The following is a 41,272-nucleotide window of genomic DNA, read 5'->3' on the forward strand; positions in this document are numbered from 1 at the left end:
AGATAATCGAGGGCGCGGCGGGCGAGATAGGCGTCGACCAGCGGCACGTCGATGTCGCGCGGGTCGGCCATCGCGTCGAGCACGGCCTTCTTGGTGATGGCGTTGAAGACGACGCGCTTCACCGGCTTGCCGTTGATCACACGCTTCTTGTTGAGCAGGTCGAGCACATGCCAGGAAATCGCTTCGCCTTCGCGATCCGGGTCGGTCGCGAGAAACAGGCCGTCGGCGGATTTCACCGCGTCGGCGATGTCCTTCATGCGCTTTTGCGAAGCGCCATCGACTTCCCAGAGCATTTCGAAGTCCTGGTCCGGCAGCACCGAACCGTCTTTGGCGGGCAGGTCACGCACATGGCCGAAGGAGGCAAGAACCTTATATCCGGGTCCCAGATATTTGTTGATTGTCTTAGCCTTGGCAGGCGATTCTACCACTACAACGTTCATCATTAAGTCTCTGAATAGGAGGTCGTGCCAAAACAAGGCACGGGAGAAGCCGAGTTTTTTCGTCTCCCCGGCCCTCCGACATGGACAGGGAAATCGTCGCGGTCAAGAGGCGATGTCAATTTTTGCGCCTGGCGCGACGATGCGATGCTTAGAATTGGTATGCGCGTCACAGTTTTCAATCCAGCATGGAGAGCGACACGAGCCCGCCGGGATGGCGATGCAGCCGGCCGGCCATATCCAGCTCGAGAAGAACGGAATGGATCGAGGATATCGGCAGGCCTGTATGCCTGACGATGTCGTCGATCTCGACCGGTGTCGGCCCGAGCGCATCGACGATGTGATCGCGTTCAGCATCAGCGGGCGGTGCGGAGAACGGTTTGCTCCGTTCGACTGGCGCTTCGGAAGGGCGAGGGCGGAAGAGATCGGGCTCAGCCAGCGGCCGCAGAGCATCGACGATATCGTTCGGCGTGGTCACGATCATCGCGCCGTCCTTCAGCAGGCCGTTGGTGCCTTCGCAGCGCGGATCGAGCGGCGAGCCGGGAACGGCAAAGACCAGCCGGCCGAATTCGCCGGCAAGGCGCGCGGTGATGAGCGAGCCGGAGCGGGTCGCCGCCTCGATGACGACGACGCCGAGCGAGATGCCCGATATCAACCGGTTGCGGCGCGGGAAGTCGCGAGCCCGCGGCTCCCATCCGAACGGCATTTCGCTGACGGCAAGCCCGTTGCCGTCCCATATGTCATTGAGCAGGCCGATATTCTCAGGCGGGTAGGGCTGATCCAGCCCGCCGGCCATGGCGGCGATCGTGCCGGTCTCGAGGCTGGCGCGATGGGCTGCCGTATCGATGCCGCGGGCAAGCCCGGAGATGACAACGTATCCGGCCTCGCCGCAGGTGCGGGCGATCATTGCGGTGAACTTGGCCCCGCTGATCGAGGCATTGCGGGAGCCGACGATGCCGATTGCCGGGCGGGTTGCCGTCGGGACATTGCCTTTGACCGCAAGAAGCGGTGGCGCGCCATCGATCTCGCGGAGCGTGGGCGGATAATCCGGCTCGCCGATGCCGACGAAGCGCGCACCGAACCGATGTATCGCTTCCAGTTCCCGCACAGCGTCGCGCTCGTCGGCAATGCGGATCGCCCGCGTCGAGCCGCCGCGCTGGGAAAGCTCCGGCAGCATGGCAAGCGCCGCTTCTGCCGAGCCGTAGTGATTGATGAGATGACGAAAGGTGGATGGACCGACATTGTCGGAGCGGATGAGCCTGAGCCAGGCGATCCTTTGTTTTTCGGTCAGCGCAACTCCGGTCCGTCTTGCGCTGCCTGTATCCATTACCCCTTCGCTCCGATCTTGCCTTCCGTTCCGGCGGCCAGCCGGGCGATGTTGGCTCTGTGTTTGTACCAGGAGATGACCGTCATCAGCGCCATGGCGCCGGCGATCTTGTCGACGCCCAATATCCACAATACAACCGGGATGGCAAGGGTTGCAACCAGCGCGGAGAGTGACGAGTAACGGGTGGTGAAGGCGATGGCCAGCCAGACGATCGCGAAAATCAAGGCCATCAGCGGAGCCAGGCCGAGCAGGATGCCCAGATAGGTCGCAACGCCCTTGCCGCCCTTGAAGCCGATCCAGACAGGGAAGATATGACCGATGAAGGCCGCGAAACCGGCGAGCACCGCGGCGTCATTGCCGAAGAAATGCGCGACGATCAACACGGCGACGGTGGCCTTGAAGGCGTCGAGCAGCAGGGTGGCGACCGCAAGCCCCTTGTTGCCGGTGCGCAGCACATTGGTTGCGCCGATATTGCCCGAGCCGATCTTGCGGACGTCACCGAGGCCTGCCATGCGCGTCAGCAAGAGGCCGAACGGGATGGAGCCGAGCAGGTAGCCGATGACGAGGGCTGCCAGCGCTGTCTCCGGGGTAAGCTGCCAAGTCCAGAAATCCGCCATCACGTCTTGTTCTCCGTAAACCCTGGGCCTGCTCTAGAGACTGTGAACCAGCTTGCCGGCGACATAGGTTGCAACCGCCCGGCCGCTCATTCTTGCATCCTCGAAAGGTGTATTCTTCGAGCGCGACAGAAGCATTTCTTTGGCGACAAGCCAAGGCTCGTCGAGATCGATCAAGGCAATATCCGCCTTCGCGCCCGGCTTCAGCGTGCCGGCATCGAGACCGAAGATCTGGGCCGGCCGCGTCGACAGGGCATCGATAAGCCGCATCAGGCTGACCTCACCGCTATGATGGAGGCGAAGGGCGGCGGCCAGCAGCGTTTCCAGTCCGACTGCGCCGTCCTCAGCCTCTGCGAACGGCAGGCGCTTGGTGTCCACGTCCTGCGGGTCGTGCGAGGAAACGATGATGTCGATGGTGCCGTCCGCCAGCGCCTCGATCATGCCCGTGCGGTCGTCCTCGGACCGCAGCGGCGGGTAGAGCTTGAAGAAGGTGCGGTATTCGCCGATGTCGTTCTCGTTCAGCGCGAGATTGTTGATCGAGATGCCGCAGGTGACCTTGGCGCCGCGCGCGCGGGCAAGGCGGATGGCTTCAGCCGATTCAGGCACGGAAATCATGGCGGCGTGATAGTGGCTGCGCGTCAGCGCCGCAATGCGCAGGTCGCGCTCGAGCGGGATGAGTTCGGCCTCCTTCGGGATGCCTGACAGCCCGAGCCAACTCGCAAGCAACCCTTCATGCATGACGCCGTTGGCGCCGAGATACTTGTCGCGGGTCTCGCAGGAAATGACCGCGCCGAATTCCCGCGCATAGGTCATCAGCCGCCGCAGGACCTGTGTGTCGTAGACTGCGGAATGCGCATCGGTGAAGGCAACCGCGCCGGCCGCCCGCAGAAGGCCGATTTCCGTCATCTCCTCGCCGGCAAGACCCTTGGTGAGGGCGGCGGCCGGATAGACATTGACGACCGCGGTGTCGCGCGCCGTCTTTCTGACGAATTCCACCAGGGCGATGTCGTCGATGACGGGATGGGTGTCCGGCATCATGATGAAGGAGGTGACGCCGCCGGCCGCGGCCGCGCGGCTCGCCGAGGCGATCGTTTCGCGATGCTCGCCGCCAGGCTCGCCGACATGGACGCGGGCGTCGACCAGACCCGGCACGGCCACGAGGCCGGTGCAGTCCCGTACCATCGCGCCCTTCGGTGTGGGGTGGCCTTTCGCATCCTTGCCGGCGGCGACGATGATGCCGCCTTCGACCACGATCGCACCGACCTCGTCGAGATTACGGGAGGGGTCGATGATGCGGACATTCTGCAGGACGATCGAGTTGTTCATGCGCCTGATACCTCGCTGCGAGGTCCTTGGTTCTGTGAGACGAGCAGCACTTCCATGACTGCCATGCGCACGGCGACACCCATTTCCACCTGCTCGGCGATGACGCTTTGAGGACCGTCGGCCACCTCGGATGCGATCTCGACCCCTCGGTTCATCGGCCCCGGATGCATGACGAGCGCATCCTCCTTGGCGGCTTTGAGCGTCTCGGCGTCCAGCCCGTAAAAATGATAGTATTCGCGCACCGACGGCACGAAGGCGCCGGACATGCGTTCGCGTTGCAGCCGCAGCATCATGACGACGTCGGCATCCTTCAGCCCTTCCTTCATCGAATGGAAGACCTCGACGCCCATGTCGGCAATGCCCGCGGGCAGCAGGGTAGCGGGCGCCACGACGCGCACACGAGCGCCCATGGCGTTCAGGAGCAGGATGTTGGAACGGGCAACGCGCGAATGCAGCACGTCGCCGCAGATGGCGACGATGATGCGCGAGAGCTTGCCTTTCGCGCGGCGGATCGTCAGCGCGTCGAGCAGCGCCTGGGTCGGATGTTCATGTTGGCCATCGCCGGCGTTTACAACTGAGCAGGAGACCTTCTGCGCCAGCAGCGCGGCGGCACCTGCGCTCGAATGACGGATGACGAGCACATCCGGCCGCATGGCGTTCAGCGTCATCGCCGTATCGATCAGCGTTTCGCCTTTTTTCACGGACGAATTGCCGACCGACATATTCATCACATCGGCGCCAAGCCGCTTGCCGGCCAGCTCGAAGGAGGACTGGGTGCGGGTCGATGCTTCAAAGAAAAGATTGATCTGCGTGAGACCGCGAAGCGTCGACGTCTTCTTCTCACGCTGGCGGCTTATCTTGACCGCCTCGTCGGCCTTGTCGAGAAGATAGGTTATATCCTGCTCGGTAAGACCCTTGATGCCGATGAGGTGGCGGTGGGGAAAGAAGACCATGGACCTGCCCTCTGGATGTCGTCAGGGGGTCTATAGAGAGGGAGCGCCAAAGGGGCAAGCGCGCGCATGTGACAAGGTCGCGTGTTCCCCATGCAATTTCGCTCGAATCCGGTTACAGCAGCTATGCTGTTAGGAGACAAAACTTCCGGTTTCCTTTTGCAACCCTCTTGCTCTAAAAGCGAAATATGACCCAACCGACCCGGACTGATGACCCATTTGCCGACCTGAACCAGCCGAGCCTCTGGTCCGGCATCAATGCCTATCGTTCCGATCCGTTGATTGTCGATCTGACCTCTGGCCTGCCGCGTTCGACACGGGAAGACCTGGAGCAACTCGGTCGCTTCGTCACCTCGCACGAGGCGCAGGAACTGGCGCGCATGGCGAACCAGGGCACACCGCAACTGCGCACCCACGGTCCGCGCGGCGAGCGTCTCGATGTGGTCGAATTCCATCCGGCCTGGCACGCGCTGATGCGCCGTTCGATGTCGTCGGGCCTGCATTCCTCGATCTGGGATGCGCAGGCAGATCCCGAAGCGGCGGGGCAGTCGCACAAAGTGCGCGCGGCCCGCTTCTATCTGACCGCGCAGCTCGAATGCGGCCATCTCTGCCCGCTGACGATGACCAGCGCGTCCGTGGCAGCCATGATGGCGTCGCCAGCCGTCCAGAAGGACTGGGCGCCGAAGATCCTGTCGCGCAGATATGATTCTTCCAACAAGCCGGCCATGCAGAAGACAGCCGTCACCATCGGCATGGGCATGACGGAGAAGCAGGGCGGCACCGATGTGCGCGCCAACAGGACGGCCGCCGACAAGGTGAGCGAGGGCATCTACAGGCTCTCCGGCCATAAATGGTTCATGTCGGCGCCGATGAGCGATGCCTTCATCATGCTGGCCCAGACCAAGGAGGGCCTTGGCTGTTTCCTCGTGCCGCGGCTGCTCGAGGATGGCTCGGCCAACGGCCTGCAATTCCAGAGGCTGAAGGACAAGCTCGGCAATCGCTCGAACGCCTCCTCGGAGGTCGAATTCACCGACACCTTCGGCTTCCTGCTCGGGACGCCCGATGCCGGCATCCGCACGATCCTCGACATGGTGACGCTGACACGGCTCGATTGCGCGCTGGCGTCGGCCGGCATCATGCGGGCTTCGTTGGCCGAAGCCGTGCATCATGCGCGCGGCCGCAGCGTCTTCGGCAAGATGCTGGTCAAACAGCCGATCATGACGCGCGTGCTCGCAGACATGGCGCTCGATGTCGCTGCCGCGACCGCGCTCGCCTTCCGCTTGGCCGAAGCCTTCGACAAAGCGAGCGGCAGCACTGAAGACGCCGCCTACGCCCGCGTCATGACGCCGGTCGCCAAATACTGGTGCTGCAAGATCGCTCCGGCGCTGATTTATGAAGCGATGGAGTGCATCGGCGGCAGCGGCTATATCGAGGAGCGCCCGATCGCCCGCCATTACCGGGAAGCGCCGGTCAATGCGATCTGGGAAGGGTCCGGCAACGTCATGGCACTCGACGTTCTCAGAGTCTTGAACCGGGGCAAGGACCTGTTCGAAACCGTCTTCGCCGGCCTTGCCCGCGATCTCGGGCCCGCCGGCAAGAAGACCATCGAGGTGCTGCGCGCGGCCATGGCGCTTTGCGAGCAGGATGAGGGGGCAGCCCGCCTCCTGGTCGAACAGATGGCGCTCGCCGCCGGTGCGGCCGAGCTCTATCGCCTCGGCGCGGGCAAGATCGCCGATGCCTTCATCGAAACCCGGCTGGCCGGCGGCTGGCGCTCCACCTACGGCATGCTCGATGCGCGCTTCGACGCCAGCTATATCGTCGACCTTCTCTATCCGCCGGCGACATAGAATTTGCGCTAGCGATTGCCAGGCTCGCAGCGGCATCGCCGATTGTCGCGATACCAATATTTACTATGTTGGTATCGGCATAGGAGTGTTTACATGGCCCGCAACACATCCGTTTCGCTTGGTGATCATTTCAGCGCCTTTATCGAAGCTCAGATTCAGACGGGCCGATACGGCTCTGCCAGCGATGTTCTTCGCGCAGGTTTGCGTCTGCTTGAAGAGCATGAAGCGAAGGTCAGGGCTCTTCGGGATGCATTGATTGCTGGTGAGGAATCCGAAAAACCTGCCCCCTTCGATAACGCCGCATTCCTGAGGCGGATGCGCGCGACATATGGCGAATAGGCCTCGAAAGTACGGCCTGTCCCCGCTAGCGGGGCCGATCTTGAAGACATCTGGCGATATATCGTCGAGAACTGGTCCGCAAAGCAAGCGGAAGCCTACCATGCAGAAATCGTCGAAGCCTTCGAGGGATTGGCGTCCGGTCTGAAAATCGGGCGTCGCATCCATATCCGCGAAGGTCATTTCAAACATGCCATCGGCTCCTACGTGATCTACTATCTTCTGCCGGATGCGGAAGTCGCCATCATTCGCGTGTTGCATTGGCGAATGGATGTAAGTCGGCTTCTTCTGAAGAGAGATTGGAGTTTTGATTGTTGGCCGCACAAGATTCTCACGTCAGCTCGCAGAGGCTCCCATGATCAACCTCCGTCAGGTCCAATCCGATGATATCGACCAGCTCTATGCCATCTCGCTGCTGACCGGTGACGCCGGCAAGGATGCGACGGCGCTTCACCGCGATGGCCGTTTGATCGGGTACATCTATTCCGCGCCCTATGCTGCACTCCACCCTGAGATGGTTTTCGTCGCCGAGGATGACGAAGGCGTCTTCGGTTATATCGCGGGCGTTTTCGATACGGTTGCTTTCGAAGAGCGCCTGGAGCGTGATTGGTGGCCGGATCTGCGGCGCCGGTACGCCGATCCCGTCGGTGATCCGGCACTCTGGAATGCCGATCAGCGCCGGATATCGACAATCCATCATCCGAAACGGACGCCTGCCATTCTCACCGATCCATTTCCCGCACATATTCATATGAACCTGCTGCCGACGGCTCAGGGAAAAGGCGTCGGCACGGCATTGCTGGAGCGCTGGATGGCATACGCCAGTGCGCGCGGCGTCAACGGGGTTCATCTCGGCGCCAATTCCGGCAATCATGGCGGTATCCGTTTCTGGTCGTCGCGAGGCTTCGTACCGGTGGAACTGCCGCCCGATCTGGCGTCGGAAACGACCGTATGGTTCGGCCGGTCTCTCTAAATCTGTGGATTTGCAGGCTTTGACGGTGCTGCCGATCACACCTTTGTTGTTCGCGCCAATTCGACTTGTTACTCACCGCTCGGTGACAGATTGGAGCTGAGTCGATGGCCGTTGCAAACGCAGCCGTTAAAATCCTGATGGAAGCGCCCGTTCCGGAAAAGCGGATGCGCAACCGCGCCGCAACCGAGCAGGCGATTCTCGATGCCGCCAAGCGGCTCCTTGCGGAGGAGGGGTTCCAGAATTTCGGTATCAACGCGGTAGCGCGTGGCGCCGGCTGCGACAAGCAGCTGATCTATCGCTATTACGGTGGGCTCGACGGACTGGTGGAAGCCATCGGTGCGGATCTCGGAAGCTGGGTGAAGGATCGCATTCCCGACGATACCGGCGGCATGTTTCTTCTGACCTATGGCGATCTGATGGAGCGGCTCGCCCTGTTGTTTCTCGACGCCTTGCGCGCCGATCCGCTGATGCGCCGCATCGTCGCCTGGGAAGTATCCGAAAACAGCGAGCAGGTTCGCAGGCTGTCCGAGGCCCGCTCCAAGGCACTCGCCGGCTGGATCGAGCGCATGCGCGGCTCGCTCACCCCGCCGAAGGGGATCGACGCGCAGGCGGTCAACGCCATGATCTTCGCCGCCATCCAGCATGTCGTGCTTTCTGCCACGGTCAGCAATCAATGCGCCGGCCTTGTCTTGAAAACCGCTAGGGATTGGGAGAAGGCGGCAATGGCGCTGAAGCGGATCGTGCGCGGCGTCTACGGCTGATATCGGCGCTCATCCGGGAGATATCCACAAGCCCACCGCGCCGTTAACCTTAACAAATGGTTTACATTGCGCCGCAACGGTTAACTCGGCAGTGTGAAAAGACCGATTGTTAACTATTAAGCGTGCAGCCATGGGGTCCAGACCCACAAAATTAGTGTTTCTTGTCACGGCGATGATGTTCTTCGCCGTGCTGGCCCTAGATATAACGCTGCCCGCGATGGTGTTGAGCGCCATGGCGCTGTCGAACTGGCTCGTCCTTTCGGCTGGGACGACGCAATATCCGCGTCGAAGAGGTGCCGCATGAAGTGGTTGCTGATTTGCTGGGCTGGGCCCGTCTCGTTTATCGGGGCATGGTATTATCTGTCGTACTACGACATGAGCTTCGGCATCTTCATGCTGACGCGGCAGATGCATGACCTGGTGTTCGAGATCTACGGCAAGATCCTCGGCATTCCGCCGGAAGCCATCCCGCCGCTCGTCGCCCGCGCCATCGCCTTCGATAGTCTGCTGGTTTTCGCGATCTTCGGCTTTCGCCGGCGCGCCGCCATCATGGGCTGGTGGAGGCACCGTCAGGAGTCGAGATCTGACAAGGTTGCTCTGCCGAGCGCCGAAAGCCTGTCCAAGGCTCCCTGAAGAATAAAGCTCGCAGCCGCCGAGTCGATGCGCTCGGCCCGCTTGGCACGCGAGACGTCCATTTCCAGAAGCGCCCGTTCGGCCGCAACCGTCGAAAGCCGCTCATCCCAGAAGACGAAGGGCAGGGCGGTCTTGTCGGCCATGCTGCGCACGAAGGCGCGCGTCGCCTGCACCCGCGGCCCCGAAGAACCGTCCATATTGACAGGCAGGCCGATAATAAAGGCCGCCACCTTTTCCTTCTCGGCGAAGGCGAGCAAAGTCTGAGCATCCTGGGTGAACTTTACCCGCTTGATCACCGGGCGCGGCGTGGCGAAGCGACGGCCGAGATCGGACATCGCAAGTCCGATCGTCTTGGTGCCGAGATCGAGGCCGGCAACCGCCTGCCCGGGCAGGAGCGTCGCGGCTAGGTCTTCGATGGTCAGCGTCGTCATCAAGGTCTCGCTCTCGTCAAAACAAATTGAAGTTCGAACCGCTTTTCTTTGCCGCGGTTTGAGATATCTCCTAGACACCAGCCTGCCATTTCAAATCAAGCATTAAGGAGAAATCCAATGAAGATCACCTGGCTCGGCCATGCCGCTTTTCGCATCGAAACGGCAAAGGCCAAAATATTGATCGATCCTTTTCTGACGTATAACTCTTCCTTTGCCGCCGCTGGCCTCGATATCAAGGATGTTGCCTCGGGTGTGACCCATATCCTGTTGACCCACGGCCATGGCGATCACGTCGGCGACACGGTTCAGATCGCCAAGGATACGGGCGCCGTCGTTCTCGCCAATGCCGATCTGGCCTCCTGGCTCGGCACCAAGGGCGTCGAGAAGCTGGAAATGGGCAATACCGGCGGCACCGTCGGTCTCGGCGGCTTCTCAGCCACATTCACCAATGCGCTGCATTCGTCCGCCCAGATCACCGAAGACGGCGTTTCCCACGCGCTCGGTAATCCCAATGGCCTGATGCTGCATTTCGACGACGAGCCGACGCTGTTCCACATGGGCGATACCGATATCTTCTCCGACATGGCCCTGATCAACGAGTTGCATCAGCCCGATATCGGCATCGTGCCTATCGGCGACCGCTTCACCATGGGCGGTGCCGTTGCCGCGCTCGCCTGCCAGCGCTTCTTCAACTTCAAGACCGCCATCCCCTGCCACTACGGCACCTTCCCGATCATCGATCAGACCCCGGAAAAGTTCGTTGCCGGCATGGAAGGCTCGAAGACAACGGTCGCGGCTCCGAAGGTGGGCGAGAGCGTTTCTGCCTGACGATACCCGTTGCGTATGGCGGACATGGCCTTTATAGCGTGAAGCAAATCCGCTTTTGTGGATAATCTTGCTATCCGGAGAATGCCATGTCCGTCGATCTCGCCACTGTCAAACGCGTCGCCCATCTTGCCCGCATCGCTGTCAATGAAGACGAAGCGCAGCGGATGATGGGCGAACTCAACGGCATTCTGGGCTTCGTCGAACAGCTTTCTGAAGTCAATGTCGATGGCGTCGAGGCCATGACCTCCGTGACGCCGATGGCGATGAAGAAGCGCGCGGACGAAGTGACCGACGGCAACAAGGCCGCCGACATCGTCGCCAATGCGCCGAATACCGATCAGAATTTTTTCCTGGTTCCCAAAGTCGTCGAATAAAGGCTTCCTTTTAGCCCGTTCCGACCCGTTGCCTATTTCCAGATCTGAAGCGAAACAAAATGAGCGAACTGACCAGCCTGACCATTGCCGAAGCCCGCGACAAGCTGCGCGCCAAGGACATCACCGCCACCGAACTGACCGAAGCCTATCTTTCGGCGATCGACGCGGCCAACGGTCAGCTCAATGCCTATATCGCCGTGACGCCGGAAAAGGCGCGCGAGATGGCCAAGGCTTCGGACGCGCGGCTTGCCGCCGGCAAGGCCGGTGCGCTCGAAGGCATTCCGCTAGGGATCAAGGATCTGTTCGGCACCGAAGGCATCCACACGCAGGCCTGCAGCCACATCCTTGACGGCTTCAAGCCTCGCTATGAATCGACGGTGACGCAGAACCTCTGGAACGACGGCGCCGTCATGCTCGGCAAGCTCAACATGGACGAGTTTGCCATGGGCTCCTCCAACGAGAGCTCCTATTACGGCCCGGTCATCAACCCCTGGCGTGCCGAAGGCTCGAACCAGCAGCTGGTTCCTGGTGGCTCGTCGGGCGGCTCGGCTGCTGCCGTAGCGGCGCATCTTTGCGCCGGCGCCACGGCGACCGATACCGGCGGCTCCATCCGCCAGCCAGCTGCCTTCACCGGCACCGTCGGCATCAAGCCGACCTATGGCCGTTGCTCGCGCTGGGGCATTGTCGCCTTCGCTTCGTCGCTCGACCAGGCTGGCCCAATCGCCCGCGACGTTCGCGATGCCGCCATCCTCCTGAAGTCGATGGCAAGCGTCGATGCAAAGGATACGACCTCGGTCGACCTGCCGGTGCCGGATTACGAAGCCGCGCTCGGCCAGTCGCTGAAGGGCATGAAGATCGGCATCCCCAACGAATATCGCGTCGACGGCATGCCGGAGGAGATCGAAACGCTCTGGCAGCAGGGTATTGCGTGGCTGAAGGATGCCGGCGCAGAGATCGTCAACATCTCGCTGCCGCACACCAAATACGCGCTGCCGGCCTATTACATCGTTGCGCCCGCCGAAGCATCCTCGAACCTGGCGCGCTACGATGGTGTCCGCTACGGCCTGCGTGTCGACGGCAAGGACATCGTCGACATGTACGAGAAGACGCGCGCTGCCGGTTTCGGCCAGGAAGTGAAGCGCCGCATCATGATCGGCACCTATGTTCTCTCGGCCGGCTATTACGACGCATACTACCTGCGCGCCCAGAAGGTCCGCACGCTGATCAAGCGCGATTTCGAGCTTGCCTTCCATGCCGGTGTCGACGCCATCCTGACACCCGCCACGCCGTCCTCCGCCTTCGGCATCGCCGACGAGGATCTCGCTTCAGATCCGGTAAAGATGTACCTCAACGACATCTTCACGGTGACGGTCAACATGGCCGGTCTCCCCGGCATCGCCGTCCCCGCCGGCCTCGACCCGAAGGGCCTGCCGCTCGGCCTGCAGCTCATCGGCAAGCCGTTTGAAGAAGAAACCCTGTTCAAGACCGCCCACGTCATCGAACAGGCCGCCGGCAAGTTCACGCCGGCGAAGTGGTGGTAAGCACCATAATTTGAGGCCCATAATTTGAGGCCCATCACCGACGCCGACCACGAAACGGCCGGCGCGGTCGGCTTTGCCGCTTGGTGGAGCGGCGACGCCTTGGATGCAAGATTAAAAGTCCTGACGTTATTGCGGCCGTCCGGGGGAATTGTTCTCTTACCCCTCCATGGCCAAAGGCGAAGTCATAGTCGCCGAGGTTGATGGTTGCCCCACCTGCTGGATCGCGCGCGAAGATCATCGCCATCACACTTTGGACCGAAATACGATCATAAATTGCAGCAGGCCGCTTGGTCTTGTCGTCTGCAACCGAATCGGAAGGTCTCTTCATGCTCAAGCAAGTCACGGCGATCCTGCTTCTCAGTGTGGCATTTCCTGCAATTTCGCTGGCGGCGGACAACGGGGCCATTCGCGCCATTACCTTGTCCTCGGGTGGCCTTGCCGAGGTCTCTCGATCGGCCGCAGTCGGTAGCGACGGCGTGGTCCGGCTCGAGGTGCCTCTCGACCAGGTTGATGACATGCTCAAGAGCCTTGTGGTCAATGAGACCGACGGCTCCGTGGCCGGTTTCTCGCTGGCGGGGCCGCAACCTCTAGAGGAAACCTTCAAAGGCCTGCCGTTTACGCCGGAAGCGCTCTCATCCGTGCCGTCGCTTTTGACATCGATACAGGGCGCCAGAGTATCGGTCACCAGCGGTGGGAAAACCGTTGAGGGAAGCATTCTCGGGATCGAGATCAGGAAGACCGGCGAGAGTGCACCGGTTCCGCTGCTGACCGTTCTCGACAAGGATGGCGCTGTGGAGACGCTGGCGCTTGGCGAGGATGCGTCCGTCCGGATTGAGGATGCTGAGATGAGAGCGAAGGTTGCCAAAGCGGCGGCGGCCATTGCCCGTGGCAAGAACGACGGCAGCCGCACCATCGATATCAAGCTGAACGGTGTGAAGAACGGCGGCGATATCGGCCTGACCTATGTGGTTCCGTCTCCGATCTGGAAAACGGCCTACAAGGTTGTGACCGAGGCAAATGGCAAGGCGCGTTTGCAGGCGTGGACCGTGCTGGAAAACGCCAGCGGTGAGGATTGGAAGGGCGTCAAACTGACGTTGACGTCGGCCGAGCCGGTGACGCTGAAGCAGGGCCTGCACAAGCTCTATTGGAGAGAGCGACAGGAGGTGCCGGTCAACACGGCTTCGAATATTGTCCCTGATCTCGATAGCGGAGACCTGTCCAACAGGCAGCGGCTGTCATCGGATGCGGAGGAACCAGTAACAGCGCCCGCGCCTGCCAAGGCAATGATGGGTGGCGCCAGCAGAAAGGCAGCCGCATCTGGATACATGGCCGACGAGTTGGAAAGGCCTGCAGCGCCAATGCAAATAGCTGCTGGTAGTGCTGCCAATGCCACCGAAAGCGATATCTCGGCCACGTTCGAACTTCCGGGGACTTACGATCTGGCAAATGGTGACACCTTATCCGTGCCGATCGTGGATGCGGCGCTGGATGCCGATATGGTGGACATGTATCGGGCGGGCAGCTCCATTGCCAATCCCATCGCCGCGGTGATGTTGAAGAATACCGCTGGTGTCAGCATGCCGCCGGGAATTCTCACGCTATACGACAGCAAGATCGGCTACATCGGCGACTCCCAGCTATCCGCGCTGCCCAAGGGCGATACGCGCCTCGCCAGTTTCGCGACCGACCGAAAAGTATCGATCAGCGAGCAGCAGACGCCGACGGAGGAGATTGCCTCTCTCAAGGTTTCCGATGGCGTGATGCAAACAATCGTCAAATACCGCCAGACGACAACATACACTGTTTCAGGGGCGCTTGACGGCGAAAGGACCGTTATTGTCGAACACCCGATTAGGGATGGTTGGTCGTTTTCGTCGGACGAAAGTTTCGGCAAGACGGCAACACACCAGCGGCTCAAGACGGTCGTGCCGGCGGCTACGGAAAAGACGCTGACGGCAGTCGACGAGCAGCTTCAGAGCAACAGTTACGCTCTGGTCGATGCAGAGCCGGACATGCTGCTTGGATGGTCGGCTTCGGCCCATGACAAGGTACTTGTAGACAAGCTCGCAAACCTGGCGGAGGCGCGCAAAAAGCAGGTCGCTGCCCAGAACGATCTGGAGAGTTTCGACAACGAAATAGAGAAACTCACCAATGACCAGGAGCGGATAAGACAGAATATCGGCGCGGTTCCGGAGAACAGCGATTTGAAGAAGCGCTATTTGAAGGCTCTGGCAGATAGTGAAGACCAAATCGCTGCAGTCGGCGAAAAACGCGCCGCGATGCAAAAGGACAGCGATCGTCTGGGCAGCCAGGTGGCGGAGCTCATCAGGACATTCTGATCGCCACCAGCGCTTCGTCACATGAGCCGCATGAGCGGATGAGAGCCGCCCGACCGGGGCGGCTCTCATGCTTTCTCTACCTATTATCCAATTGCGCCCTCACCAGCCTCAGGCCCCGTTCCGTTATCCGGTAGGGATGTCCGCCGGAGGATTTGATGGCCTTCAGCTGTTTGAGCTTGCGGAAGAGCTCGATGCCGAAACCGGGATAGAGCCAGCCGTCCCGCGTGTAGCAGTTGACGGTCTCGATTTTCTTGTTTTCGGTGCGTTCGATTTCAATGCGCCCGCCTTGAGCAAGCAAATGCAGGATGCGCTGCTCTGCGCGTGAGATATCCATTGTCGTCAGAATCCGGAAAGCGCCAAAGGCGCAACAAAACGATCCGACGCTCCCTTTAGGGAAGTCGGGGCTTCGTTTTCGGGCCCAGCACGCAAGAAGGCTTGCGGGCAGGGCCTTTACCGGGTCTGAGAAAAGGTAGACATCAAAACTCCATTGACGCGGCAGTTTTAAAACAGGTTGCAACCGGCGGTCAAGTTTCACTCTCGTTGGACTTGGGCCGCCACCGTGCGCTTGCTTTTATCTCGTCGCTGGAAAAAGCTGTTTTCCGGTGCTTTACTGCTGGAAACGGCGGGGGCCCGATGATCCATATTCGCAATGCGCATGAAGGGGAAGCGGAGGTACTGGCCAATATCGGCCTGCGCTCATGGCAGAAGGCCATGGGCTCGATCGGAAGTCCGGTCGAGCTTCTGGAAAGTGCAAGCGACGCGTTTTCGAATTTCACGCGCGACGTCTGGCTGACAATCACGGTCATCGAGCTGAACGGGGAGGTCGTCGGCTGGGCGGCGCGCGAGGGCCTCGATGAGACCATCTCCGATTTCTGGATCGACCCGGGGTTTCTCAGGCGAGGTCTCGGTTCGGCACTCCTGGAGCGTATCGAGCAGGACATGCGCGAACAGGGGCTGGAAAAGGTTTCGCTGCACACTCATGCCGGCAATGTCGACGCGATCGGTTTTTTCAAGGCTCGTGGCTATGAGATCAACTGGCTGTCGATCGTCTATTCCCCGAAGCTCGATAGCGATGTGCCGACCATCGGGCTTTCAAAAGCGCTGGTCGAAGATAGCGACGGCGTCTACGGTCCAGGCATATAGCGCGCCGGCGATGCCGAAAGCCTTGCACCATCTCGCCAATTGCTCTACCTCACAAAGTTCAGAAGAACAGCATTTCAAGAGCTTCCCATGACCCTTGTCGATGTCCGCACGCCAGATCCGAAACGCTTCATTCCCGGTGCCACCGGCGATTGGGAAATCGTTATCGGCATGGAAGTCCATGCCCAGGTGTTGAGCAATTCCAAGCTCTTCTCCGGTGCCTCGACCGAGTTCGGCAAGCCGCAGAATTCCAACGTCTCGCTGGTCGATGCCGCCATGCCCGGCATGCTGCCCGTCATCAACGAGGAGTGCGTCAAGCAGGCCGTGCGCACCGGCCTCGGCCTGAAGGCGCAGATCAACAATCGTTCGATCTTCGACCGTAAGAACTATTTCTACCCCGATCTGCCGCAGGGCTATCAGATCTCGCAGTTCAAGGATCCGATCGTCGGCGAGGGCAAGATCGTCATATCCCTCGGCCCGGACCGTCAGGGCCAGTTCGAGGATATCGAGATCGGCATCGAGCGGCTGCATCTGGAGCAGGATGCCGGCAAGTCGCTGCATGATCAGCACGCCACCATGTCCTATGTGGATCTCAACCGCTCCGGCGTGGCGCTGATGGAAATCGTCTCCAAGCCGGACATCCGCTCGTCGGACGAAGCCAAGGCCTATATGACCAAGCTCCGCTCGATCGTGCGCTATCTCGGCACCTGCGACGGCAACATGGACGAAGGCTCGATGCGCGCCGACGTCAACGTTTCCGTGCGCCGCCCCGGTGGTGAGTTCGGCACGCGCTGCGAGATCAAGAACGTCAACTCCATCCGCTTCATCGGCCAGGCGATCGAATACGAAGCGCGCCGTCAGATCGGCATCCTTGAGGATGGCGGCAAGATCGACCAGGAAACCCGCCTGTTCGATCCGAACAAGGGCGAGACACGCTCCCTGCGCACCAAGGAAGATGCGCATGACTATCGCTATTTCCCCGATCCGGATCTGCTGCCGCTCGAATTCGATGACGCCTTCGTCAAGGAACTTGCGGCGCACTTGCCAGAGCTGCCTGACGACAAGAAGGAGCGCTTCGTTCGCGAGCTAGGCCTGTCGATCTACGACGCCTCCGTTCTGGTCTCGGAAAAGGCGATCGCAGATTATTTCGAAGCGGTCGCTGCCGGCCGTGACGGCAAGATGGCGGCAAACTGGGTCATCAACGACTTGCTGGGTGCTCTGAACAAAATCGGCAAAGATATTGAAGAGACTCCGGTTTCGCCCGCCCAGCTCGGCGCGATCATCGATCTCATCAAGGCTGAAACCATCTCCGGCAAGATCGCCAAGGATCTGTTCGAGATCATCCTCACCGAGGGCGGCGATCCCACAGAGATCGTCGAGGCCCGCGGCATGAAGCAGGTCACCGACACCGGCGCCATCGAAAAGGCCGTGGACGAAATCATCGCTGCTAACCCGGATCAGGTCGCCAAGGTCAAGGCCAAGCCGACGCTCGCCGGCTGGTTCGTCGGCCAGGTGATGAAGTCGACCGGCGGCAAGGCCAACCCGCAGGCCGTGCAGGCGCTGGTCAAGGCCAAGCTCGGCATCGAAGAGGAATAATCGGTGTTCTTCGTCCGCACCGCCGGCGAGCAGGACCTGGAAAAGGTCCGTGCTCTGCTGCGCGAAACCTGGCATGCGACCTACGACCATATCTATGGGGCCGACAAGGTCAGCGAGTTGCATGCCTCCTGGCATTCTCTGGCGTCGCTGAAGGCACGGCTGGCGAAGAAGAACGCCGAATTCCTCGTCGCCGACGACGGCAAGACGATCGGCGGCATGGGCTATGCCGCCATGTCCACGGAGATGACAAAGACTGTCGAGCTCTACATGCTCTATGTCGGCCCGCGCTACCAACGCCAGGGCGTCGGCCGCGATATCTTCGCAGAACTGGAAACCTGCTTTCCGGACGCAGAAGTCATGCGCCTGGAGGTCGAACCACAAAACGAGCCTGCGATCGCCTTTTACACGGCGCATGGCTTCGTCGAAGTCGGCCGCACGGAAAACTGCGGAAATGCGCAATCGGGCATTCCGGCGCTGATATTCGAGAAGCCTCTCGAAAACCACTGACAGCTAGGCAGGTCGATCATGAACAGTGCCGATTTGATCATTCGCGAAGCTCGTGAGGCTGACCTTCCTTCCTTGATTGACCTCTTCGCCGCAGATGCTGTCGGCGGCCACGGCGATACCGCCGATCCATCCGCCTATGGCGATTACCTCCGGGCCTTCCGCACGGTCGATGCCTCATCCGAGCAGACGCTCTACGCCGCCGAACTGGCCGGCGAAGTCGTAGGCACGTTCCAGACGATGATCACGACATCGCTGACCGGCCGTGGCTCCTCCGCGATGATCATCGAAGCTGTGCAGACGCGCACGGATCTGCGCGGGCAGGGGATTGGCGCCGCAATGATCAATTTCTGCATTGCCGAGGCAAAAAGCCGCGGCATGCGGCTGGTGCAATTGACCTCGAACGCCCAGCGCAAGGATGCTCACCGCTTCTATGAGAGATTGGGTTTCAAGCCGAGCCATCTTGGTTTCAAGATGACATTGAAATGACAGCGTTTGCCTGCTGGAATCACTGGACAAGCCCGTCCGGTGGCGGCATAAGCAAGCTATCGAATTCTGGTATCGCTCGCCATTCAGCGGGTATCGAGGAAAAGACATGTGGAATTTCATCGTACAAACCTTCACCTGGTGGAATGGTCAGACAATGGGCACGCGGTTCGCGACCTGGCGTTTCGGCAAGCGCGTCGGCGAGGATGAATTCGGCAATGTCTATTACGAAGGCGGCATGTCCTCCTACGGTCTCCCGAAGCGCTGGGTGATCTACAAGGGTTACGCGGAAGCCACGGCAATTCCCCCGGGCTGGCATGGCTGGATGCATCACCGCACCGACGTTCCGCCGACCAAGGAAAACTATGTCGCCAAGGAATGGGAAAAGGGGCACCGCGCCAACCAGACCGGCACTCCGCAGGCCTATCGCCCGCCGGGCTCGCTGGCCGTTGCCGGCGAGCGTCCGCGCGTGACCGGCGACTATGACGCCTGGACCCCGGGCAACTGAGCAGAAGGGGCCGGCTCGTCCTTTGGCCACAATTGGCCGTTAGGCGCGAGAGATGCCGGCTCTTGCTCGGCGCTTTGACCGAGACCAAGCGGAGATTGCCGGATATGACGTTTTTCACGCGGAGCGCTTCTTTGCGTGTAATGGCGGGAGCCGTGATCGCTCTCTTGGCTGGCATCGTTTTGCCGCCTTCCGCAGAGGCGGCCCGCATCGCCAATCCCGTCGCCGTTTTCTCCGGCCTCGACAAGATCACCGGCCGTATCACGACATTCGATGTCTATATGAACGAGACCGTGCAGTTCGGCGCGTTACAGGTGACGCCGCGGGCCTGCTACTCGCGTGACGATACCGAACAGCAGAAGGTGGACGGTTTCATCGAAGTTGATGAGATCACGCTGGATCGCCGCATCCGCCGCATCTTCACCGGCTGGATGTTCGCCGACAGCCCCGGTCTCAACGCGGTCGAGCATCCGATCTACGACGTCTGGCTGAAAGAGTGCAAACAGAAATCCGACATCCCGCCGCCGGATACCGCCGGCGCGAAATAGTCGATCCCTGGAGAATCCGCAGCCGTGCCGACTCGCCCGCAGGAGCATCGCTCCCGCGGACGATTTGCTATTTTGCCTTCGGATTTGAGGCTGCCTCACCGATCGCATCGCGATCATCTTCATCGGACAGATCGATGACGATGCGCGTGGCGGCCTTGATGCGATGACGTAGAACGTCGCTGCGGTCCGGATGGCCTCTCAGCTTGCCGCGGCCATGCAGCACCTTGAGCCTGGATCTCGAAATGGCCAGCTCGGACGCAAGCAGGCGATCAAGGCGAAGGTTCAAGGCGAACACGCTCGCAAGCTCGATTTCCAGTGTTGTCCAGCTCGCTTTCCCCTGCGCTACTTCCTTCCGGACAATGGCGTCAGGCGATTCATCGATGCGCAGCGCCTTGCGCTTCAGTCCGTCGAGATCGAATTCCTGAAGTCGTACCCAGTCCGGATCGTTGCCTTGCAAGGCTTCCAGGGTAGCAGGGCTGAGATCACGAATGGTCCGCCGTTCGAAGAGGGTCCGATTCCACGTCTTCCCGCAATCGGAGCATTTATAGACGAGCCAGGCATCAAGCCTTTTGCCATTGGCATTGAGCCTGATCTTGCCGCTCGATTTGAAGGGTTTCAAGCATCCGCAGCCGCTGCAGGCGATCCATGGCTGGGGTGCGGTCTGAGGATAGATGGTCCATCGGACCCGAAGAATATTGCACATACCGTCTTGGTCTTCCGTCTGGAAGTTCACCAAGCTGATGGCGGGACAAGCCCTTTATGGGCACGGTATGGCGATGTTGCGGGACGGCTGAAGAGCTGAGACAGCAATGGCTGCGCTAGGCGCGTTTTGACAATGCCAAACCGGTCTCAGACCACCACCCGATGAACATGAACATGCATCGGCGGCGACACGCTTCCCTATGCATGGGGTGAAACTGGATGAGACCGGTATTTACGACGGCAAAGCGAAACCTCTATGCACCAACGCTCTTCGCGTCGAGCGATAGCAAATACCAACCGGAATTTGAAGTCTTCGGCGCACGAATACCTTTAGTACGCTCCGCGGGGCTAAGCTCTGATCGCCTCAAAAGCTCAGATTGGGTGATTCCATCGCCTTTTCGAGCATTTTCGCGTAGTCGTCCTTCGGCACGTCGATCGCGCCAAACGTCTTCAGGTGCTCGGTTGTGAACTGCGTGTCGAGCAGTGTGAAGCCCCGTTGCCGCAGGCGCTCGACCAGATGGACGAGGCAGATCTTCGAAGCGTTGGTGCGGCGGGAGAACATGCTCTCACCGAAGAAGGCAGACCCCAGCGAGACCCCGTAAAGCCCGCCGACCAGTTGGTCATCCTCCCAAGCCTCGACCGAATGCGCATGGCCGATATGGTGCAGCGTCGAATAGAGCGCGCGGATGGTCTGGTTGATCCAGGTGCTGGGCCGGCCGCTCGTGTGCTCGGCGCAGGCTGCGATGACGGCGTCGAAATCGGTGTTGAAACGGATGTCGAACGGCCTATGGCGGATGGTCTTTGCCAGGCTCTTCGAGACATGAAAGCTATCGAGGGGCAAGACACCGCGAATTTCCGGCTCGACCCAGAAGATCTCCGGGTCGTCGGCCGATTCGGCCATCGGGAAGAGTCCGATGGAATAGGCGCGCAACAAAATCTCCGGGGTAACGCCGGGGCGTCTGCTGCGCGTTCCTGGCACGGCTTAGGCCGATGTCCTGGCCAGGTAGTCTTCCAGCCAATGGATATCGTAGTCGCCGTTGGCGATATCCTGGTTGGAAACCAGATCCTGGAATAGCGGCAGGGTGGTCTTGATGCCGTCGACCACGAATTCGTCGAGCGCGCGGCGCAGGCGCATCATGCATTCCACGCGGGTCCGGCCGTGCACGATCAGCTTGCCGATCAGGCTGTCGTAGTAAGGCGGGATCTTGTAGCCCTGATAGGCGCCCGAATCGATGCGCACGCCAAGCCCGCCGGGCGCATGGAAATGCGTGATCGTGCCGGGCGAGGGGATGAAGGTGCGCGCGTCCTCGGCATTGATGCGGCATTCGATGGCGTGACCATGGAAATGCACTTCATCCTGCGTCACCGAAAGACCGCCGCCGGAGGCGACGCGGATCTGTTCGTGCACGAGGTCGATGCCGGTGATGGCCTCCGTGACCGGATGCTCCACCTGCAGGCGGGTGTTCATTTCGATGAAATAGAACTCGCCATTTTCATAGAGGAATTCGATCGTGCCGGCGCCGCGATACTTCAGCTTCTTCATGGCGTCGGCGCAGATCTGGCCGATCTTCATGCGCTGCTCGACATTGAGCGCCGGGGAATTGGCTTCTTCCCAGACCTTCTGGTGGCGGCGCTGCAGTGAGCAGTCGCGTTCGCCGAGATGCACGGCGTTGCCTTCACCGTCGCCGAACACCTGAACTTCGATGTGGCGCGGCTTGCCGAGGTATTTTTCCATGTAGACGGAGTCATTGCCGAAGGCAGCGCCCGCTTCCGTGCGCGCCGTCGACCATGCTTCGACCAGGTCCGCTTCCGTGCGCGCCACCTTCATGCCACGACCGCCGCCGCCGGCGGTTGCCTTGATGAGCACCGGATAGCCGATCTCGCGCGCCGTCTTCAGCGCGTCTGCCTCGGTCTTCACTTCGCCGTCAGAACCCGGAACGACCGGGATGCCAAGCTGCAGAGCGGTGGTCTTGGCGGTGATCTTGTCGCCCATGATGCGGATATGATCCGCCGTCGGACCGATGAAGGTGATGCCATGCGCCTCGAGGATGTCGGCGAACTTGGCATTTTCCGACAGGAAGCCATAGCCGGGATGCACGGCGTCGGCGCCGGTGATCTCACAGGCGGCAACGATCTGGTGGATATTGAGATAGCTTTCGCGCGACGGCGGCGGGCCGATGCAAACGCTTTCATCCGCAAGCCGTACATGCATCGCGTCGGCATCGGCGGTGGAATGAACCGCCACGGTGGCAATGCCGAGTTCCTTGCATGCGCGCAGCACACGCAGGGCGATCTCTCCGCGATTGGCTATGAGAATCTTCGAAATCATGGGCATGGGCTTACTCGATGACGACAAGGGGTTCGCCGTACTCGACCGGGCGTCCGTCCTGAACGACGATTTCCGTGACCGTGCCGGATTTAGGCGCAGGGATCTGGTTCATCGTCTTCATGGCTTCGATGATCAGTAGCGTCTGGCCTTCCTTGACGACCGAGCCGACCTCGATGAAGGCGGCCGAGCCCGGGGCCGGCGCCAGATAGGCGGTGCCGACCATGGGTGCGCTGACGACGCTATCGGGATTGCGCACCTTGCCTGCGGGAGCGGCGGCCGCGATGGGAGCAGCGGCTGCTGCATAAGCAGGTGCTGCGACCGGCGCCTGAACATATTGCGGCGTGCCGGCGCGAGACACACGAATGCGCAGATCTTCCTGCTCGACTTCGATCTCGGTCAGATCCGTCTCGTTGAGAATATTGGCGAGATCGCGAATCAGCGCCTGGTCGATACCCGATTTCTTTTCAGCCATTGGTTTTCTTGCCCTGTATTTTTGTTATTGGGTGATGGATTTCAGCGCGTGCAGCGCCAGGATGTAACTATAAGGTCCGAAACCACAGATCATGCCCTTGGCAGCGGGCGCGATCATCGATTTGTGTCGGAATTCTTCTCGCGCGTGGATGTTGGAGATATGCACCTCCACCACGGGAACGGAAATGGCGCGGATCGCATCGTGCAGCGCGATCGACGTATGGCCATAGGCGCCAGGATTGATCGCGACGCCGGCGGCGGTATCGCCGGCTTCATGCATCCAGTCGACCAGCAAGCCTTCATGATTGCTCTGGCGGAAATCGATGATGAAGCCCAGGCTTTCGCCCGCGGACTTGCAGTCTGCTTCTATATCCTTGAGCGTCTTGCCGCCATAGATGCCCGGCTCGCGCTTGCCGAGAGCGTTCAAATTGGGTCCGTTGAGGACAAAAATAGTTTGCGCCATCAGAGGTTCCGTCAAAGTGCAGCGCAACCTATAGACTCCCGAGGCCTTGTAGGAAAGCCCCGGAGCGTAGGTTGCGCGTCTCTAGGTGTGGAAACGCCGCGATTTTGGCAATTTTGAGCCCTGTCGAAATCTACGTGGTTTCGATGGTGCCTCGAATGCAGCGCGCGGCGCGGAGATGTGATCGTCAGCAGGTGGTCTTGCCGCAGCTGCGGACATTGGCAATCTTCTGCTGAATGGCTTCGAGCCCGATTGCGCCGGAAATGGTTTCGTTGCCAATGACATAGGCGGGCGTGCCCGTGACGTTGAGATCGGTGGCAAGCTGGTAGGTCGCCTTGATCATATCGTTGTTCGGGCTCTTTGCCATTTCCGCGCGGATGGCTGCTTCTTTGACGCCAAGCGAGGCGGCAACTTCAATGGCGCTGTCCTCCGAGGCGCGGCCGTCGCTGCTCAGCAGCGTGTGATGGAATTCGGCATATTTTTCAGGCGAAAGCTTGCGGAATGCATCGGAAACCCGCGACGCGGCGACCGAGTCCGCCCCGAGGATCGGGAATTCCTTGAGCACGAAACGCACGTCCTTGTCCTGCTTCAGCAGCGTGTCCATGTCGCCGAGCGCATGGCGGCAATAGGTGCAGTTGTAGTCGAAGAACTCCACCACGGTGATGCTGCCCTTCGGATTGCCGATCGCGATATCATCCTTGGAGTTGAAGATCGCGTCCTTGTTCTGAGCGATCACTTGGGACGACTGGGCGAGGCGGGCCGCCTCCTGCTTCTTCTCGAGCGCGGCCTGCGCATCGAGCAAGACTTCCGGATGTTCGACGAGGTATTCCTTGATGAATTCCCCGATTTCCTTTTTCTGCTGATCGTCCAGCGCGGCGGCGGGCTGGATTGTGGCGAAGGACGCTGTGAGGGCAATCGCCGCAACCGTCAGCAGGCTTTTGAAAGAAAAGGTCATTGGGTCCTCGTTTGGATCTATGCGGAGACTTTCTCGGATGCGGCATAGCATCGTCGGGTCAACTTCCGCAAATACGGATCAGCAACTTACGGCGCAAGCTTGCTTCCAGAAACAGGAATTTTCGCGACGAAGCCGCAATCGCGGGATTGTGAATGAACCATTATTGCGGCAAATGTCGCACCGCGATCCGATCCGAGAGAGAATTGATCTTGTTTTCCTTATCCAAGCGCAGCGATGTCGAACCCTTCCACGCCATGGATGTGCTGGCCGAGGCGACGCTTCGGCGTCAGGCCGGCCATCCCGTCATTTCGATGGCTGTGGGACAGCCGTCCCATCCGGCGCCCCAGGCGGCGCTTGAGGCGGCGCGCGCGGCACTCGGCCACGGCCGCATCGGCTATACGGACGCGCTTGGGACGCTGGCGCTGCGCCAGGCGCTCTCCGCGCACTACCAGACCCGTCACGGCCTGTCGGTCGATCCGAAGCGCATCGCCATCACCACCGGCTCGTCGGCTGGCTTCAATCTTGCCTTCCTGACCCTGTTTGATGCGGGCGACAGCGTCGCCATCGCTCGCCCTGGCTATCCCGCCTATCGCAATATCCTCGCGGCATTGGGGCTCGATGTGCTGGAGGTGCCGGTGACCGAGGAGACGCAGTTCACGCTGACGCCGGAAAGCCTGGAGGCGGCACAGGCGGTGAGCGGCAAGCGGTTGAAGGGGGTGCTGCTTGCAAGCCCCGCCAATCCCACAGGCACCGTCACGGGCAGGGCGGCGCTGAAGGCGCTCGCCGATTATTGCGCCGATCGTTCCATCGCCTTCATTTCCGACGAGATCTATCACGGGCTCACTTTCGTCGGCGAAGAGACGAGTGCGCTGGAACTGACCGACGAAGCGATCGTCATCAACTCCTTCTCGAAATATTATTGCATGACCGGCTGGCGCATCGGCTGGATGGTGCTGCCGGAGCGGTTGGTGCGCCCCATCGAGCGTGTCGCCCAGAGCCTATATATCTCCGCGCCGGAACTGTCCCAGATCGCTGCAGAGGCAGCGCTTGGCGCAGGCGCCGAACTCGATGTCTATCGCGAAAGCTATGGGCGCAACCGCGATTTCCTGATGCGGCGTCTGCCCGAAATCGGCTTCCGTATCGCTTCTCCGATGGATGGCGCTTTCTACGCCTACGTCGATGTCGGCCGCTTCACCAATGACAGCATGATCTTCGCCCGCAAGATGCTCGCCGAAATCAACGTCGCCGCCACGCCCGGTCTCGATTTCGACCCGGACGACGGGCATCGCGCGATGCGGATCTCCTATGCCGGCTCGAATGCCGAGATCGAGGAGGCGGTTGAACGCATGGCGGCCTGGCTGAAATAGGCTACCGGATCAATGTGTTGCGCCAGTCTGCGAATGTGGTTGCGCGGGCGTGAGCACCGTTTCCAAGCATGAGCCTTAAACCTGGCGATCTGCAGAAACAAAAAACCGGCCGCGTCACCACGGCCGGTTTTTTGATCAATTCTTCCCAAACAGCAACGCTCAGAAGAAACCGCGGCGCTGCCACCAACCAGCCTTCTTCGGCTTGGTCGGATCGCCGTCACCATCACCGCCCTCGTTGGTGCGGGTGGATTTGACCACCGGCTCGGAGGACGAGACGTTCGACTCGCGGTTGGCGCGTGCCGGCTTGGCCGCGGCTGTTTCGGATTCCGCCGCAGCTGCCGGTTCGGGTTCTACGGGGCGGTCGAGATCGGCGACAATTTCGGCCACCGTCTCGGCTTCGGTATCAGTTGCAGGTGCCGCTTCGACGACTGGTGCTTCGACTGGCGATGCTTCCGCCTTCGGCTTGCGACGGCTGCGGCTCTTGGCGGGCTTCACGTCCTCGGTGACGACGGACGCCGTCTCGACGGCTGCCATGGCCGGCTGGCCTTCGACGGCGGCTTCGCCTTCGGCAACGACGATTTCGGCGACGGTCACAGCAACATCGCTTTCGCCGTCATCCTGATGATCAGCGCCTTCGTCGGAACCGGCTTCGTCGCCGGCAGCCAATTCATTGCCCTCGCCATCGCGATTGCGGCGGCCGCCACGCTTGCCGCGGCGGCGGCGCTTGCGCTTCTGCTGCGCGTCGTCGCTGCCGGACACGGCGGAGATTTCGGTATTGCCGACGTTGTCGTCTTCGTCGCCTTCATCCCCTTCCTCATTGCCATCTTCCATAGAGGTGTCGGAGGTTGATTCGGAGGCTGTCTGGGCATCGCCGCTGCGACCGCGACGACGGCGGCGGCGCTTGCGCTTGCGGTTGCCATCATTGTTTTCGGAGCGGGCGGCAGGCTGCTGCTCGACGCTTGCAGCCTTTTCTTCCAGCTCCTCGTCTTCATCCTCATCGGCCTCGATGACGATATCGTCGTCATCGTCCTCCGGAATGGCGGCGAAGTTGAACAGGCTCTCGATCTTCACCGGATTGGCCACCGGCTCGCCGCGGTCAATCGCGAAGTGCTGCGTGCCCACGGCATTGTCGGCGCCGATGACGATGGAAACGCCGAAGCGGCTTTCGTAATCGGTGATCGTCTGGCGCTTGTGATTGAGCAGGTAGAGCGCAATGTCCGGCGTCGTGCGCACGACGATGTCGTGCGTCGTGTTCTTGAGCAGGTATTCCTCGATGCCGCGCAGGACATGCAGCGCGACAGAGGACTGCGAGCGCACATGGCCGGTGCCACCGCAATGCGAGCAGATCTGCGTGGTGCTTTCGAGAACCGATGCGCGGATGCGCTGGCGCGACATTTCCAGCAGGCCGAAATGCGAGATGCGGCCGACCTGGATGCGGGCGCGGTCGTTCTTCAGGCATTCCTTCAGCTTCTTCTCGACGGCGCGATTGTTGCGCTTTTCTTCCATGTCGATGAAGTCGATGACGATCAGGCCGGCAAGGTCGCGCAGACGAAGCTGACGGGCGACTTCATCGGCTGCCTCGAGGTTCGTCTGAAGCGCCGTATCCTCGATCGAATGTTCGCGGGTCGAGCGGCCGGAGTTGACGTCGATCGAAACCAGAGCTTCCGTCTGGTTCATGATCAGGTAGCCGCCGGACTTCAGCGTGACCTGCGGCTGCAGCATGCGGTCGAGCTGTGCCTCGATGCCGGAGCGCGAGAAGATCGGATGGATGTCGCGATAGGGCTGAACCACCTTGGCGTGGCTCGGCATCAGCATCTTCATGAAGTCTTTCGCTTCACGATAGCCTTCCTCACCGGAGACGATGACTTCGCTGATATCCTTGTTGTAGAGGTCGCGGATCGAGCGCTTGATAAGGCTGCCTTCTTCATAGACGAGGCAGGGGGCGGTCGAAGCGAGCGTCAGCGTGCGGACGTTTTCCCACAGGCGCATCAGATATTCGAAGTCGCGCTTGACCTCGACCTTGGTGCGGTTGGCACCGGCGGTACGCAGGATGACACCCATGCCCAGCGGCACTTCGAGCAGCTTGGCGATTTCCTTGAGACGCTTGCGATCCTGCGGATTGGTGATCTTGCGGGAGATGCCGCCTCCGCGCGCCGTGTTCGGCATCAGAACCGAATAGCGACCTGCGAGCGAGAGATAGGTGGTCAGCGCCGCACCCTTGTTGCCGCGTTCTTCCTTGGCAACCTGCACCAGCAGGATCTGCCGGCGCTTGATGACTTCCTGGATGCGGTACTGCTTGCGCGGCTTGCGCTGCACGCGGTCCGGAACCTCTTCCATAGCGTCTTCGGCGCCGACGGATTCGATCACTTCCTCTTCATGGTCGTGATCATCATCGTCGTCATCGTCGCTGCGGCGCTTGGAAAGGTCGACATTTTCGGAGATCGAATCGGTTTCGACCATCGCGGCCATTTCGCCTGACGGACCTTCCTCTTCTTCGCTCGGTGCATCGACGGCAGTCGTTGCCTCGGCGGCAGTCTCGTCAGACGGAGCGGTCGCGACCGGCTTCTTGCGGCTGCGGCGAGGCTTGGTCTTCTTTGCCGGAGCCTCTTCCTGAGGGGTGGCGATTGCCTCGGCGGCAGGGGCCTCTTCGGCGATCGCGGCAGGTACAGCGTTGTCGTTGCCGTCTTTCGCAAGGATGCCGACATCCGGCTGCTCCTGCTGGGAGAGGTCGAGCGCCGTTTCCACATGCTCGACATCGTCGTCGCGGCGATGTTCCTCTGCTTCGGCCTTCAGCAGCGCTTGCCGGTCGGCGAGAGGGATCTGGTAATAATCAGGGTGAATTTCGGCGAAGGCGAGGAAGCCATGGCGATTGCCGCCATAATCAACGAACGCGGCCTGAAGCGAGGGCTCGACCCTCGTTACTTTTGCGAGATAGATGTTGCCGCGTATCTGCTTCTTGTGCTGCGACTCGAAGTCAAATTCTTCTATGCGGTTCCCGCGAACGACAACGACGCGCGTCTCTTCCTCGTGAGACGCATCGATAAGCATTTTGTCTGCCATGAAAGCTGTGCTCCTCGGCGCGGGCAACCGGATGGGGGCCTGCCTGTCGCTGGGACAAGCCGGACGCGATCCGCCGTTGCTGCACCGGATAATGAAAGTCGCGATTGGTTGTACGGCGATGACAGCATCCAGACGGCAGCCGGGGCATTACTTCCCTGGGGTCTGTTCACTTCCTGAAAAAGCTGCTGCGGTAACATCCGTAACCAAGCGAGATCAACTATGCCTTAGACCCAACCGGGTCCGATGAATTTGCTCTCTAAAGAGCGTTTGGTGGCTCTCCACCGATGAATTTCCCGCCTGAGGCTGAAAATTCAGATATCCACTGTTGGAGCAGAAGCTCTTGTAGACGGCGGATGACTGCCGCTTATGGCGCCTGGTACTCGAGGCGGCTGCCTTTGCGGCGACTCTATCCCGTCAACACTTCTACCCTAATATGCGTTGTATGTTTTATCTGTCACAATAGCAAGGGAAAAGCCAAGTATGCCATAATATTGATGGATTCGTCGGATGATGAGAATGAAGGAGGGTGTCTTCTGATTCTTCTCCCGGCGTATCGCCGGGCGGCGCCATCATGTCACACTTGGTTCCCGTTATGGGACTTCAAAAATAACGTCGAAACCAATATGGGGCGCGTTGGACACGTGTTAAAGGGATTGCGGCATGCGGCGGAGACTGGCGTGAGGGCTTTGCGACTTGCGATGGCGACCTTCGCCCTCATGATGCTGGCAGCGTTTTTGCCGTTCGCGGCGACGAATGCGGCGGCCGATCCCGTGCTGGCCTTTGGCGCCCGTATCGCCGGCGACGATGCCCGCACGCGCATCGTGATCGACATGGATCGCGAGCCGACCTTTTCGGTTCATTATCTCGACAATCCGGTTCGCGTCGTGGTCGATCTCCCGGCGACTGCCTTCGGTTTTCCGGCTGCGGATTTGAAGGCGGCCGGTCTCTTCAAGGATATTCGTTACGGGACGATGGACGCAGACAGCGCCCGAATCGTTCTGACGGCGAAAAAGCCCGTGAAGCTGGTCATGGCCAAGGTGCAGGCCAATGAAGACGGTAAGGGCAGCCGCCTCGTGCTCGACGCCGAAATGCTGCCCGCCGAGCAATTCGCCGAGCTTGTGAAAGAGCAGAGCTGGACGAGCGATGATACGGCAAAGGATGTCGGCCCTGTCGAATCGACGCAAAAAGCCGATCCGAATACCTTTCTTGTGGCTGTCGATGCCGGCCACGGCGGCATCGACGCCGGTGCGACCGGCAGCGATGGCGTCACGCAGGAAAAGGACATCACGCTCGCCTTCGCAAAGATGTTCGCCGACAAGCTGAATGCCCAGCCCGGCATCAAGGCGTTTCTCGTACGCGACAAGGATCAGTATCTGTCGCTGTCGGAACGGGTGACCATCGCCCGCCAGAATCACGCCTCGCTTTTCATTTCCCTTCATGCCGATACGCTCAAGCAGAAGGATATTCGCGGCGCGACTGTTTATACGATCTCCGACAAGGCTTCGGACAGGCTCGCCGGCGAAGTGGCCGACCGCGAAAACAATTCCGATCAGATCGCCGCCGCCGACACGCAGGCTCAGCCGCCCGCCGTTACCGACATCCTGATGGACTTGACCCGGCGGGAGACGCAGGCCTTCTCCATCTCACTGGCGCAGGATGTGTTGTCCTCGTTCAATGGGCAGGTCTCCACGATCAATAATCCGCATCGCCACGCCGGCTTCCGCGTGCTGCAGGCGCCGGACGTTCCGTCCATTCTGCTCGAACTGGGCTTTCTCTCCAACAAGGACGACGAGAAATTGCTGCTCGATCTCGACTGGCGGCAAAAGGTGGCCGATCGGCTGACAGAGGCCGTGAAGCAATATCGCGTATCGATCATCGCAAATGGTGGCTAGCCGCGTCATGCATCCGGTCGTACGTGGCTTCCATGTAACAGCTGCTATTATTAGCGCCTAATGAAACTGGGAATACCGGAGACAAGCCCTATTTTGCTCACATTCCCGCCTTTACAGCAAAGTATCGTTCGTCCGCGGGTCGCACACGGCTTTGTCTCGCCGCCGTCTTGCATTAACACCGCGGGCGTGCAAAACGCCCGTGGTTATGCGATGATCTCGCGCATATGCCGCATGAAGAACAAGCACCGGTAGTATCACATGATCAGACTGATTGGATATTTCTTTGGGCTGGGCTGCCTCCTGTTTCTGGGTGCTGCCGCGGCTGCGGCTATCTATCTGAGCGTCGTTTCCAAGGAACTTCCCGACTACGAAGTGCTTGCGAAATATGCGCCTCCGGTGACGACCCGCATTCATGCCGGCAACGGCGCGCTGATGAAGGAATATTCGCGGGAGAACAGACTTTTCGTGCCGATTCAGGCTATACCTGACCGCGTCAAGGCCGCCTTCCTCTCCGCTGAAGACAAGAATTTCTACAATCATCCCGGCGTCGACGTCGGCGGCCTGGCACGCGCCGTTGTGGTGAACCTGCAGAACATCGGCTCCGGCCGCCGCTTCGTCGGCGCGTCGACCATCACGCAGCAGGTCGCCAAGAACTTCCTGCTGTCCGCAGACCAGACCTTCGACCGCAAGATCAAGGAAGCGATTCTGTCGTTCCGCATCGAGCAGGCCTATAGCAAGGACAAGATCCTCGAGCTCTACCTCAACGAGATCTACTTCGGCCTCAATTCCTATGGCATCGCCGGCGCTTCGCTCACCTATTTCGACAAGTCCGTCAACGAGCTGACCATCGCCGAAGCGGCCTATCTCGCGTCGCTCCCCAAGGGTCCTTCCAACTACAATCCGTTCCGCCGTCCGGAGGCAGCGATCACCCGCCGCAATTGGGTGATCGACCGCATGGTGGAGAATGGTTATGTCAGCCAGAGCGATGGCGAGGACGCCAAGAAGCAGCCGCTCGGCGTCGTACCGCCAAAGAGCGGTCCGTCGCTGTTTGCCTCGGACTATTTTGCCGAAGAAGTGCGCCGGCAATTGATCGACCAATATGGCGAAAAGACCCTTTATGAAGGCGGTCTCTCGGTTCGCACCTCGCTCGATCCGCAGATGCAGCTGGAAGCGCGCAAGGCTTTGCAGGATGGTCTCGTCGATTATGACGAGCGCCGCGGCTATCGCGGCCCGATCAAGCAGATCACGACGTCGCAGGATTGGGGCGTCGAGCTTGCCAAGGTCCCGACCTTGAGCGACGTTCCCGAATGGCAGGTCGCCGTCGTACTCTCCGTGTCCGATCAGGCCGTCGATATCGGTTTGCAGCCGAGCGTCGATGCTGGCGGCAAGGTTTCGACGGATCGCAGGCGCGGCACGATCGCGGCAGCCGACATGCGCTGGGCTTTCCGCTCGGCCGGCGGCAAGGCTGTGAAATCACCCAGCGGCGTGCTGAGCGCGGGTGATGTGATTTTCGTGCAGAAAACCGGTGGTGCCGATTCCAGCATCTATCGCTTGCGCCAGCCGCCGAAGGTGCAGGGTGGCCTGGTCGTCATGGATCCGCATACGGGCCGTGTGCTCGCCATGGTCGGCGGCTTCTCTTACGCGCAATCCGAGTTCAACCGTGCAACCCAGGCAAAACGTCAGCCGGGCTCGTCGTTCAAGCCCTTCGTCTACGCGGCGGCAATGGACAACGGCTATACGCCGGCCTCGGTCATTCTCGATGACCCGCTGCAAATCACCCTCAGCAATGGGGATGTCTGGAAACCGACAAACTATGAAGGCGAGGGCGGGGGCGTCCACACGCTGCGCTTCGCCATCGAACATTCCCGCAACCTGATGACGGTTCGTCTCGCCGCCGACATGGGCATGCCGCTCGTCGCTGAATATGCCGAGCGCTTCGGGATCTACGATCATATGAATCCCGTTCTCGCCATGTCGCTGGGCGCCGGCGAGACGACGGTGCTGCGCATGGTCTCGGCCTATTCGGTCATTGCCAACGGCGGCAAGCAGATCAAGCCGACGCTGATCGACCGCATTCAGGACCGCTACGGCAAGACCATCTTCAAACATGAGGAGCGCGTCTGCGACAGCTGCAATGTCAGCGCCTGGCAAAATCAGGACGAACCTGTGATCGCCGACAATCGCGAGCAGGTGCTCGATCCGATGACCGCCTATCAGGTCACGTCGATGATGCAGGGCGTCATTATCCGCGGTACGGCGGCCGGCAAGATCAAGCTCAACACCGATGTCGCCGGCAAGACCGGTACGACCAACGATGAAAAGGATTCTTGGTTCGTTGGCTTCACGCCAAGCCTCGTCGCCGGCCTGTATGTCGGTTACGACACCCCCGCCACGCTCGGCAGGGGTGGCACCGGCAGCGGGCTTGCCGCGCCGATCTTCAACGAATTCATGCAGGCTGCCACGAAGGATGAGGCGCCGGAGAAATTCCAGGTTCCGGCTGGCATGACGATGATGGCTGTCAATCGCGCGACCGGTATGGCGGCGGAACCAGGCGATCCGAGCGCCATCATGGAAGCCTTCAAGCCCGGCACCGGCCCGGCTACGAGCTTGACGGTCATTGGTGGCGGCGAGGCTGCGCAGGTTGCGCCAGAGGAAATTCTGAGGACGTCGCCGCAGGCGAACCAGGCTGTTACCTCCGGGTCGGGCGGCCTCTTCTGATCCCATCCTATTTGTCCGATCATCATGCCGCAGGGCTTTACACCCGCGGCATGTATATCTATGTCACCAGCATTCTTTGAATTGAACAACGGTTCACATCGAACCGCCGAATAAAGAAGCAGGATTATGCGAGCGGAAATCGAGAAAATAGTCGACGAAACCAAGCAGGCCATAAGCCTGCTGAGGAGGCATCTTTGACTGGGACCAGGCGGTAAGACGACTGGACTGGTTGAACAACAAGTCAGAGGACCCGACCCTCTGGAACGATGCTGCCGAAGCGCAGAAACTCATGCGCGAGCGCCAGCATCTCGATGATGGAATCAGCGGCGTACGTGCGCTCGAACAGCAGCTTAACGACAATATCGACCTGATCGCGCTTGGCGAGGAAGAGGGCGATGACGACGTCGTCCGCGAAGCCGAAGAGGCTCTCAAGAGCCTGAAAGCGGAAGCTGCGCGCCGGCAGGTGGAGGCTATGCTCTCGGGCGAGGCCGATTCCAACGATACTTATGTCGAAGTCCATTCGGGCGCCGGCGGCACCGAGAGCCAGGACTGGGCGAACATGCTGCTGCGCATGTACACCCGCTGGGCCGAACGCCAGCGTTTCAAGGTGGAACTGCTCGAAGTCCATGACGGCGAAGAAGCCGGCATCAAGTCGGCAACGCTTCTGGTCAAGGGCCACAATGCCTATGGTTGGCTGAAGACCGAATCGGGCGTTCACCGCCTGGTCCGCATCTCACCCTATGACAGCAACGCACGTCGTCACACGTCTTTCTCGTCGATCTGGGTTTACCCCGTCGTCGACGACTCGATCCAGATCGACATTAACGAAAGCGACTGCCGCATCGACACCTACCGTTCGTCCGGCGCCGGCGGCCAGCACGTCAACACCACCGACTCGGCCGTGCGCATCACCCATATCCCGACGGGTATCGTCGTGCAGTGCCAGCAGGAACGCTCACAGCACAAGAACCGCGCAAAGGCGTGGGACATGCTGCGCGCCCGCATGTACGAGGCGGAGCTGATGAAGCGGGAAGAGGCTGCCAATGCCGAAGCTGCTTCGAAGACCGATATCGGCTGGGGTCACCAGATCCGGTCCTACGTCCTGCAGCCCTATCAGCTCGTCAAGGATCTGCGCACCGGCGTCGCCAGCACGGCTCCCAGCGATGTGCTGGACGGTGATCTCAATGAGTTCATGGAAGCCGCTCTCGCGCACCGCATCAGCGGCGCGGCAGATGCGGTTGTCGACGACGTCGAGTAACCTCAAATATGCCGAGATAACCAAAAGCCCCGGAAACGGGGCTTTTTTCATGTGGCCATGCCATGGGCTTCAATCCGAAAATTGTTCCGCAAGTATCCGCTCCGACCAGGAGCGATCCGGATCGGAAAGGATGCGCGCGGTCGTGTCCTCGGTCTGGGCGATTCGCACGCTCAGTACCGATTTGACCTCGGCATTGTCGGCAACGGCGTTGACCGGTCTTTTTTCCGGCTCCAGCACGGTGATGTCGATCGACACCTTGTTCGGCAAGAGAGCGCCGCGCCAGCGGCGGGGGCGGAAGGCGCTGACGGGCGTCATGGCAAGCAGCGGCGCTTCAAGTGGAAGAATGGGGCCGTGCGCCGAAAGATTGTAGGCTGTGGAGCCAGCAGGCGTCGTGACCATCAAGCCGTCGCAGATCAGCTCCGGCAGGCGCACATGTCCATCGATCTCGACCTTGAGCTTCGCCGCCTGATAGGATTGGCGAAAAAGCGACACCTCGTTGATGGCAAGCGCGACCGAAGTGCTGCCATCCTCGTTACGGGTGCTCATCTGCAGCGGATGAAAAGCATTTTCCACAGCTGCGTCAATGCGCTCCGCCAGGCAATCCGTGCGGTAGTCGTTCATCAGGAAGCCGATGGAGCCGCGATTCATGCCATAGACGCGCTTGCCGGAATTCATCGTCTTGTGCAGCGTCTGGAGCATGAAGCCGTCGCCGCCGAGCGCCACGACGACATCCGCTTCCTGCTGCGGCGTCTGGCCATAGAGGCGAATCAGCTCTTCCTGTGCCTCCAATGCTTCCGGCGCAGTTGAGGCGAGAAAACAAACAGATTGAAAACTACGCGACATGCAATGTCCTTTTAATGATCGTACTACGTAATGATATTCCCCCTATGCGACAAGACGTTTTGTAAAGACTGGTGAATCCCCAATCCGCTCTTGTGCGAGGGATCATGAGGAAGGCGGCCGATTTTCTCTTTACAGGAAATCAAAATCTGCTACTTGGCATGCCGATGTGCCCTTGTAGCTCAGTTGGTAGAGCACCTGATTTGTAATCAGGGGGTCGCGGGTTCGAACCCTGCCGGGGGCACCAGATCTTTTCAAGAATATGGTGGCCGTGTTATCGCTGGTATGGAAAACCGGCGGCAGCAGACCAATATGTAGATGCCGACGCCTTCGGGACGTTCGCAACGATCATCAACAACATCGTGTCCTTGGAAAAACATGACCCTCAAGCCCAAGAAGCCTAAACTCGAACACTCCGAGCTCTCGGGTGAGTTCACCGATGACGATGTGACCGTTTTGGTCGATATCTTTCGTCCGGCCGGCAGCAATGCCGACTGGCGGATGGAAGTCATCACGCCGGAAGAGGATCTGATCGAATGGGAGGAGCCCTTCGCGACTGACCGTGAAGCTTTCGACGAATTCCTGGCAACGATTGCACGCGATGGCATCAGGTCATTTTTCGACGAAGCGGATCCGGCGGTTCACTAGCAGGCCCCAGCGGCTCTGCCGGCTTCAAATTGCGCCTCGGCTCTCCGCCGGGGCTTCATTGGGCCAATGCCTTAAAATGCGGGCTCATTTACAATGTTTGCAATAGGCATACACTCATCTCGTCAGTGGCGGGTGAGGATATGTTCATGCGCAAGACATCGGGGTATGTCGTCTTGGGATTGCCGCTTGTTGCGATCGCGGTGATTACCAGCGTGTCGGCGTTGGCCGGCGAGAATTGCTACTGCAAGAATACGGATGGTAAGCAGCATGCGGTCGGCGAGGTCGCCTGCATGACCGTGGGCGGCAAGAGCTATCTCGCGCAATGCGAGATGAACCTCAATGTCACCTCGTGGTCGAAGCTGCAGGAGGGATGTCCGGTTACCCAAAGATCGCTCTGGCGGCAATCGGCTTGGCACGTGACGCCGATTGCCCTTCGCTGAACATTGCCGCTCTAATGGCAGCGATAGGCGCGTTCGGAAATGGCACCCATGCCGGAACGGGTCATGAGCTCGTAGAGAAGACGCCGGCTGAAGGGATTGTGCAGGCGCACGGCGTCGGACCCCAGAAAATGCGTTTCCGCCAATTCGAAGGCTCCGAGGTGCGGCGCCTGTTCTATGGCTGCGCGATAGAGGTCGTGAAATTCCCGCCGACAGACATAGGTCTTGTATTTGGTCATGCAGAAGGCGGAGAAGATCTCGTCGTTCTCGCGGAGGAAATCGGCGACCCCGACTGTCACTTCCGGCCAGGCGGGATTGAAGGTGTCGTCAAAGATAATGACGCCGTGATCGGCGAGGGTGTCCTTCGCCAGGCTGCTATCGCTGACCAAATTGGACAGGCTGTGGCCGCCATCGACGCTGAAGAAGCGCACCGCGCCGACTTTGTCGACGATATCACTTGGCGATACGTCCGCGCTGTCGCCGACAACGAGCAGTTCCTCGTCCACGGGCAGGCCGAGCCTGTCTCCGTTTTCGAGAAAGAGGCGATACTGCTCGGAGATGCCGTCCGCCGTATCTCCAATATCGAAGAGGTCGATGCCGAGCACGCTGGCGTCAGGCCCTGCAATCTTCTTCAGCAGAAAATAGGAGCGGCCGAAATAGATGCCTATTTCCGCGATGCCGCCATCAAGATCGTTCTGGTTTTGCCATTCCAGGAGTGAAAGATAAACAAGCGCATCGGGCGGATCGATATATCCCTCCACGCTGCGTAGATCGTGGAAAATGAACTTTCGGATATTCGGTAGTACCATGCGCGCCGCACCAACCCTGCGTTATGTGACAATCGTTTCCAGCCTTTGAGCTGGTTCCATAACACATAGTCACATTTCCGGGAGGTCAACCCATGGCGCGTTTTCAGGCGTTCAGCCGCCCTGTTTGCGCACCAGCAACAGCGGCTCGCCTTCCTCTTCGTCGGATTTCTGGAAACTGCCGTCCGGCTTCATATCGAAGGAAAGCGAGGAGCCGTCATTGCCGAGCATCACCAGGCCGAAGCCTTCGGTTGCCCAGAGCGAAAGCTTGAGATCGCCGATCTCGCTTGCGCAGTCCCCGCTAGGTGACATCTTGGCGGTGCCGTCCGGATCCTTGTCCGTGGTCAGCGTGATGTCGCAGACCGGTTTGCCGTCCGGCCGCTGGATGCGCCACGCTCCGGCAAGGCTTGCGACGGTCGGCACGTGATCGACGTTGTCGAGCGCCGGCAACAGCCATGTGGGATCGCCTGCGTCGCTCTCCCAAGGGGAGCCTTCTTCCTGCTGAAACCGGATGAGCGCCTTCGCTGCGGCATCGACGATAGTGAGCGCACCGTCATCGGTGAAATTCCAGGCGCTTGCCTTGGAGAGCGCGGGCAGGGCCGCCGCGCAGGCTTCCGCCCCGCTTATGGCGTAGCCGCCGGAGATCGCGCGGGTCTCGAAGGTAAGGCGGCAGCCTTTGGCGCCGTTTTCGGGCGCAACCAGCCATGCGCCGGCTTGAGCCTTGACGAGTTCGTCGTCAACTGCGCGTGCCGGCTGACCGATTGTGAGAACAAGGGCGGCGGAGAGCGCCGTAAGGCCAAGAATTCGGATCAAAGCAAATTCCCCCAACTTGCTGCGGCAGCCGCAGTGCCGCTAGATTTTCAGATAGGACCGCGCCGCATAGAGCGCGATCGCAGCTGCGTTCGAGACATTGAGCGATTTGATCGCGCCCGGCATGTCGAGCCGCGCCAGGGCGTTTACCGTTTCCCGCGTTTTCTGGCGCAGTCCCTTGCCCTCGGAGCCGAGCACCAGGGCGACCTTATTGCCGCTGAAGGTACCCTCCAGCGGCGCGGGTCCTTCCGAATCAAGGCCGATGGTGGTGAATCCGAGGCGATGCAGCTCACTGAGCGCATCGGCGAGATTGGTGATCTGTATATAAGGTATGAGTTCGAGCGCGCCCGAGGCGGATTTTGCCAGCACACCTGATTCGGTCGGGCTGTGGCGCTGGGTGGTGATCACGGCCCCCGCATCGAAGGCTACGGCCGAGCGCATGATCGCTCCGACGTTGTGCGGGTCGGTCACCTGGTCGAGAACCAGCAGCAGCGGGCTGTCCTTCAGCGCCTCGAGGCGGCGCACGGGCAGGGGGCGCGTTTCCAGCATTACACCCTGGTGGATTGCTTCAGGGCCCAGCACCTTGTCGATATCCTGCGGTGAGACGATCTCAACGGGAATGCCAAGCGCGTCGACCGGGCCCACCTCCAGCCGCACCAGCGCATTCTGCGTCGTCGACAGCTTGATGTTCTTGCGCTCGGGATTGGCAAGGGCGGCCCGAACCGTATGCAGGCCGTAAAGAAGGACCTGATCGGGCGCGAGCGCCGGAGGCTTCCAATCATCCGCGCCGGGCCGCTTTCGCTTCTGCGGCTGTGGCGTCGGGATTTCGCCGCGCTCGCGCTTGGCATCGCGATGTGCGCGACGCAGGGTGGCGTAATGCGTGTCCTTGGCCGACTTGTCGTCGGTGGTGGTATCGGGGCCGGAGCGGCCGGATGTTTTGTCTTTGCTCATGCGGCTTTATAACCAGCGCCTTCCCGGGCGCATAGCCCTCTTTCGCCGCCGCGCTTTTCTCACAGGCTGAAATTTTTTCGTCATTTTTGGCAATTCCTTATGTTGACAGACGGAAGTCGTCCGGTCATATACGCGGCGCAGATCACGGCGGCGACGCCACGGTCGAGCAAACTTGGTCGCAAGATCCAGTCGGAATACTGGAGGGATGCCCGAGTGGTTAAAGGGGACGGACTGTAAATCCGTTGGCTCAGCCTACGTTGGTTCAAATCCAACTCCCTCCACCATTCCGCACAGGATCTTGACCACCCGCGCGGGTATAGCTCAATGGTAGAGCAGCAGCCTTCCAAGCTGAATACGCGGGTTCGATTCCCGCTACCCGCTCCAAGTCCCGAAATTTTTAGTCATTCGGACAGGTACTTATTGCCTTAGCGGATCTCGCCGGCAATTTGCCGCAGCAGACCGGCGAGTTGTGCCTCGTCCACCGGCCCGAAAAATTCCGCGTCGGCGGTCTCGACAGCCACGATGGCGCGCTGTGCCGCCGCCCCGGCTGCGGTAATGCGTATCACCTTGGCCCGGGAATCGTGAGGGTCGGTCTCCCGCGCTCACCCGTCTTTGCACAGTTGACATGAAGGGTTGCTTATATCAACGCGAGCGTTAGATATTGCTCAGGCAACCGAAACGGGAGAACGGAAATGGGTATTTTCGACAAGATCAAGGGTGCAATCTGGGGAGAGGCAAAGGCTGCTCCGGCACCGACGCAGACCACAGCGGCAACCGCCAACCCGGCCCCTGCGCCGACGCCGGCTCCTTCAGCGACCACGGCAGCAACATCGCCCGCGACCAGCGCGCCGGCCGCTCCGGTCGATATCGCATTGATCCTCGATGCGGCCGTCAAGAAGAGTGGCCAGAAGCTCGACTGGAAACATTCGATCGTCGATCTGATGAAGGCGCTCGGCATGGACGCCAGCCTTTCGGAGCGCAAGGAGCTGGCGCAGGAACTGGGTTATACCGGTGATGCTGGCGATTCCGCCAAGATGAACATATTTCTCCACAAGGCGCTTCTGAAGAAGCTCGCGGACAATGGCGGCAAGGTGCCGGCCGAGCTTCTCGACTGACAGGCGCCGGGCTTCGGTGCTGACTGCACCGGACATCGATCGTTATAGACGACGATTTGTCGTCGCCTGATTGCTCTGCGCCCTTTCCCACCGGGAGAGGGCGCTTTGCATTGATGAGTGGCGTTACCCGATGAATGCTTCCATTCCTGCATCCGGCACTGGAATTCATTCCGGCGCGTGCCTATCTAAGCCATTGAACCGGCAAACGCTTTTATACCTTTCCGGATCGGCCGGCGAACCTTGGGCGGCGAATGAATATCGAGGGCTGCGGATCCCGCGTCATCGACCAGGCTTCGCCCGGAATAGGCCCTGCAATTAAGTCTTGCGCAAACGCGACGAAAGCCTTAAACGGCGGCACTAAACCGGTTCGCCGGGGTCACTCATTACGTTCATAGGAAGCATTCAAATGGCAAAGAGTAAGTTTGAGCGCAATAAGCCGCACGTTAACATTGGTACGATTGGGCACGTTGACCACGGCAAGACGTCTCTGACGGCAGCGATCACGAAGTACTTCGGCGAGTACAAGGCGTATGACCAGATCGACGCTGCCCCGGAAGAAAAGGCACGTGGCATCACGATCTCGACGGCTCACGTCGAATACGAGACGCCGGCCCGTCACTATGCGCACGTCGACTGCCCCGGCCACGCCGACTATGTGAAGAACATGATCACCGGTGCCGCCCAGATGGACGGCGCGATCCTGGTTTGCTCGGCTGCCGACGGCCCGATGCCGCAGACGCGCGAGCACATCCTGCTTGCTCGCCAGGTTGGCGTTCCGGCAATCGTCGTGTTCCTGAACAAGGTCGACCAGGTTGACGACGCCGAGCTTCTGGAGCTGGTCGAGCTCGAAGTTCGCGAACTGCTGTCGTCCTACGACTTCCCGGGCGACGACATTCCGGTGGTCAAGGGTTCGGCTCTGGCAGCACTTGAAGATTCGGACAAGAAGATCGGCGAAGA

General features: G+C 60.3%; 44 protein-coding genes and 3 tRNA genes (1 of these 47 only partly in view). 28 read left to right on the forward strand and 19 right to left on the reverse strand.

Annotated elements, in window-relative coordinates; translation table 11 throughout:
- From topA to FHT29_RS21575, 5 genes are all read right to left on the reverse strand, one after another.
- On the reverse strand, positions 1-440 hold the 5' end (the start) of the coding sequence (gene topA, locus FHT29_RS21555) for a type I DNA topoisomerase (protein WP_168600107.1). Its footprint begins 2,233 nt before the window's first position; only the first 440 of its 2,673 coding nucleotides appear in the window; its start codon is at positions 438-440; its stop codon lies beyond the left edge, outside the window.
- A 175-nt stretch (positions 441-615) separates the two neighbouring features.
- Entirely contained in the window at positions 616-1,764 is a 1,149-nt protein-coding gene (dprA, locus tag FHT29_RS21560; RefSeq protein ID WP_168600108.1) for a DNA-processing protein DprA, read from the reverse strand.
- The gene (gene plsY / locus FHT29_RS21565) at positions 1,764-2,384 is read right to left on the reverse strand and encodes a glycerol-3-phosphate 1-O-acyltransferase PlsY (protein ID WP_168600109.1); all 621 of its coding nucleotides are present in this window, start codon (positions 2,382-2,384) and stop codon (positions 1,764-1,766) included. The genes dprA and plsY overlap by 1 nt, the downstream gene beginning before the upstream one ends.
- A gap of 30 nt (positions 2,385-2,414) precedes the next feature.
- A complete protein-coding gene (locus FHT29_RS21570; protein WP_168600110.1) occupies positions 2,415-3,704 on the reverse strand; it encodes a dihydroorotase in 1,290 nt (429 codons plus the stop codon).
- Positions 3,701-4,657 (reverse strand): aspartate carbamoyltransferase catalytic subunit, encoded by a 957-nt coding sequence (locus FHT29_RS21575; RefSeq protein ID WP_037194296.1) that lies wholly within the window; start codon positions 4,655-4,657, stop codon positions 3,701-3,703. The genes FHT29_RS21570 and FHT29_RS21575 overlap by 4 nt, the downstream gene beginning before the upstream one ends.
- Before the next feature lie 185 nt (positions 4,658-4,842).
- Here FHT29_RS21575 and FHT29_RS21580 point away from each other — a divergent pair, with 185 nt between their 5' ends.
- The 7 genes from FHT29_RS21580 to FHT29_RS21610 all read left to right on the forward strand — a co-directional run bounded on the left by FHT29_RS21580 (position 4,843) and on the right by FHT29_RS21610 (position 9,204).
- Positions 4,843-6,501: an acyl-CoA dehydrogenase family protein gene (locus FHT29_RS21580; protein WP_047553167.1), complete on the forward strand. Its 1,659-nt coding sequence runs from the start codon at positions 4,843-4,845 to the stop codon at positions 6,499-6,501.
- Between the two features lie 93 nt (positions 6,502-6,594).
- Positions 6,595-6,840: a type II toxin-antitoxin system ParD family antitoxin gene (locus FHT29_RS21585; protein ID WP_168600111.1), complete on the forward strand. Its 246-nt coding sequence runs from the start codon at positions 6,595-6,597 to the stop codon at positions 6,838-6,840.
- Between the two features lie 60 nt (positions 6,841-6,900).
- Positions 6,901-7,224, forward strand: coding sequence for a type II toxin-antitoxin system RelE/ParE family toxin (locus FHT29_RS21590; RefSeq protein ID WP_348644874.1), 324 nt, complete (start codon positions 6,901-6,903; stop codon positions 7,222-7,224).
- A complete protein-coding gene (locus FHT29_RS21595; protein WP_168600112.1) occupies positions 7,193-7,810 on the forward strand; it encodes a GNAT family N-acetyltransferase in 618 nt (205 codons plus the stop codon). The genes FHT29_RS21590 and FHT29_RS21595 overlap by 32 nt, the downstream gene beginning before the upstream one ends.
- 104 nt (positions 7,811-7,914) lie before the next feature.
- Positions 7,915-8,571 (forward strand): TetR/AcrR family transcriptional regulator, encoded by a 657-nt coding sequence (locus FHT29_RS21600; RefSeq protein WP_168600113.1) that lies wholly within the window; start codon positions 7,915-7,917, stop codon positions 8,569-8,571.
- Positions 8,572-8,701: 130 nt separating this feature from the next.
- On the forward strand, positions 8,702-8,875 hold the full coding sequence (locus tag FHT29_RS21605; RefSeq protein WP_168600114.1) for a hypothetical protein: 174 nt from the start codon (positions 8,702-8,704) through the stop codon (positions 8,873-8,875).
- Positions 8,872-9,204, forward strand: a complete 333-nt coding sequence (locus FHT29_RS21610) for a DUF6105 family protein (protein WP_037194307.1) — start codon at positions 8,872-8,874, stop codon at positions 9,202-9,204. The genes FHT29_RS21605 and FHT29_RS21610 overlap by 4 nt, the downstream gene beginning before the upstream one ends.
- Here the strand turns inward: FHT29_RS21610 and ruvX are convergent.
- Positions 9,141-9,635: a Holliday junction resolvase RuvX gene (gene ruvX / locus FHT29_RS21615; RefSeq protein ID WP_037194309.1), complete on the reverse strand. Its 495-nt coding sequence runs from the start codon at positions 9,633-9,635 to the stop codon at positions 9,141-9,143. The two genes, FHT29_RS21610 and ruvX, sit on opposite strands and share 64 nt — an antisense overlap.
- 117 nt (positions 9,636-9,752) lie before the next feature.
- Here ruvX and FHT29_RS21620 point away from each other — a divergent pair, with 117 nt between their 5' ends.
- The 4 genes from FHT29_RS21620 (at position 9,753) to FHT29_RS21635 (ending at position 14,717) form a co-directional block, all read left to right on the forward strand.
- A complete protein-coding gene (locus tag FHT29_RS21620) occupies positions 9,753-10,463 on the forward strand; it encodes a metal-dependent hydrolase (RefSeq protein WP_037194311.1) in 711 nt (236 codons plus the stop codon).
- A gap of 86 nt (positions 10,464-10,549) precedes the next feature.
- The gene (gatC, locus tag FHT29_RS21625) at positions 10,550-10,837 is read left to right on the forward strand and encodes an Asp-tRNA(Asn)/Glu-tRNA(Gln) amidotransferase subunit GatC (RefSeq protein ID WP_037194314.1); all 288 of its coding nucleotides are present in this window, start codon (positions 10,550-10,552) and stop codon (positions 10,835-10,837) included.
- A gap of 59 nt (positions 10,838-10,896) precedes the next feature.
- Positions 10,897-12,378 (forward strand): Asp-tRNA(Asn)/Glu-tRNA(Gln) amidotransferase subunit GatA, encoded by a 1,482-nt coding sequence (gatA, locus tag FHT29_RS21630; RefSeq protein WP_168600115.1) that lies wholly within the window; start codon positions 10,897-10,899, stop codon positions 12,376-12,378.
- 326 nt (positions 12,379-12,704) lie between these two features.
- Positions 12,705-14,717: a DUF4139 domain-containing protein gene (locus FHT29_RS21635; RefSeq protein WP_168600116.1), complete on the forward strand. Its 2,013-nt coding sequence runs from the start codon at positions 12,705-12,707 to the stop codon at positions 14,715-14,717.
- Between the two features lie 76 nt (positions 14,718-14,793).
- Here FHT29_RS21635 and FHT29_RS21640 read toward each other — a convergent pair whose 3' ends face one another.
- Positions 14,794-15,051: a YjhX family toxin gene (locus FHT29_RS21640; RefSeq protein ID WP_092576619.1), complete on the reverse strand. Its 258-nt coding sequence runs from the start codon at positions 15,049-15,051 to the stop codon at positions 14,794-14,796.
- A 299-nt stretch (positions 15,052-15,350) separates the two neighbouring features.
- On the opposite strand from FHT29_RS21640, the gene FHT29_RS21645 reads away from it, so the two are divergent.
- The 6 genes from FHT29_RS21645 (at position 15,351) to FHT29_RS21670 (ending at position 19,496) form a co-directional block, all read left to right on the forward strand.
- Complete coding sequence (locus tag FHT29_RS21645; RefSeq protein WP_168600117.1) at positions 15,351-15,860, forward strand: GNAT family N-acetyltransferase; 510 nt, start codon at positions 15,351-15,353, stop codon at positions 15,858-15,860.
- A gap of 87 nt (positions 15,861-15,947) precedes the next feature.
- Positions 15,948-17,453 (forward strand): Asp-tRNA(Asn)/Glu-tRNA(Gln) amidotransferase subunit GatB, encoded by a 1,506-nt coding sequence (gene gatB, locus FHT29_RS21650; protein ID WP_037194323.1) that lies wholly within the window; start codon positions 15,948-15,950, stop codon positions 17,451-17,453.
- 3 nt (positions 17,454-17,456) lie between these two features.
- Positions 17,457-17,960 carry a GNAT family N-acetyltransferase gene (locus FHT29_RS21655; protein ID WP_037194326.1) on the forward strand — a complete coding sequence of 168 codons (504 nt, stop codon included), beginning with the start codon at positions 17,457-17,459 and terminating at the stop codon, positions 17,958-17,960.
- A gap of 18 nt (positions 17,961-17,978) precedes the next feature.
- Positions 17,979-18,446: a GNAT family N-acetyltransferase gene (locus tag FHT29_RS21660; protein WP_037194327.1), complete on the forward strand. Its 468-nt coding sequence runs from the start codon at positions 17,979-17,981 to the stop codon at positions 18,444-18,446.
- Between the two features lie 106 nt (positions 18,447-18,552).
- Positions 18,553-18,951 (forward strand): NADH:ubiquinone oxidoreductase subunit NDUFA12, encoded by a 399-nt coding sequence (locus tag FHT29_RS21665; protein WP_037194329.1) that lies wholly within the window; start codon positions 18,553-18,555, stop codon positions 18,949-18,951.
- A 104-nt stretch (positions 18,952-19,055) separates the two neighbouring features.
- Positions 19,056-19,496, forward strand: coding sequence for a DUF2155 domain-containing protein (locus FHT29_RS21670; RefSeq protein WP_047553400.1), 441 nt, complete (start codon positions 19,056-19,058; stop codon positions 19,494-19,496).
- Between the two features lie 67 nt (positions 19,497-19,563).
- On the opposite strand, the gene FHT29_RS21675 is transcribed toward FHT29_RS21670, so the two are convergent.
- From FHT29_RS21675 to FHT29_RS21700, 6 genes are all read right to left on the reverse strand, one after another.
- Positions 19,564-20,115 carry a DUF1062 domain-containing protein gene (locus FHT29_RS21675; protein ID WP_246703067.1) on the reverse strand — a complete coding sequence of 184 codons (552 nt, stop codon included), beginning with the start codon at positions 20,113-20,115 and terminating at the stop codon, positions 19,564-19,566.
- Between the two features lie 447 nt (positions 20,116-20,562).
- The gene (gene aat / locus FHT29_RS21680) at positions 20,563-21,177 is read right to left on the reverse strand and encodes a leucyl/phenylalanyl-tRNA--protein transferase (protein ID WP_047553192.1); all 615 of its coding nucleotides are present in this window, start codon (positions 21,175-21,177) and stop codon (positions 20,563-20,565) included.
- A 3-nt stretch (positions 21,178-21,180) separates the two neighbouring features.
- On the reverse strand, positions 21,181-22,533 hold the full coding sequence (gene accC / locus FHT29_RS21685; protein ID WP_173410718.1) for an acetyl-CoA carboxylase biotin carboxylase subunit: 1,353 nt from the start codon (positions 22,531-22,533) through the stop codon (positions 21,181-21,183).
- A gap of 4 nt (positions 22,534-22,537) precedes the next feature.
- The gene (gene accB, locus FHT29_RS21690) at positions 22,538-22,999 is read right to left on the reverse strand and encodes an acetyl-CoA carboxylase biotin carboxyl carrier protein (RefSeq protein ID WP_037201323.1); all 462 of its coding nucleotides are present in this window, start codon (positions 22,997-22,999) and stop codon (positions 22,538-22,540) included.
- 24 nt (positions 23,000-23,023) lie between these two features.
- Complete coding sequence (aroQ, locus tag FHT29_RS21695; RefSeq protein WP_047553196.1) at positions 23,024-23,461, reverse strand: type II 3-dehydroquinate dehydratase; 438 nt, start codon at positions 23,459-23,461, stop codon at positions 23,024-23,026.
- A 184-nt stretch (positions 23,462-23,645) separates the two neighbouring features.
- Complete coding sequence (locus FHT29_RS21700; RefSeq protein ID WP_047553199.1) at positions 23,646-24,413, reverse strand: DsbA family protein; 768 nt, start codon at positions 24,411-24,413, stop codon at positions 23,646-23,648.
- 209 nt (positions 24,414-24,622) lie between these two features.
- On the opposite strand from FHT29_RS21700, the gene FHT29_RS21705 reads away from it, so the two are divergent.
- On the forward strand, positions 24,623-25,780 hold the full coding sequence (locus tag FHT29_RS21705; RefSeq protein ID WP_047553404.1) for an aminotransferase class I/II-fold pyridoxal phosphate-dependent enzyme: 1,158 nt from the start codon (positions 24,623-24,625) through the stop codon (positions 25,778-25,780).
- A gap of 159 nt (positions 25,781-25,939) precedes the next feature.
- On the opposite strand, the gene FHT29_RS21710 is transcribed toward FHT29_RS21705, so the two are convergent.
- On the reverse strand, positions 25,940-28,840 hold the full coding sequence (locus tag FHT29_RS21710; protein WP_168600118.1) for a ribonuclease E/G: 2,901 nt from the start codon (positions 28,838-28,840) through the stop codon (positions 25,940-25,942).
- A gap of 716 nt (positions 28,841-29,556) precedes the next feature.
- Here FHT29_RS21710 and FHT29_RS21715 point away from each other — a divergent pair.
- The 3 genes from FHT29_RS21715 to prfB all read left to right on the forward strand — a co-directional run bounded on the left by FHT29_RS21715 (position 29,557) and on the right by prfB (position 34,708).
- On the forward strand, positions 29,557-30,732 hold the full coding sequence (locus FHT29_RS21715) for an N-acetylmuramoyl-L-alanine amidase (protein WP_246703071.1): 1,176 nt from the start codon (positions 29,557-29,559) through the stop codon (positions 30,730-30,732).
- A 258-nt stretch (positions 30,733-30,990) separates the two neighbouring features.
- The gene (locus tag FHT29_RS21720; protein WP_168600119.1) at positions 30,991-33,450 is read left to right on the forward strand and encodes a penicillin-binding protein 1A; all 2,460 of its coding nucleotides are present in this window, start codon (positions 30,991-30,993) and stop codon (positions 33,448-33,450) included.
- Positions 33,451-33,576: 126 nt separating this feature from the next.
- Positions 33,577-34,708 (forward strand): peptide chain release factor 2 gene (gene prfB, locus FHT29_RS21725; RefSeq protein WP_112442694.1). Its coding sequence is split into 2 segments (ribosomal slippage): positions 33,577-33,645 and positions 33,647-34,708, totalling 1,131 coding nucleotides; the frame shifts between segments, so codons are not numbered across the junction.
- Positions 34,709-34,777: 69 nt separating this feature from the next.
- On the opposite strand, the gene FHT29_RS21730 is transcribed toward prfB, so the two are convergent.
- The gene (locus FHT29_RS21730; RefSeq protein ID WP_037201309.1) at positions 34,778-35,551 is read right to left on the reverse strand and encodes an NAD kinase; all 774 of its coding nucleotides are present in this window, start codon (positions 35,549-35,551) and stop codon (positions 34,778-34,780) included.
- Positions 35,552-35,719: 168 nt separating this feature from the next.
- Here FHT29_RS21730 and FHT29_RS21735 point away from each other — a divergent pair.
- The 3 genes from FHT29_RS21735 (at position 35,720) to FHT29_RS21745 (ending at position 36,636) form a co-directional block, all read left to right on the forward strand.
- Positions 35,720-35,795: transfer RNA gene (locus FHT29_RS21735), tRNA-Thr, on the forward strand.
- Positions 35,796-35,926: 131 nt separating this feature from the next.
- Positions 35,927-36,196, forward strand: a complete 270-nt coding sequence (locus tag FHT29_RS21740) for a hypothetical protein (RefSeq protein WP_037201307.1) — start codon at positions 35,927-35,929, stop codon at positions 36,194-36,196.
- 146 nt (positions 36,197-36,342) lie between these two features.
- Positions 36,343-36,636: a hypothetical protein gene (locus FHT29_RS21745; protein WP_168600120.1), complete on the forward strand. Its 294-nt coding sequence runs from the start codon at positions 36,343-36,345 to the stop codon at positions 36,634-36,636.
- A gap of 11 nt (positions 36,637-36,647) precedes the next feature.
- Here FHT29_RS21745 and FHT29_RS21750 read toward each other — a convergent pair whose 3' ends face one another.
- The 3 genes from FHT29_RS21750 to rlmB form a co-directional block, all read right to left on the reverse strand.
- Positions 36,648-37,442, reverse strand: a complete 795-nt coding sequence (locus FHT29_RS21750; RefSeq protein WP_037201304.1) for a class I SAM-dependent methyltransferase — start codon at positions 37,440-37,442, stop codon at positions 36,648-36,650.
- 111 nt (positions 37,443-37,553) lie between these two features.
- On the reverse strand, positions 37,554-38,252 hold the full coding sequence (locus FHT29_RS21755) for a protease inhibitor Inh/omp19 family protein (RefSeq protein WP_047553408.1): 699 nt from the start codon (positions 38,250-38,252) through the stop codon (positions 37,554-37,556).
- Positions 38,253-38,291: 39 nt separating this feature from the next.
- A complete protein-coding gene (rlmB, locus tag FHT29_RS21760; protein ID WP_037201299.1) occupies positions 38,292-39,200 on the reverse strand; it encodes a 23S rRNA (guanosine(2251)-2'-O)-methyltransferase RlmB in 909 nt (302 codons plus the stop codon).
- A 199-nt stretch (positions 39,201-39,399) separates the two neighbouring features.
- Here rlmB and FHT29_RS21765 point away from each other — a divergent pair.
- Positions 39,400-39,484, forward strand: a tRNA-Tyr gene (locus FHT29_RS21765).
- A gap of 26 nt (positions 39,485-39,510) precedes the next feature.
- Positions 39,511-39,584: transfer RNA gene (locus FHT29_RS21770), tRNA-Gly, on the forward strand.
- A gap of 41 nt (positions 39,585-39,625) precedes the next feature.
- Here FHT29_RS21770 and FHT29_RS21775 read toward each other — a convergent pair.
- Positions 39,626-39,766 (reverse strand): hypothetical protein, encoded by a 141-nt coding sequence (locus tag FHT29_RS21775; RefSeq protein WP_244655133.1) that lies wholly within the window; start codon positions 39,764-39,766, stop codon positions 39,626-39,628.
- A 126-nt stretch (positions 39,767-39,892) separates the two neighbouring features.
- Here FHT29_RS21775 and FHT29_RS21780 point away from each other — a divergent pair, with 126 nt between their 5' ends.
- On the forward strand, positions 39,893-40,315 hold the full coding sequence (locus tag FHT29_RS21780) for a DUF3597 domain-containing protein (RefSeq protein WP_168600121.1): 423 nt from the start codon (positions 39,893-39,895) through the stop codon (positions 40,313-40,315).
- 406 nt (positions 40,316-40,721) lie between these two features.
- Positions 40,722-41,272: GTP-binding protein (locus FHT29_RS21785; RefSeq protein WP_168600122.1), on the forward strand; the 551-nt coding region annotated here is incomplete at its 3' end.

The sequence above is a fragment of the Rhizobium sp. SG741 genome (genome assembly GCF_012275435.1).
GTDB lineage: Bacteria > Pseudomonadota > Alphaproteobacteria > Rhizobiales > Rhizobiaceae > Rhizobium > Rhizobium lusitanum.

Coding starts and splice junctions, on each gene's coding strand:
- ruvX (WP_037194309.1), bottom strand. CDS start 9,635: ATGACGACGCTGACCATCGAAGACCTAGCCGCGACGCTCCTGCCCGGG.
- aroQ (WP_047553196.1), bottom strand. CDS start 23,461: ATGGCGCAAACTATTTTTGTCCTCAACGGACCCAATTTGAACGCTCTC.
- accB (WP_037201323.1), bottom strand. CDS start 22,999: ATGGCTGAAAAGAAATCGGGTATCGACCAGGCGCTGATTCGCGATCTC.
- FHT29_RS21665 (WP_037194329.1), top strand. CDS start 18,553: ATGTGGAATTTCATCGTACAAACCTTCACCTGGTGGAATGGTCAGACA.
- FHT29_RS21640 (WP_092576619.1), bottom strand. CDS start 15,051: ATGGATATCTCACGCGCAGAGCAGCGCATCCTGCATTTGCTTGCTCAA.
- FHT29_RS21730 (WP_037201309.1), bottom strand. CDS start 35,551: ATGTCGCGTAGTTTTCAATCTGTTTGTTTTCTCGCCTCAACTGCGCCG.
- FHT29_RS21605 (WP_168600114.1), top strand. CDS start 8,702: ATGGGGTCCAGACCCACAAAATTAGTGTTTCTTGTCACGGCGATGATG.
- FHT29_RS21720 (WP_168600119.1), top strand. CDS start 30,991: ATGATCAGACTGATTGGATATTTCTTTGGGCTGGGCTGCCTCCTGTTT.
- accC (WP_173410718.1), bottom strand. CDS start 22,533: ATGCCCATGATTTCGAAGATTCTCATAGCCAATCGCGGAGAGATCGCC.
- FHT29_RS21780 (WP_168600121.1), top strand. CDS start 39,893: ATGGGTATTTTCGACAAGATCAAGGGTGCAATCTGGGGAGAGGCAAAG.
- FHT29_RS21700 (WP_047553199.1), bottom strand. CDS start 24,413: ATGACCTTTTCTTTCAAAAGCCTGCTGACGGTTGCGGCGATTGCCCTC.
- FHT29_RS21635 (WP_168600116.1), top strand. CDS start 12,705: ATGCTCAAGCAAGTCACGGCGATCCTGCTTCTCAGTGTGGCATTTCCT.
- FHT29_RS21670 (WP_047553400.1), top strand. CDS start 19,056: ATGACGTTTTTCACGCGGAGCGCTTCTTTGCGTGTAATGGCGGGAGCC.
- FHT29_RS21660 (WP_037194327.1), top strand. CDS start 17,979: ATGAACAGTGCCGATTTGATCATTCGCGAAGCTCGTGAGGCTGACCTT.
- FHT29_RS21570 (WP_168600110.1), bottom strand. CDS start 3,704: ATGAACAACTCGATCGTCCTGCAGAATGTCCGCATCATCGACCCCTCC.
- FHT29_RS21600 (WP_168600113.1), top strand. CDS start 7,915: ATGGCCGTTGCAAACGCAGCCGTTAAAATCCTGATGGAAGCGCCCGTT.
- FHT29_RS21575 (WP_037194296.1), bottom strand. CDS start 4,657: ATGGTCTTCTTTCCCCACCGCCACCTCATCGGCATCAAGGGTCTTACC.
- FHT29_RS21645 (WP_168600117.1), top strand. CDS start 15,351: ATGATCCATATTCGCAATGCGCATGAAGGGGAAGCGGAGGTACTGGCC.
- FHT29_RS21580 (WP_047553167.1), top strand. CDS start 4,843: ATGACCCAACCGACCCGGACTGATGACCCATTTGCCGACCTGAACCAG.
- FHT29_RS21620 (WP_037194311.1), top strand. CDS start 9,753: ATGAAGATCACCTGGCTCGGCCATGCCGCTTTTCGCATCGAAACGGCA.
- FHT29_RS21740 (WP_037201307.1), top strand. CDS start 35,927: ATGACCCTCAAGCCCAAGAAGCCTAAACTCGAACACTCCGAGCTCTCG.
- FHT29_RS21715 (WP_246703071.1), top strand. CDS start 29,557: ATGATGCTGGCAGCGTTTTTGCCGTTCGCGGCGACGAATGCGGCGGCC.
- dprA (WP_168600108.1), bottom strand. CDS start 1,764: ATGGATACAGGCAGCGCAAGACGGACCGGAGTTGCGCTGACCGAAAAA.
- FHT29_RS21710 (WP_168600118.1), bottom strand. CDS start 28,840: ATGGCAGACAAAATGCTTATCGATGCGTCTCACGAGGAAGAGACGCGC.
- gatC (WP_037194314.1), top strand. CDS start 10,550: ATGTCCGTCGATCTCGCCACTGTCAAACGCGTCGCCCATCTTGCCCGC.
- FHT29_RS21745 (WP_168600120.1), top strand. CDS start 36,343: ATGCGCAAGACATCGGGGTATGTCGTCTTGGGATTGCCGCTTGTTGCG.
- FHT29_RS21610 (WP_037194307.1), top strand. CDS start 8,872: ATGAAGTGGTTGCTGATTTGCTGGGCTGGGCCCGTCTCGTTTATCGGG.
- FHT29_RS21750 (WP_037201304.1), bottom strand. CDS start 37,442: ATGGTACTACCGAATATCCGAAAGTTCATTTTCCACGATCTACGCAGC.
- FHT29_RS21585 (WP_168600111.1), top strand. CDS start 6,595: ATGGCCCGCAACACATCCGTTTCGCTTGGTGATCATTTCAGCGCCTTT.
- rlmB (WP_037201299.1), bottom strand. CDS start 39,200: ATGAGCAAAGACAAAACATCCGGCCGCTCCGGCCCCGATACCACCACC.
- FHT29_RS21595 (WP_168600112.1), top strand. CDS start 7,193: ATGATCAACCTCCGTCAGGTCCAATCCGATGATATCGACCAGCTCTAT.
- gatB (WP_037194323.1), top strand. CDS start 15,948: ATGACCCTTGTCGATGTCCGCACGCCAGATCCGAAACGCTTCATTCCC.
- gatA (WP_168600115.1), top strand. CDS start 10,897: ATGAGCGAACTGACCAGCCTGACCATTGCCGAAGCCCGCGACAAGCTG.